The organism is Cohnella baijiui (assembly GCF_020731285.1).
In the GTDB taxonomy this organism is placed as follows: domain Bacteria; phylum Bacillota; class Bacilli; order Paenibacillales; family Paenibacillaceae; genus Cohnella.
In genome coordinates this window covers 1-56,778 of sequence record NZ_JAJFOW010000041.1, presented here as the reverse complement: position 1 = coordinate 56,778, position 56,778 = coordinate 1, and the positions used below count along the sequence as shown (strand labels likewise).

43 protein-coding genes and 1 pseudogene are annotated in these 56,778 nt (G+C 60.0%); 7 read left to right on the top strand and 37 right to left on the bottom strand.

Going from position 1 to position 56,778, the window contains the following annotated elements; all coding sequences use genetic code 11:
• Positions 1-581 precede the first annotated feature (581 nt).
• The 6 genes from tatC to LKX83_RS26340 form a co-directional block, all read right to left on the bottom strand.
• Entirely contained in the window at positions 582-1,400 is an 819-nt protein-coding gene (gene tatC, locus LKX83_RS26365; RefSeq protein WP_227885835.1) for a twin-arginine translocase subunit TatC, read from the bottom strand.
• A 78-nt stretch (positions 1,401-1,478) separates the two neighbouring features.
• Positions 1,479-1,718: a twin-arginine translocase TatA/TatE family subunit gene (locus LKX83_RS26360; protein ID WP_227885834.1), complete on the bottom strand. Its 240-nt coding sequence runs from the start codon at positions 1,716-1,718 to the stop codon at positions 1,479-1,481.
• A 50-nt stretch (positions 1,719-1,768) separates the two neighbouring features.
• The gene (locus tag LKX83_RS26355) at positions 1,769-2,785 is read right to left on the bottom strand and encodes a molybdopterin-binding protein (RefSeq protein WP_227885833.1); all 1,017 of its coding nucleotides are present in this window, start codon (positions 2,783-2,785) and stop codon (positions 1,769-1,771) included.
• Positions 2,782-3,276, bottom strand: coding sequence for a MogA/MoaB family molybdenum cofactor biosynthesis protein (locus tag LKX83_RS26350; RefSeq protein ID WP_227885832.1), 495 nt, complete (start codon positions 3,274-3,276; stop codon positions 2,782-2,784). Before LKX83_RS26350 ends, LKX83_RS26355 begins: the two co-directional genes overlap by 4 nt.
• Before the next feature lie 53 nt (positions 3,277-3,329).
• Complete coding sequence (moaC, locus tag LKX83_RS26345) at positions 3,330-3,821, bottom strand: cyclic pyranopterin monophosphate synthase MoaC (RefSeq protein ID WP_227885831.1); 492 nt, start codon at positions 3,819-3,821, stop codon at positions 3,330-3,332.
• On the bottom strand, positions 3,821-4,477 hold the full coding sequence (locus LKX83_RS26340) for a 5-formyltetrahydrofolate cyclo-ligase (RefSeq protein ID WP_227885830.1): 657 nt from the start codon (positions 4,475-4,477) through the stop codon (positions 3,821-3,823). The genes moaC and LKX83_RS26340 overlap by 1 nt, the downstream gene beginning before the upstream one ends.
• 204 nt (positions 4,478-4,681) lie before the next feature.
• Here LKX83_RS26340 and LKX83_RS26335 point away from each other — a divergent pair, with 204 nt between their 5' ends.
• Positions 4,682-6,595, top strand: coding sequence for an ABC-F family ATP-binding cassette domain-containing protein (locus tag LKX83_RS26335; RefSeq protein WP_227885829.1), 1,914 nt, complete (start codon positions 4,682-4,684; stop codon positions 6,593-6,595).
• Positions 6,596-7,811: 1,216 nt separating this feature from the next.
• Here LKX83_RS26335 and LKX83_RS26330 read toward each other — a convergent pair.
• The 10 genes from LKX83_RS26330 to LKX83_RS26285 all read right to left on the bottom strand — a co-directional run bounded on the left by LKX83_RS26330 (position 7,812) and on the right by LKX83_RS26285 (position 17,440).
• On the bottom strand, positions 7,812-9,380 hold the full coding sequence (locus tag LKX83_RS26330; RefSeq protein ID WP_227885828.1) for a 2-isopropylmalate synthase: 1,569 nt from the start codon (positions 9,378-9,380) through the stop codon (positions 7,812-7,814).
• A gap of 868 nt (positions 9,381-10,248) precedes the next feature.
• Positions 10,249-11,295 (bottom strand): tRNA (adenosine(37)-N6)-threonylcarbamoyltransferase complex transferase subunit TsaD, encoded by a 1,047-nt coding sequence (tsaD, locus tag LKX83_RS26325; RefSeq protein WP_227885827.1) that lies wholly within the window; start codon positions 11,293-11,295, stop codon positions 10,249-10,251.
• A complete protein-coding gene (gene rimI / locus LKX83_RS26320; protein ID WP_227885826.1) occupies positions 11,285-11,806 on the bottom strand; it encodes a ribosomal protein S18-alanine N-acetyltransferase in 522 nt (173 codons plus the stop codon). Before rimI ends, tsaD begins: the two co-directional genes overlap by 11 nt.
• A complete protein-coding gene (gene tsaB / locus LKX83_RS26315) occupies positions 11,803-12,588 on the bottom strand; it encodes a tRNA (adenosine(37)-N6)-threonylcarbamoyltransferase complex dimerization subunit type 1 TsaB (protein WP_227885825.1) in 786 nt (261 codons plus the stop codon). Before tsaB ends, rimI begins: the two co-directional genes overlap by 4 nt.
• On the bottom strand, positions 12,585-13,094 hold the full coding sequence (gene tsaE, locus LKX83_RS26310) for a tRNA (adenosine(37)-N6)-threonylcarbamoyltransferase complex ATPase subunit type 1 TsaE (RefSeq protein WP_227885824.1): 510 nt from the start codon (positions 13,092-13,094) through the stop codon (positions 12,585-12,587). Before tsaE ends, tsaB begins: the two co-directional genes overlap by 4 nt.
• Positions 13,095-13,237: 143 nt before the next feature.
• Positions 13,238-14,221, bottom strand: a complete 984-nt coding sequence (locus LKX83_RS26305; protein WP_227885823.1) for a GyrI-like domain-containing protein — start codon at positions 14,219-14,221, stop codon at positions 13,238-13,240.
• Entirely contained in the window at positions 14,218-14,718 is a 501-nt protein-coding gene (locus tag LKX83_RS26300) for a GyrI-like domain-containing protein (protein WP_227885822.1), read from the bottom strand. Before LKX83_RS26300 ends, LKX83_RS26305 begins: the two co-directional genes overlap by 4 nt.
• Before the next feature lie 16 nt (positions 14,719-14,734).
• The gene (locus LKX83_RS26295) at positions 14,735-15,511 is read right to left on the bottom strand and encodes a VOC family protein (protein ID WP_227885821.1); all 777 of its coding nucleotides are present in this window, start codon (positions 15,509-15,511) and stop codon (positions 14,735-14,737) included.
• A 3-nt stretch (positions 15,512-15,514) separates the two neighbouring features.
• Positions 15,515-16,786: a VOC family protein gene (locus tag LKX83_RS26290; RefSeq protein ID WP_227885820.1), complete on the bottom strand. Its 1,272-nt coding sequence runs from the start codon at positions 16,784-16,786 to the stop codon at positions 15,515-15,517.
• Positions 16,787-16,834: 48 nt separating this feature from the next.
• On the bottom strand, positions 16,835-17,440 hold the full coding sequence (locus tag LKX83_RS26285; RefSeq protein ID WP_227885819.1) for a histidine phosphatase family protein: 606 nt from the start codon (positions 17,438-17,440) through the stop codon (positions 16,835-16,837).
• Between the two features lie 552 nt (positions 17,441-17,992).
• On the opposite strand from LKX83_RS26285, the pseudogene LKX83_RS34740 reads away from it, so the two are divergent.
• Positions 17,993-18,070, top strand: a pseudogene (locus LKX83_RS34740) (transposase); the annotation flags it as partial.
• Between the two features lie 151 nt (positions 18,071-18,221).
• On the opposite strand, the gene LKX83_RS26280 reads toward LKX83_RS34740, so the two are convergent.
• From LKX83_RS26280 to LKX83_RS26255, 6 genes are all read right to left on the bottom strand, one after another.
• A complete protein-coding gene (locus tag LKX83_RS26280) occupies positions 18,222-19,655 on the bottom strand; it encodes an extracellular solute-binding protein (protein WP_227885818.1) in 1,434 nt (477 codons plus the stop codon).
• An 87-nt stretch (positions 19,656-19,742) separates the two neighbouring features.
• On the bottom strand, positions 19,743-20,669 hold the full coding sequence (locus LKX83_RS26275) for a carbohydrate ABC transporter permease (protein WP_227885817.1): 927 nt from the start codon (positions 20,667-20,669) through the stop codon (positions 19,743-19,745).
• Positions 20,670-20,672: 3 nt separating this feature from the next.
• Positions 20,673-21,617 carry a carbohydrate ABC transporter permease gene (locus LKX83_RS26270; protein ID WP_227885816.1) on the bottom strand — a complete coding sequence of 315 codons (945 nt, stop codon included), beginning with the start codon at positions 21,615-21,617 and terminating at the stop codon, positions 20,673-20,675.
• 140 nt (positions 21,618-21,757) lie between these two features.
• Positions 21,758-22,969, bottom strand: a complete 1,212-nt coding sequence (locus LKX83_RS26265; RefSeq protein WP_227885815.1) for a GntR family transcriptional regulator — start codon at positions 22,967-22,969, stop codon at positions 21,758-21,760.
• A gap of 116 nt (positions 22,970-23,085) precedes the next feature.
• Positions 23,086-25,101 (bottom strand): GxGYxYP domain-containing protein, encoded by a 2,016-nt coding sequence (locus LKX83_RS26260; RefSeq protein WP_227885814.1) that lies wholly within the window; start codon positions 25,099-25,101, stop codon positions 23,086-23,088.
• Positions 25,102-25,297: 196 nt separating this feature from the next.
• Positions 25,298-27,217, bottom strand: a complete 1,920-nt coding sequence (locus LKX83_RS26255) for a glutaminase domain-containing protein (protein ID WP_465249353.1) — start codon at positions 27,215-27,217, stop codon at positions 25,298-25,300.
• Between the two features lie 228 nt (positions 27,218-27,445).
• Between LKX83_RS26255 and LKX83_RS26250 the strand changes: the two genes are divergently transcribed.
• Positions 27,446-28,273, top strand: coding sequence for a helix-turn-helix transcriptional regulator (locus LKX83_RS26250; RefSeq protein WP_227885812.1), 828 nt, complete (start codon positions 27,446-27,448; stop codon positions 28,271-28,273).
• 195 nt (positions 28,274-28,468) lie between these two features.
• On the opposite strand, the gene LKX83_RS26245 is transcribed toward LKX83_RS26250, so the two are convergent.
• Entirely contained in the window at positions 28,469-29,161 is a 693-nt protein-coding gene (locus LKX83_RS26245; RefSeq protein ID WP_227885811.1) for an HAD family hydrolase, read from the bottom strand.
• Positions 29,162-29,571: 410 nt separating this feature from the next.
• On the opposite strand from LKX83_RS26245, the gene LKX83_RS26240 reads away from it, so the two are divergent.
• Entirely contained in the window at positions 29,572-30,750 is a 1,179-nt protein-coding gene (locus tag LKX83_RS26240) for an MFS transporter (protein ID WP_227885810.1), read from the top strand.
• 63 nt (positions 30,751-30,813) lie between these two features.
• Here LKX83_RS26240 and LKX83_RS26235 read toward each other — a convergent pair whose 3' ends face one another.
• Complete coding sequence (locus tag LKX83_RS26235) at positions 30,814-31,671, bottom strand: NAD-dependent epimerase/dehydratase family protein (RefSeq protein ID WP_227885809.1); 858 nt, start codon at positions 31,669-31,671, stop codon at positions 30,814-30,816.
• The gene (locus LKX83_RS26230; protein WP_227885808.1) at positions 31,668-32,609 is read right to left on the bottom strand and encodes a DMT family transporter; all 942 of its coding nucleotides are present in this window, start codon (positions 32,607-32,609) and stop codon (positions 31,668-31,670) included. The genes LKX83_RS26235 and LKX83_RS26230 overlap by 4 nt, the downstream gene beginning before the upstream one ends.
• 145 nt (positions 32,610-32,754) lie before the next feature.
• Between LKX83_RS26230 and LKX83_RS26225 the strand changes: the two genes are divergently transcribed.
• Positions 32,755-34,095 carry an aminotransferase-like domain-containing protein gene (locus LKX83_RS26225; RefSeq protein WP_227885836.1) on the top strand — a complete coding sequence of 447 codons (1,341 nt, stop codon included), beginning with the start codon at positions 32,755-32,757 and terminating at the stop codon, positions 34,093-34,095.
• 257 nt (positions 34,096-34,352) lie between these two features.
• Here the strand turns inward: LKX83_RS26225 and LKX83_RS26220 are convergent, their stop codons facing one another.
• Positions 34,353-35,417 (bottom strand): hypothetical protein, encoded by a 1,065-nt coding sequence (locus tag LKX83_RS26220; protein WP_227885807.1) that lies wholly within the window; start codon positions 35,415-35,417, stop codon positions 34,353-34,355.
• Positions 35,418-35,554: 137 nt separating this feature from the next.
• The gene (locus LKX83_RS26215) at positions 35,555-37,483 is read right to left on the bottom strand and encodes a DUF4434 domain-containing protein (protein ID WP_227885806.1); all 1,929 of its coding nucleotides are present in this window, start codon (positions 37,481-37,483) and stop codon (positions 35,555-35,557) included.
• A gap of 145 nt (positions 37,484-37,628) precedes the next feature.
• On the opposite strand from LKX83_RS26215, the gene LKX83_RS26210 reads away from it, so the two are divergent.
• Complete coding sequence (locus LKX83_RS26210) at positions 37,629-38,747, top strand: metallophosphoesterase family protein (RefSeq protein ID WP_227885805.1); 1,119 nt, start codon at positions 37,629-37,631, stop codon at positions 38,745-38,747.
• A gap of 337 nt (positions 38,748-39,084) precedes the next feature.
• Here the strand turns inward: LKX83_RS26210 and LKX83_RS26205 are convergent, their stop codons facing one another.
• The 10 genes from LKX83_RS26205 to LKX83_RS26160 all read right to left on the bottom strand — a co-directional run bounded on the left by LKX83_RS26205 (position 39,085) and on the right by LKX83_RS26160 (position 55,541).
• Positions 39,085-42,075 carry a glucosidase family protein gene (locus tag LKX83_RS26205; RefSeq protein ID WP_227885804.1) on the bottom strand — a complete coding sequence of 997 codons (2,991 nt, stop codon included), beginning with the start codon at positions 42,073-42,075 and terminating at the stop codon, positions 39,085-39,087.
• 85 nt (positions 42,076-42,160) lie between these two features.
• A complete protein-coding gene (locus LKX83_RS26200) occupies positions 42,161-43,102 on the bottom strand; it encodes a carbohydrate ABC transporter permease (RefSeq protein WP_227885803.1) in 942 nt (313 codons plus the stop codon).
• 13 nt (positions 43,103-43,115) lie between these two features.
• Positions 43,116-44,009 carry a carbohydrate ABC transporter permease gene (locus LKX83_RS26195; protein WP_227885802.1) on the bottom strand — a complete coding sequence of 298 codons (894 nt, stop codon included), beginning with the start codon at positions 44,007-44,009 and terminating at the stop codon, positions 43,116-43,118.
• Between the two features lie 12 nt (positions 44,010-44,021).
• A complete protein-coding gene (locus LKX83_RS26190; RefSeq protein WP_227885801.1) occupies positions 44,022-46,238 on the bottom strand; it encodes a DUF5696 domain-containing protein in 2,217 nt (738 codons plus the stop codon).
• A gap of 33 nt (positions 46,239-46,271) precedes the next feature.
• Positions 46,272-48,326, bottom strand: coding sequence for a YIP1 family protein (locus tag LKX83_RS26185; RefSeq protein WP_227885800.1), 2,055 nt, complete (start codon positions 48,324-48,326; stop codon positions 46,272-46,274).
• Between the two features lie 18 nt (positions 48,327-48,344).
• Entirely contained in the window at positions 48,345-49,253 is a 909-nt protein-coding gene (locus LKX83_RS26180) for a carbohydrate ABC transporter permease (protein WP_227885799.1), read from the bottom strand.
• A 16-nt stretch (positions 49,254-49,269) separates the two neighbouring features.
• A complete protein-coding gene (locus LKX83_RS26175; RefSeq protein WP_227885798.1) occupies positions 49,270-50,220 on the bottom strand; it encodes a carbohydrate ABC transporter permease in 951 nt (316 codons plus the stop codon).
• A gap of 40 nt (positions 50,221-50,260) precedes the next feature.
• The gene (locus LKX83_RS26170; protein ID WP_227885797.1) at positions 50,261-53,212 is read right to left on the bottom strand and encodes an extracellular solute-binding protein; all 2,952 of its coding nucleotides are present in this window, start codon (positions 53,210-53,212) and stop codon (positions 50,261-50,263) included.
• Between the two features lie 87 nt (positions 53,213-53,299).
• Positions 53,300-54,661 carry an ABC transporter substrate-binding protein gene (locus LKX83_RS26165; RefSeq protein ID WP_227885796.1) on the bottom strand — a complete coding sequence of 454 codons (1,362 nt, stop codon included), beginning with the start codon at positions 54,659-54,661 and terminating at the stop codon, positions 53,300-53,302.
• 181 nt (positions 54,662-54,842) lie between these two features.
• Positions 54,843-55,541, bottom strand: a complete 699-nt coding sequence (locus LKX83_RS26160; protein WP_227885795.1) for an N-acetylmannosamine-6-phosphate 2-epimerase — start codon at positions 55,539-55,541, stop codon at positions 54,843-54,845.
• A 214-nt stretch (positions 55,542-55,755) separates the two neighbouring features.
• On the opposite strand from LKX83_RS26160, the gene LKX83_RS26155 reads away from it, so the two are divergent.
• Positions 55,756-56,571: a creatininase family protein gene (locus LKX83_RS26155; RefSeq protein ID WP_227885794.1), complete on the top strand. Its 816-nt coding sequence runs from the start codon at positions 55,756-55,758 to the stop codon at positions 56,569-56,571.
• Positions 56,572-56,778 lie beyond the last annotated feature (207 nt).

The following is a 56,778-nucleotide window of genomic DNA, read 5'->3' as shown; positions in this document are numbered from 1 at the left end:
TGTACTTTTACAAGTAAACCGCTCCACCCTCCCGAAATGACCCTAAATAGATGTATGAATGCAACTATTTTACTGAGCGACCCGAACCGAGCGCAAACAAGACCAAATGGCATACACCAGTGGCGAACCATCGGCTGGAATCCGGCGAATTTGCACCAAGACCCAACTGATTTTATTCGAAACCGGCCTCGCAGATTACCACGCGTCCGGGGGAGCCGTCATGAGTGGAACGATCGTCAATTGATGTCGTCAATGAAGCCGCATTGAAAACCGCGCTGCTGACTCCCGGGCCCCGTTACAACCTTATGAGGCTGCCTACCCGGCTCCGCCGTCTTCAAGGAAGATGGCGGCACGTTTTTTTTCGGAGAAGGATTCGTGAAGGATAGATGAGCTTATCTTTCTGATCCGTCAAGTAAAAACGGCTTTGCCCTCTTCCCCGACGGCGGCACGTTTATATCGGAGATCATACAGAAATGGATTGGGCTAAAACTTATACATTCTGTTTGACCAAAAAAAGAAGGCCGCCCGCAGGCGACCTTCTTAACAGTTGCGACGACCGCTTCCTTCCGCAGCCTTTAAGATCAGCTGCCTCCCGCTCGATCGTCTTCCTCCTCGTCTTCTTCCTCTTCTTCCTCCCAAGCCTGCTGGCGCTCCATCCGCTTGCGGTAGGCGAGAGACGACAGGAAGACGCTGATCTCGTACAGGATGACGAGCGGCACCGCGACGAGCAAGTCCGAGATGACATCCGGCGGCGTGACGACTGTCCCGATGACCGCCATCGTGAACCAGGCGATCTTGCGCATCCGCCGGAGCAGGTTCGGATGTAGGATGCCGATCCGCGTCAGGAACAAAATGACGATCGGCAGCTCGAACAGTACCGAGATCGGCACCAGGATGTTGAACAGAAACGAAAAATACTGCGCGACCCCGTAGGTTTGCTTCAGCCCCATATTGTGCGTGACGTTCTCGGTGAACGTATACGCCATCGGAAACACGACGTAGTAGGCGAAGGCGAGGCCCGCCAGGAACATGACGAGCGCTCCCGGCACGTAGCGCAGCGTCGCTTTTTGCTCCTTCCGGCCGAGCGCGGGGCGAACGAACGCCCACAGCTGGTACAGCGCGAACGGAATCGCGACGACGAACGATATCAAAAACGCGAACTTCATATAAAGTCCGATCGCGTCCCAGGGCGAGAACGCGCTCAGCTCGATCCGTTCGGCCGGGGCCGCGGCCACCAAATAGTCGAACAGCGGCTCCGCGCCGAAGAGGCCTCCGACAACGCCGAGGACGAACACGACCAGAACGTAGATCACTCGTTTTCTCAATTCGCCGATATGCTCCATGACGGGCATCCAGTCCTTCTCGCGGAGCTGGGCCCGGGAGCCCGAACGGTCTGTCATGTGGGACCTCCCATATCCGTACAACAAGCAAGCAGGGCGGCCCGGATAGCTAGCCGCCCTCTTCCGTATAAGACGCTCTTATTCCGGCAGACGCCGTTCCGACTTGGCTGTCTCCGCTTCCGGAGCGGAAGAAGTCACGTCTACTCGGCGAGCCTGACGATCGCGCTCGTCGTCCGACATCAAGTCGTTCGCGCCTTTCTTGAATTCGCGCAGCGTTTTGCCGAACGCCCGTCCCAGCTCGGGGAGTTTGTTCGGCCCGAACAGCAACAGAGCGATCAGAACCAGCAAGATAATACCCGAAGCGCCAATGCCACCCATCGATAATCGCCTCCTATCTGATGAAGAGTAGAGTAAGCCTGTCTGGGCGATCAGCGATGCAATCCGCCATAGCCCATTGCGGCGATTTGTTCTGCAACGATCACGTCTCCCGCCAGCACCCTCGGCAGCAGCACGTCGAAGGAGGTGAACGGGTCATGCATGACGCAGCCCGGCAGTCCGAAGATCGGAACGCCCCGTATGTAACCGAACAGCAGCATCGATCCCGGCAGCATCGGCGTACCGTAGCTGACGATGTCGGCACCAGCGTCGGCGATCGCACCCGGGGTGCGGTCATCCGGATCGACGGACATCCCTCCTGACACGAGTATCATATCATAACGTTGTTCCAGGAAGTAGTGAATATGATTGACAATTGTTTGTCGATCGTCGGGCGCGAAACGCTGCTCCGCCACCTCGGATCCCAGCGCCTCGAGCTTGGCGGAGACGACCGGTCCGAACTTGTCGGCGATGCGGCCGGAGTAGACCTCCGTCCCCGTCGTGAGGAGACCGGCCCGCAGCTTGCGAAGCGGCCGGACGGAGACGGGACCTTCGCCGCCGTGCGCGGCCCGGTATCGCTCGGCGATCGCCTCCACGGCGGCGACCTTGGCCGCCGGCACCACCAGCGGGATGACCCGCGTGGCGGCGACCGTTTCCCCTTCGCGGACGACTTGGCCGTCCACGAGCGTGGCGAGCGCGATCTCTCCGAGGGCGTTGATCTCGTCGACGACCGGCTTCGCGACGACGGACAGAGCCGGTCCCGCAAGCGCCGACTTGATCGCGGTCTTGCCTTCGTGAGGCTCCCCGAAGACCGTATGGGATCCGGCGAGGGCGGCGGCCATCCGCAGCGCGGCGTCGTCCTCGTGCAGATCCCCTTCCCCAAGGTCCAGGACGTATAAATGCTCTTTGCCGATGTCCTTCAGCTTCGGAATGTCCGCCTCCGTGACGCGATGGCCTTTGCGGAACAGCCGGCCTTTGAACGTGCCGGGCAGGATCTGCGTCAAGTCGTGGGCAAGCACCAGTCCGACCGCGTCTTCGACTTTGACCTCGCGCAGAACGGTGCCGCTCACAGATCCCGGTCCTTGCCGATGCCGCTGACGAGCAGCAACGCCGCAGGCAGCTGATCCATGATCGCCATCAGCATCTCGTGAACGCCTTTCGGCTCGCCCGGCAGATTTACGATAAGCGAGCGACCGCGGATCGCGCATACGCCGCGGAACAGCATCGACCGGCGGTTGCGCTGCATGCCCGCTGCGCGCATCGCCTCCGCCATGCCCGGCACCGTGCGCTCCGCGACCATCAAGGTCGACTCCGGCGTCACGTCGCGAAGGCCGAGGCCGGTTCCGCCGGTCGTGAGTACGAGATCGGCTTGATAGTAATCCGCCATCTCGATTAGCGCGGCACGGATCTCGTCCTGCTCGTCCGGGACGACCCGGTAATCGACGATCTCTCCGCCCAGCTCCTCTTCGACCAACTCGCGGATGACCTGCGCGCTCGTATCCTCCCGTTCGCCGCGAGAGCCTTTATCGCTTGCCGACAACAGCGCCACTTTCCAAATCATGCGCTTTTCCCCTCCGATCCCTGCCTCCAGCTATCCCTTTCGTTTCAAAGCGGTCAGTCTCCGGCCAGCTCGTAGTCTCCGTTTTTGCCGCCGGTCTTGCTGCGAAGGCGCGTCGGGCCGATGACCATGTCCTTCTGCAGCGCCTTGCACATATCGTAAACGGTCAGAGCGACCGCGGAAACCGCCGTCAGCGCCTCCATCTCCACGCCGGTCTTGCCCGTCGTTTTGACTTCGGCCGTGACGTGAAGCGTGTCCGTCCCGTCGTCCGTAAACCGAATATTTACGCCGGTAAGCGGCAGCGGATGGCACATCGGAATCCAATCGGAAGTCCGCTTCGCCGCCTGAATGCCGGCGACCTGCGCCACCGCCAGCACGTCGCCTTTGGCGACGGCGCCTTCGCGAATGCGCCTCAGCGTCTCCGGCGCCATCCGGATGCTCGTCTCCGCGACCGCCGTGCGCGCCGTGACCGGCTTGTCGGAGACATCCACCATCACGGCGCGCCCTTGCTCGTTAAAATGCGTCAAGCCGTCCGCGCCCGTATCCATCATGACTCCTCCTTGTCGAACCAAATCCACTCGCGGTCCGTGACGAGTCCGTCCAGCGGCAGATCGTGAGGCTCCTTCGGGAGCGGCGCCTCCGACGTCTGCATCTCATAGGCGAATCCGATCCACTGAGTCAAACCGTCGGCTCCCCCCGTCCCCGCGGCAGCCAATTCCGCGTGCAGCCGGTCGTAATAGCCGCCACCGTAGCCCAGTCTGCCTCCCCGACGGTCGAATGCCAGTCCCGGCACGAATACGACGTCCGGCCGCTCGCTCCGGGGCAGCAGGACGGTTCGGGTCGGATCGGGCGTCGGCACGCCCCAACGGCCGGCGGTCCAATCCGACCGCGTCCCGACCAGCCGCAGCTCCATTCCCCCGCCATCCTCCCGGATACGGGGAGCCGCCGTCCGGTATCCCTGGGACCAGCACCATTCGGTTAGGCGAACCGGGTCCGCTTCGGAACGAAAGGCGGCGTAAACGCACACGATCAACGGCCGGGCGCGGGACGCCGCGAGCGGGATCAGCACCCGTTCGATTGCGACGCCGCACAGCAGCTCCGACCGCCTTGCCCGCTCTGCAGGCGCCAATGCGTCTCTTCGGGCGGTCCACTCGGCGCGCATCGACTTCTTCGGGACATCCCCGGGCTTTCGATTCGCGCTCATGAAGCTCGCCTCCGGGATTCCTTTGAAATGATAGCATTAGTGTAACATTTTTCCGTCGGATAAGCCAAAGAAACGCGGCCGTACGCAGCGCGTTCCGCGCCGTTTTGGACGAGATTCGCGATTTGCGATACACTTGGGAGGGCGCGCTCCGGCCCGACGCGCGCCGAACCCCTACTTATTCTATGGAAGTCGGAGGGAGTCCTCTTGCTTTTAAACGCATCTGGCATCGTCAAACATTACGGCGTTACGCCTATTCTTGAGGGCGTATCCCTGCAAATTAACGAACGCGACCGCATCGGTCTCGTCGGCGTCAACGGCGCCGGCAAGTCGACGTTCCTGCGCATTCTCGCCGGAGAGCTGTTTCCGGACAACGGCTCCGTCTCCAAGCCCCGCGAGCTGCGCATCGGATATCTCGCCCAAAACAGCGGACTCGAGGGTCATGCGACCCTGCAAGAAGCGATGAACTCGGCCTTCGGGCCGCTGCTCGAACAAGAACGCGAGCTTCGCGAGCTGGAGCGCCGAATGGCCGATCCCGCGGAGCAAGCCGATTCGACACGCTACGAGGCGCTGCTCGTCCAGTACGCGGACCGCAACGACCGTTTCCGCGAAGCCGGCGGCTTCGAGATGAACAACCGCATCCGCAGCGTGCTGCATGGGATGGGCTTCGGGGACTTTGACCCGAACACCGCCGTTTCTGCCTTGAGCGGCGGTCAGCGCACCCGTCTCGCCCTCGCGCGCCTGCTCGTCGTCCAGCCGGAACTGCTGCTGCTCGACGAGCCGACCAACCATTTGGACATCGATACGCTGACATGGCTCGAGCAGTACCTGCGCACCTACGCAGGCGCGATGGTGATCGTCTCGCACGACCGCTATTTCCTGGATGCCACCGTCACTTCGATCGTCGAGATCGAGCGGCATGCGGCGACGCGCTACACCGGCAATTACAGCCGATTCATGGATCTGAAGGCAGCCGACTTCGCGCAGGCGGTCAAGCTGTACGAGCAGCAGCGCAAGGAAATCCAGCGGATGGAGGACTTCGTCCAGCGCAACATCGCGCGCGCCACGACCACCCGCAGGGCGCAAAGCCGGCGCAACGCGCTGGAACGCATCGAACGCTTGGAGAAGCCGGGGCATCTGCGCCAGGCCAGCTTCTCGTTCACGACCGAACGGCGCACCGGCAAAGACGTGCTTCAGGTGTCGGAAGCGTCCGCCGCGCCGAACGAAACGATGAGTCCGCTGTTCCGCAACGTGTCGTTCGACGTGAAGCGCGGGGAGCGCGTCGCCCTGCTCGGCCCGAACGGCATCGGCAAGACGACGCTGCTTCGCGCGCTCGTCGGCAACCTGGCGCTCCAGGCCGGCACGATCCGCTGGGGGACCGGCGTCATGCTGGGCTATTACGACCAGGAGCAGCGCGGGCTCAACCCGGCGAACACGGTGCTCGAGGAAGTGTGGAGCGAATACAAAATGCTCCCCGAGGCGGAGATCCGTACGGTGCTCGGCAACTTCCTGTTCAGCGGCGAAGACGTGCGCAAAACGGTCGGCAGCCTGAGCGGCGGGGAAAAGGCGCGTGTCGCCCTCTCCAAGCTGATGCTGCGGAAGGCGAACGTTCTCGTCCTCGACGAACCGACGAACCATCTGGATCTCTGGAGCCGCGAAGTGCTGGAAGCCGCCTTGGAGGAATACGACGGCACGCTGCTGTTCGTCTCCCACGACCGGTACTTCCTGAATCGTCTGGCGGACCGGATCGTCGAGCTGGCGCCCGACGGCGCGACCCATTTCCTGGGCAATTATGACGAGATGGTGTCGAAAAAGAAGGAACTCGAGGAGTGGCAAGCTGCGGCGAACGCTGAAGCAGCCTCGTCCATCCCGGCGCCCGCCTCCGATTATGAGGCAGAGAAGCAGGCCAAGCGGGACGAACGGGCGCGGCAGCGCAAACGGGAGCAGGCGGAGGCGGATATCCACCGCCTCGAAACGGAAATCGCCGCAATCGAGGAAGAGATGGCGACGCCGGAGGTGGCCGTCGACTTCGTGAAGCTGAAGGAAAAGCAGGCTCAAATCGAAGAGCGCCAAGCCGCGCTGGAGACGGCTTATGCCGCCTGGGAAGCGCTGATGGAATAGTACGGAAAGTGATGAGGCTGCGCCACCGGTTGGTAGAACCGGAGGCGCAGCCTCTTTTTTGATGGGGATGCTGTATGCGTTGGCGGTAGGCAGGCGGGACCCGCTCATTGGCTGCATGATGGCGCGTCACGACTCTCCTCCGTCGATGTAGGCAACTTAGCCGCTCTCTTGCGCTAGTACCCCCGGATTTCCGCCCAAGTAGGTAGTTAAACGACTCTCTTTCACTCATCCCCCCGAGTTCCCGCCCATGTAGGTAGTTTAATTACCCTCTTTCGCTCATTCCCCCGGGATTCCACCCACGTAGGTAGTTTAATTACTCACTTGCGCTCATCCGCTCGAATTCCCGTCGATGTAGGTAGTTTAATTACCCTCTTTCGCTCATTCCCCCGGGATTACCCATGTAGGTAGTTTAATTACTCACTTGCGCTCATCCGCCCGAGTTTCCGCCCATGTAGGTAGTTTAATTACCCTCTTTCGCTCATTCCCCCGGGATTACCCATGTAGGTAGTTTAATTACTCACTTGCGCTCATCCGCCCGAATTCCCGTCGATGTAGGTAGTTTAATTACTCACTTGCGCTCATCCGCCCGAGTTTCCGCCCATGTAGGTAGTTTAATTACTCACTTGCGCTCGTTCCTCCGAGTTCCCGCCGATGTAGGTAGTTTAATTACTCACTTGCGCCAGTTCCCCCGGGTTTCCGTCGATGTAGGTAGTTAAACTCCCTCTTTCGCTCATTCACCCGGGTTCTTATCCCGCATTCCCGCCGATCTTCCGCCAAGCCGGCCTCGCTCGAGGAGGCGACACGTCCGGCAGCGTCATATCCGAATTTGGTTCGCGGAGCACCCCATCGACGCCCCATCGGCCGAGGCGCTCGGGCGCGCTTAACAGGCGTTCGCATCGGGCAAGGAGAGGCACGAGCACGATTCCACCTTTATGCACAGCATTGTCCACAACGGAGGACGAATCGCCCGGTGCGGGGCGCCGCCGAGCCCTGGCCGCAACCTGGCGGCCCGCCCCGCTTACAAGCAACCGCGAGCCACTGGCAACGATGTCCTTTTGGAGTTGTCCCCCTTTTCCACACCGTCCACAGCCGAACTGTGAAAAATCCGTCCCCTTTTCAAGAGACGCTCAGCGCTTACGGCCCCAACGACCTAACCACCTTTATCCCCATTATGCACAAGGGATGTGGATAACTTTGTCCACATCCCTTGCAGCGCTTATTGATTCGCGGCTTCCGCGGTTCCGGCAGCGCGCGTGCGATCGGCCATCGCCGCGCTGTTGCTGGCCGCGACATAGGCGCGGGCCGCCGCCAAGATGATGTCCCGGTGAATGGCCGTTCCCCGATACCGCTGTCCCTGATGCACCACCGTCACGACGGCTTCCCCAAACGCGTCCGCGCCCGTAGACAGCGAATGCAGCTCCAGATCCTCGAACGCGGCTTCGATCGGCATCGCCTCGCGGATGCAGCCGATGACCGCTTCGAGCGGGCCTTCCCCGGCGCCCGTGTAGGTCGTCTCCGAGCCGTCTTCCGTCCGAAGGATCGTGACCGAGGCGATGCGGGACCGGTTCGAGCCCGCCAGCACCTGCAGATCGACCAAGGCGTAAGGTTCGACGGCGATCTGGGTTGACTCGCCGACCAGCTGCAGCAGCACATCGTCCGTGACGATTTTCGTTTCGTCGGCTTTTTCCTTGAATCGCGCGTACACTTCGTCCAGCTCGCGGTCCTGCAGCTTGACGCCGTATTCCGACACCCGATGCTTAATCGCATGGCGGCCGGAATGCTTGCCGAGGATGATCATGCTGCGCGGAATGCCCATCGCTTCGGGATCCATGATCTCGTAGGTGTTGCGGTTTTTGAGCAGGCCGTCCTGGTGGATGCCCGATTCGTGCTGGAAGGCATTGCGGCCCACGATCGGCTTGTTGAAGGAGATCGGGAAATGCATCGCCCGGCTGACCATGCGGGACGTCTCGAAAATTTCGGACGAACGGATGCCCGTCTCCACGCCGATGGACGCGCCGCGCGTCTCGATCGCCATCACCAGCTCCTCCAGCGCGCAGTTGCCGGCCCGCTCGCCGACGCCGTTCACGCTTACTTCGACCTGCGTCACGCCATGGCGGATCGCCGCGAGACTGTTGGCGACGGCCAAGCCCAGATCGTTGTGGCAGTGCGTGCTGTAGACGACTTTGTCGCCGCCGCGGACGTTGGCGCGAACATCGGAGAACAGCGGGCCGAACTCCTCGGGCAGCGCATACCCGAGCGTATCCGGGATGTTGATGATCGTCGCGCCTTCTCCAATCGCTGCTTCGATGATCTCGTACAGGAAATCGCGGTCGGCGCGGGAAGCGTCCATCGGAGAAAACTCGATCTGCTCGATCGACTGCTTGCCATAGGCGATCATCGTCCGCACGTCCTGGATGACCTGCTCCCGCGTCTTGCGCAGTTGGAAATCCAGGTGGATCTGGGATGACGAAATAAACAGGTGGAGACGGCGGCGGACGGCATCCTGCGTGGCGGCGACCGCCGCGTCGATATCGCCGCGTACGCAACGGGCGAAGCCGCAAATCTCGGTGTTCTGCAGCTCCCGGGAAATCTGTTGGATCGCCTGGAACTCGCCGGGGCTCGAGATCGCGAAGCCCGGCTCGATGACGTCAACGCCGAGCTTCGCCAGCTGGCGGGCGATGACGATCTTTTGCTCCGGTTTGAGCGAGGCGCCGGGCGCCTGCTCGCCGTCGCGCAGCGTCGTATCGAAAATTTGAATGCGTCGTTTGGCGTTCGTGTTTGTCATGGGAAGTCATCCTCCAGATCAAATATATTTGTCGGAATGTTGCGAATGTTCAGTCATATATGCGACAAAAGACGACGGGTGCGGCCCTGCCTCTTGGCACGGTGCCGCCCCAGAACGGGACATCGGGTCGTGAAGACGGCAAAAAGCCCGCCGTCTCCTTGGGATAAGAGACGACGGGCCATCGTGAGCCGCCGCGGTACCACTCTCGTTGGAGCCGCCGCCGTTCGGACGACGGACGGGCTCCCGCTTGAAACGCGGACCGCAGCCTTCCGAACGGCTGCCATCCGCGAGCGCCCTGTATCGGGGGCCGGCCGTATGCACGTACGCAGGCCGGTCGCGATCGCTCGCGCCTGCCGTTCCGCGCATCCGCTCCCAGGCGAGTTCGGAAGCCCTTCGGCTGCGTCGCACCTTCCCGCAGCTCTCTGAATCCCGGGCGTTTCCTATTGCTCCTGTTCATGGCGTTGTTGCGTATGGGTAAAGGAAAGGCAGGTCCGGAAATACACAAAGCCCGCCGTCTCCGAAGAGACGGCGGGCTGATCGGCCTACCGCGGTACCACTCTCATTGACGATCTTTCGCCGGGAAACCGGGAAAGAAGGTCCGCTTCATGCGTCAGCCAACATCGGGCTGGCGCACCCGGTCACGGGGGTTAGCCGTACCTGAGTACTGAACGCCGGCATTCAGGCGTCGTTCCGCAGATCCGCTCGCAGGCGAGTTCGGGGGTCCCATCCGCTGCGTCGCACCGTCCCGCAGCTCTCTGATGCCGGTTCATCCCTACTGTTCCTGTTCATCGCGTTTTCGTATTGTTCGATTGGTAATCATTATATTCTCCGTACCCGCATCTGTCAATTCACCAGGGCGGCAATTCTTTCAGGAGGAAACGGAATCGTCCGAAACCGACCATTCCTCGAGAGACAGCTGCGCCCCTGCCACCATGTCGAGCGGCGTAAACGCGCCCCGCCTCCACTTCAGATCGGCCGCGGCGGCAATCATGGCGGCATTGTCGCTGCACAGCGACGGCGGCGGAATTAGCAGCGGGAGCCTCGCCGCCTCGCATAGCGACGTCAGCCGCTCCCGCATGCCGCGGTTCGCCGCGACGCCGCCGCACAGAAGCAGCTGGCGGACGCCAAACGCCTGCGCGGCGCGCATCGCCTTCGTCGTCACAACGTCGATGACCGACGCCTGAAACCCTCGCGCGAGCGCGCCCTGGTTCAACGCTTCGCCCTTCATCTTCGCCCGGTTGATCTCGGCGAGTACCGCGGACTTGAGCCCGCTGAAGCTGAAGTCGAACGAATCCGGCTCCAGCCAAGCGCGCGGAAGCTCGACTTCCTCCTCGGTCGTCTGGGCGAGCTTGTCGATGTAGGGCCCTCCCGGATACGGAAAAGAAAGCGCCCGCGCGACTTTGTCGTAAGCCTCGCCGACCGCGTCGTCGCGCGTGCGGCCGACGATGCGGAAGACGCCTTCGCGCTCCAGCAGAACGAGCTCGGTATGGCCGCCGGACACGACCAGCGCGAGCGCCGGAAAGACGATATCGCCGATCAGCCGGTTGGCGTAAATATGGCCGGCGATATGATGCGTGCCGATGAGCGGCACGTCCAGCGCCATGGCGAGCGACTTGGCCGCGACGACGCCCACGAGCAAGGCCCCGATGAGGCCGGGGCCTTGGGTAACCGCGACCGCGTCGATGTCGCCGCGCCGGACGCCCGCTTGCTCGAACGCCTCCTGCAGGATGCGCGTGATCGTCTCCACATGTTTGCGCGAGGCGATCTCGGGGACGACGCCGCCGAAGCGGCGGTGCGTTTCGATCTGGCTGGAGACGACGTTCGCCAGCACCTCGCGTCCGCCGCGCACGATCGCGACCGACGTCTCGTCGCAGCTCGTCTCGATCGCCAGCATCAGATAGTCTTTATCGGTCATACGGTTCTCCTTCCGTCTTGCCTGCCGCCGTCTCTCCCGACCAGACGTCCGGGTCGAGGTCCGCCCACATGATGAGGGCGTCCTCCTGATTGTCCGAGTAATAGCCGGGACGAAGGCCGGACGGACTGAAGCCCAGCTTGCGATAAAGCCGCTGGGCGCGCTCGTTGGTGACGCGGACTTCGAGCGTCATCCGGCGAGCGCCGAGAAAGTGCGCCGTCTTCATCATCTCGCGGAGCAGACGCTCGCCGAGCCCTCGGCCGCGATAGGCTTCGCGGACGGCGATGTTCGTGACGTGCGCCTCGTCCACGATCAGCCACATGCCGCCGTAGCCGAGCACTTCGCCGGCCTGTTCCATGACCATATATTTGGCGAACAGGTTTTGCACCAGTTCGTTGCGGAAGGCTTCGGCCGTCCAGGGGGCGGTGAAGGCTTCCTGCTCGATCGCGACGATCGCCGGAATATCGTCCAGCGTCATCGCGCGGAATTCCGTTGCGTTCACGGCACGTGTCATGGCGTTCTCCTCGCTTCGCCCGCCTGCAGCTTGACTTCCGCTTCGGTCATCTGGGTATAGTTCGGCGCGAAGGCATGAACGTCGTCCGCGCGTCCGCGCCGCAGCCGGTCCGCCGCGAGCGGCCCGATCGCGCCGCCGTCCATCGCGAAGGGCAGCGTGAACGCGCCGTCCAACGCCGCAAACGGCGCCGTCTCACCGACGAACCATAGCGCCACGCCGGCTTCCTTCGCCTGCGCCGCCAGCTCGGCCGACCAGTCCGCGATGAGGCGAATGCCGTCCTCGTCCGCCCGCGACCAGGCACCGCCCGCGACGACTTCCTCGATCCCGAGATCGCGACCGGCCGCGGAAGCGACAAAGCGCGCTCCGTACACCTGTCCCCTTCGGGCGTCCATGAGCGGCACGATCCAGGCGTCCCGCTCCTGCGCAGACGCTTCTTGCCGGATCTTCAGCCAAGCCCCGAACGCCAGCGCCTCCAGGCTGGAAACGCCGACGAGCGGCTTGTCCCATGCCCAAGCGAGCGTTTTGGCCGCGGAAACGGCGATGCGCACGCCCGTATAGGAGCCGGGACCCCGCCCGACGGCGATCGCGCCGACGTCTTCCCGGTGCACGCCATGGCGGCGCATCATCTCTTGAATCTCCGGCACGATGCGCACGGAGTGATTGCGTTCGGCGAACGACTGCGACGCCTCCATGACGCGGCCGTCCCGATAAAGCGAGACGGCCAGCGTGCCGGTGGATGTATCGAAGGCGAGCAGCGTCCCCGGCCGATTCGAGCCGTTCATGGTGTCTCCTCCTCTTCCTCGATCGCTTGCATGCCGAGCGTACGGCACCATGCCGCATAAGCCTCGCCGATCGGCCGGCACGTCAGCCGGCGGGACGCGGGGCCTGTCAGCGCGATCCCGATGTGCAGCCGCTCCGGCGGGAGCAGCGGCTCGATGAGCGACGCCCACTCCACGAGCGATACGCCGTCGCCTTCGAAATATTCCTCGAGGCCGAGCTCGTCGGCTTCGGCGATGGAGAGCCGGTATACGTCCATATGATAGAAAGGAAGGCGTCCGCCTTCGTATTCCTTGATGATCGTAAAGGTCGGGCTGTTCACCAGCCCCGGCACCTCGAGTCCCCGGGCGAAGGCCTGAGCGAATCTCGTCTTGCCGGCGCCGAGATCGCCGTCGAGCGCCAGGACGGTGCCCGGCCGCGACAACTCCGCCAACTTTTCGGCGAAGCGGACCGTGTCCGCCTCCGAGTGCGCCTCCCAGACGTAAGCCGGTCCGGTCTGCGAATCTTTCATGCTCCTTTTTCCCCTCATGAACGCGGTTCCCCGCAGTTTGTCCTTAATTATATCGGGGCAGGCCCGAACATGCAAAAGCAAAAACCCGCCCGATAGGGGCGGGTTCGGCGCTGTATGCGATGCCCGCTCAAGCGGAGCGGAGTTTACGGTCGATGGTTCCGGTAATGCGCGATCAGGTCCGTGAGCAGGACCCCGTCGATGCGAAGGCCGTCGATCCGGCAGTCGCGAATCTCGACGTCCGACAGATCGCAGCGTTCGAAGATCGCGGTTCCCAAATCGCTGTCGCGGAACGTCACGGGCTCTACGTTTACCCAGCCATCCGTCCCCGGCTCCTCTTCGAACCGGCTCTCGGCCGCATCCGGCCGCTGGATGCGCTCGAATACCGTGCCGCCCAACTGCGCCATGTTGATATGGACGTTGGAAAAGTAGATGTGCTCCCATGTCGAGCCGACGAAGTTCACATGGCGCAACTCGGCGTCCCGCAGATCAATACCGTGCAGTTCCGCTCCCTGAAAGCTGACCATGTGAACGTTCCGACCCCGCAGGTCTTGCAGTTCATGACCGCCCTTGGCGTCGTATACGGTAAGGTCCGTCAGCCGGGCCGCCTTCGAACGTGCGCGGACGGGAAAGTAAAACTCGTATTCGCTGTCCGGCGAGTGCGTCCCTTGAAACCGGCTGTCGAAACGCTCGAATTCGTAATCGTCCACGGCCTCATAGGCTTGATTCGCAGGCAGCCATTCGCGGTGAAAATATTCCCAGATTTGCATGATGCCGCTCTGGGCGCCGCGATAGGTGACGACGGCGTAGTCGCAGGCGGGCACCGCCCGGCGGATCCAGCCGGCGGGTACGTCAGCCTCGTCCCGTACCTCGACTGCCGCCAAATAGCGGAAGTCCTGGCCGGGACCGAAAGGCGGCTCGTACTGATACAGCCCGTACGTCAGCGGCAACGGGGCATCCGGTCCGATCCGCTCCCGGATCCGGCTCATTTGCGCTTCCCAAAGCGCCGGAATCGCCTGCTCGGGCACGACGCGCGGACGTTCGACGTCGAGTTCGGCGCCGATCAGCGTCAGCGAGGGCAGCGCGCGGACTTCCGCGCCCACGATCCCGGGGTAAGCCGTAGAGATCATGCCGACGCCTCCTTCCGCCCCGCGATCGGGGCATAAATGTCGAAGTCGAATTCATCGATCTCGTCCGCGGGGATGTCGAAAGGATTGACGGGCGAGAGCCGGTTTTCTTCGAAGCCGAGCGAGCCCTCCGCCATATCCCTTTCGTATTCGCCTTGGGCGAACCATTCGAACAAGGCGCCGTACGTCTCGTTCATCCGCTCCCGATCCCCGCGCACCGTCGTCTTCGCATACTGGCGAGCGGGGATCGAGATCGTCTCGAAGCCCTCGGGCAGCCCTTCGAGCGAGCTTACCTCCACCCCCACCCACAGCGTCGTCACTTCGGACTTCCACTGCCACTCGGGGATGAAGACAAGTCCGAATTCGCCGTTGGCGCGCGCCGGATGTCCTTCCATGGCGGCGTTCACCGCCTGCCAGGCGCGCCGGACTTCGCCGCCGTCCCGCGGAATTTTGAGCACGACTGCAAGCAAGGCAGGTCTTTCCACGATCGTAATGTTCATTTGCAGGCTCCTCCTCCTATTCGGGATGCTCCTGACTGATCGTGATGACATTGCCGTCGATATCGCGGATATTGAAGTAAGATACGGGACCTAGCCGCTGAATGCCGTAAACGACTTCGAATCCCAGGCGAACCGCCTCCTCCCGCGCCCGGTCGATGTCGGTCGCGCCGATCTTCAGCGTGGGAGCCGCGTTCGCCTGGACCGGTACCTCCGCCATGCCGTGCGAATCCAGCATGAGGTGCGTCCCGTTGTCCAAACGGAAGAGATGAAGCTGTCCGTAGCGATCCCGCTCGCGCGCCTCGATGCCGAGAAGGCGGCTGTAGCGCGCCACGGCCGCGTTCAGATCGCGCACCCACAAGATCGCCGCGTCGATATGCGGATCGAAGCTGCTGTGCGCCCGGCCGCCGTCGACGCCGCCGAACGCCAGGTGGTAGCCGTCGGGATCGGCGACGACGAATTCCTTCCACGGCCCTCCGTCGGCATAGACGACGGGCTCGCGCGCGATGTGCGCGCCTTTGGCCCGGAACTCGGCGTAGAGGGCGTCCAAGGCCGCCCAATCCGTCACATATGCTTGAACGTCGATGCCGACGTCGTCTCCGGGCTGGGGCGGATTGGGTTGCGGGACAAAGCCGGCCGGCGCCTGATGAAGCTTCAACGCAAGTCCCTGCAGCCCGTCCCGCTCCGCCCACCAATCAGTGACGTCGAAGCCGAGCACGTCCCGATAGTATTGCTGCGATTGCGGCAGGTTCGCGACCGTGAGCACGGCCAGCGAGCTTGAGATCGGTTTGCCCATCGCTTAGCTCTCCCCTCTGCAGATCATGATCAGGTTGCCGTCGGGATCGCGGAGGGTGAAGAAAGCAACGTCCCCGTGATCCTCGATCTCGCCGAACACCTCGAACCCCGCGGCCGTCGCGAAGTCATAGCTGGCTCGGATGTCGCGAGTGTCGAACATGAAAAGAATCGTGAACGTTTCACCCTGGCGCGCCCGGTTGTCGTCGAGCAGCAAGGAGGCGCCCCGGTTCGTCGGGACTACGTAGATCGACTGTTCCGTCTCCTCCGGCCGAAACGGCACGCCGAGCAATTCCGAGTACCATCTGGCGGCGGCCTTCATGTCTTTTACGTCCACGAACGCGCCTCCGATCCGACCCTGCACGGGGCTGCCGCCCGATTCCGCCAGCGCCGGATTCTCGGCCGCGTTCGGACTCCAGCAGGCCATCAGCGTGTTGCCGTCCGGGCCGCGGAAGGTGAAGTTCGCCATTCCTTCATGCCTGTGCGGGCCGTCCAAGATTTCCGCGCGCTCGCGGACATAAGCCAGGGCTTCGTCGATGTCGGCGACCGGCAGCATGAACCGGGGTAGCGCCTCCTGACGCCAGTCCGGATCGCGGCGATGTCCCGAGTGGTCGTCCAGCAGCAAGCCGGTGCCGGGCAGATCGAACCAATAAACCGGTCCGCCGTTCAGCCGCTCCTCGAGGATCGGCAGCCCCAGCAGCCGGCTGTACCACTCGGCCGAGCGCCTCAGATCCGTCACGTGCACGATCGCGCTGCCGATCCTGTTTTCGAGCGGGATTTCGCTTTTGCGCTTCAGGGGGAACCACATCTCCATCACCGACGACGGATCGGCGTTGCCGCGATACCGATCGTCGTACACTTCCAACTCCGCCGTGCCGCACGCCGCCTCGTAGTCCGTCGCGTTCGGCAGCCATTCCTCCCAATAGTAGCGGAACGTCTCCCCTAGCTCGTCGATCGTCCCTTGGCGGGTTACGACGCAGTAGAGCGCCCCGGGCACCGTCTCCGCCGTCATCCCTTCGGGGACATCCTCGATCGCGCGGACACCCGCGCCGGCGAGGTAGTCGAACGCACTGCCGGGCTTGAAGCCGGGCGGAAACAGGCACACGCCGTAGCTCTTGCCGTCGGCGTGCCGGATCTCGCAGGCTCGCGGATTGAATCTCACCCACAGCTTGGACAGCTCGTTCTCGGACGGGAGAACGTCGTTCGAAGGCTGAAACGGGACCTTTAGTCCGACGACATGAAAAGCGTCTTTCCATACGACTTCCGTTTTGACGATCATGGCAAACCTCCAAGGGATCAAAATAAGAGCGGGGCGCGAAGCGCCGGATCAGATCTCGCCGGGCTCCGCTCCCTCCCGGCCTTCCAGATGCCTTGCGCAGTTGTACAGGTCGCACACCCAGCCGTCCGCGGACTTGCGGATCTTCGTCAACGACGTGTTCAGGCGGGGAGCCGTCGTATCGATCTCCGGGACCAGCGCGTTCAGACTGTGCTTCATCCAGGCGCCGTGTCCGACGACCAGCACGTTGCGCCCTTGCTCCCGGGCGTGCAGCTCCTCCAGAAAAGCGGTGCCGCGGGCCGCTACCGAGGCCGGCGGCTCCCGATCCAGGTCGAGCTCCTGCCAGTCCGGGCCCCATCTCGCGATGCGCTCCGCCTCCGTCGTTCCTTCGATCTGTCCGCCGCCGATCTCCCGCAGCCGAACGTCGTACGCAATCTCCGGTATGCCGAGCCGCTCCGCGATGAGCTCCGCCGTCCGGCGCGCGCGGGACAGATCGCTCGCATAGATCGCGTGCCATTCTTCTTCGCCGAGCCGTTCGGCCACGAGTCGCGCCTGCATGAGTCCTTCTTCGCTGAGCGGCACGTCCTTCTGTCCCTGCGCCCTGCCTTCCCGATTCCAATCCGTCCGACCATGCCGGACCAAGCCGATCAACGCCACTTTTGCCACCTCATTCTTAAGCTGAATGCGAATATATATTCGCCTTTCGGAAGCGAAATCCTTCTTTTACCAGCCTTGTTCTGTTAAAAATTGTGTAAAGAGAAGCGCGAACAGGGGCTGTCTCATAAAGTTGTAATGGGACCATGACGGCTGCCTCTGACGCGTGGCCATCTGCGAGGCTGGTTTCGAATGAATCAGTTGGGTCTTGGTGCAAATTCGCCGGATTCCGGCCGATGGTTCGCCACTGGCTTATGCCAATGGGCCTTGTTTGCGCTCGGTTCGGGTCGCGCAGTAAATGAGTTGCACTCGTACATCTAATTTAGTTGCATTCGTACATCTAATTAGGGCCATTTCGGGAGGGTGGAGCGGTTTACTTGTAAAAGTACATCTAATTTATCGTAAATCCGTCCTGTACGCAGAAAACGGACGATTTAGTCGTACGATTGCAACTAAATGACCGTGAAGAAGGAATATAGCAAAATTAGATGTACATTTGCATCTAAATCGTTGGATGCGGGGTAGGCAATACGGAAAGCGGATTTCGGCGTTTGTCTGCTTCGCGTCTTGCCGAAGGTAAGCTCGGAGGTCGGATGGCTTTCGCTTGCCCATCATTTGTTGAAGAAGGAAGCAGTGGATCGAAAACGAGAAATGGCGGTGCAGGGATCATCTCCCCAAACACCGCCATTCCTTCGTTTTCATACGTTCAGGGATGGAGGAGAGCTGTCCGTCCCGTGAACAGACTTACATTTGAGACTCCCTCTTCCCGTCATCTCCGCCTCGCTTATTGCGTGACGGCTTCCGCTTTCTTCTGGGCGTCGTCGAGGATGGCTTTGATCTCGCCTTTCGTCATCAGCGCTTTCGCGACGCCGTCTCCCCAAATTTGCCACGCTTTCGAATTGTCCTTGGCGAACGTCGGCAGCCCTTGCACGTTGCCGCTCATCGCCTGATAATGCGTGTAAAGTTCCGGGTGCTCCTTTTGGTACGTTTCGGATTCGGCGATTTCCTTCAACACCGGAGACCGGACGTTCGAGTCGGCGATGAGCTGCTGAATGTCCTTGCTGTACATGGCCCGGATATATTGGAAGGCCGCTTCTTTGTTTTTGGAATCCTTCGGCACCGAATGGAACGCGGCGCCGATCGTGATATTGCCCGGTTGGCCGTTCGGCGACAACGGGATCGGAGCCATGCCGACGTCGATCTTGTTGTTTCTCGCTTGCTGGGACTGCCAGGGACCGTCGACAATATAAGCAAGCTGCCCTTTGTACCACGCGTCGAAATAGGCGCCTTCGTTCGTGTTCACCATCAGGCCCGGCGCGTTGTTCGCATTCAGCTCGCGAAGCAGCTCGACCGTTTCGACGTTGGCGTCGCTGTTGAACACGGGCTTGCCGCCCTCGGCGAACGCGCCGCCGTTGATCACCATCAACGCGCCGTAGCGCAGGTATCCGCCGAAGTTCGCCCCCGCGTAAACGCCGCCGCCGTAAAACTTCCCTTTGCCGGCTTCCGTCACCTTCTTCACATTGTCGGCCAGCTCCGCCCAGGTGGCAGGCGCTTTGTCAGGATCGAGTCCGGCCTGCTTCACCAGGTCTTTGTTCCAGAACAAGCTGCTGACGCCCGGTTGCGCGGCGAGGCCGTAGATTTTGCCGTCGTACTCCATCGGCTTCCAGGCGGCATCCGCGACGTTTTGCCGGATTTCGTCCGCCATGTCGTCCGGGAACGGCTCCAAAAGACCTTGTTGGGCGAAGCCGTTCATTTGCGTTTCGCCGACGATGATGTCGGGCATGTTTTTGGCGAGGAACCCGGCGGTTTGCTTTTGGATCAGAGGCTCTCCCCAGCCCCAATCCTGCATATTCACCTCGATGTTCTTTTCCTTCATCGCGTTGTAGAGGATCGTCTGGTAATGCAGGCCAAACGTATCCGCCTCGAACTGTTTACCGGGCGTATAGGACGTGTCCAGCCCTTTTCCCTTCAGCTCTTTTTCTTTGGGCGCGAGCAAATCCCCGAGCTTGCCGGTTCCGACGTTGGTCGCTCCTTCCGTGAGCACCGTAATCGTCGCACCCTGCGCGGAAGGCGACGGATCCGAAGAAGCCGGATTCGAGGGCGCCGGACCCGAGGGAGACGCACTTCCGTTGGATTGGCCGCCCCCGCCGCTGCATCCGGCCAGCGCCGCCGCGAGAAGCGCGGACATTCCCCATTTTGCCGTATTTCCGAATTTCATGTGAACCCCTCCATTTGAATGTTTGTGACTCCGTCTTGTCCTGCCTCTTGCCATGTCTGATGAAGCTATTGGAACCATCGGCAGCCGTCAACCCTTGATGCCCGTATTGGCCAACCCCTGCACGATGTACTTCTGGAAAAGGAAAAAGATCAGCAAAGCGGGAACGGTCGTGCCGAGCCCCAACGTAATTATCATCGGATAGTTGGGGGAACCGCCGGGACCTACGGCCGCGGATGACAATCGCGTAATCGCGGATGGCAGGGTTTGCATATGGTCGCTGGTCGTGTAGAAGAAAGGCGTTGCAAAGTCGTTCCAGGTGCCCAGCGCCGTCGTAATTGCGATAAAAGCCATAATCGGCATCTGCAGGGGCAGCAAGATTTGGAAAATCACCCGCAGCGTCCCCGCGCCGTCCATCTTCGCCGCCTCGTCCAGCTCGAACGGAACCTTTTCCAGCGACTGCTTGACCAGAAACATCCCCATGATGTTGATCGACGGCCCGCCTAAAAGGTAAACCCACCACGTATCGAGCAGCCCCGTCCCCCCGGTAAAAATGTCGTTTCCGCCGGCAAACGGCCATCTGGCAAGCTGAAGATAAGTCGGAATCAGCGCGATGGTGCCCGGAATCATCTGCGTCGCCAGAAGCGTCAGGAAGAGCGCGTCCTTCCCTTTGAATTTCAAGCGGGCGAAGGCATATCCGGCCAAAAACGAAGTCAGCATGGCAAAAAACGTGCTATATAACGTGCGATAAAGCGAATTCAAAAAATAAGTTTGCGTCGACGTATCCGACGAGCCTTGAAACAAAACCAAGTAATTATCCAGAGTCGCGTGCCGGGGGATCGGAAAAAATCCGAGAATCGTCGTCGTAAATTCCTCTTTCGTAAAAAATCCGGAGAGAATCATGAAGATCAGCGGATAAAACAGGATCAATCCGACGCCGGCCAAAACCAGATGCGCCACGATGTGGCTGGAATTCGGCTTTCGCGTCTTGGAGGACGGCAAAGTGGCAGGATCCACGGCCTACGCTCCCTTCTTTACAGGTATCGTGTTGCTGCGGTCGGCCTTCGTGGTCCTGCGATAGTAAAGCACGGTAGCCGTGAACACGATGACGGCCATGATGAGAGAGGATGCCCCCGCCATGCCGAGATTGAAGTCCCAGAAAGCGTCGCGGTAGATCCGGAAGACGAGCACTTCCGTTTTCCCGTAAGGGCCGCCGCCGGTAATAAACATTACCTGCTCGTAGATTTGGATCGCGCCGATCAGACTGGTGATTACGATGTAGGTGGCGATCGGCTTCAGCCCGGGAATGGTCACGTATCTCAGCTTCTGCCTGCGGCCGGCGCCATCGATTTCGGCCGCTTCGTAGAGGGACACATCCACGGATTGCAGGCCGGCCAGCCAGATCAAGGCCGCGCCTCCGACGCCCTTCCAAACGGAGTACGCCACGATCCAAAACACGCTCCAGCCGACGGAAAACTGCCAAATCACGGGATCGCGACCGATGGACTTCAGAAAGTTGTTGATGACGCCGTTCGTGGGATCCAGCAGGATATTGAAAATCTGAGTTGTCGCCACCGTAGAGGTCACTGCCGGGATATACCAAATGGACCTGTAGATCCCCTTGCCGAACAGCGGCATGTTCATCAGAAGCGCGGCGCCGAAGCCGGCGAGCAGCGTTACTCCCGATACAAGGGCCCCCATCCAGACGGATCTCCATAAGGCGCTGTAATATTGGGCATCCTCGAAAAATCGGGCGTAGTTGCCCAGTCCGATGAATTTGGGATGTCCTTGAATGCCGATCCATTCGAAAAATCCCAGAATAAATCCGAACAACGTAGGAAATCCGGACACGACCAACCACCAGAAAATCATCGGTCCGAGAATGGCCGCGGCAATCAGGCCGTCGCGGCGCCTTACCAGAAAGCGCTTTAGTTTCGTTTGTTTGAATGGAACCGCCCGTTCCATTTCTCCCCCTCCCATCTTTCACCTATATGCAATATTTAATATATATAACTATATTTAATATGTCAATTATAATTCGACATAAAAAAAAGACCCTGAACCGACGGTTCAGCGTCTGCTTGGGAATCCGATGCGAAGCTCGATTACGATTTGACGCGGCCCGTCGAGGATCTTTCGACCAATTCGGGCTTCATGACGATTTTGCTGTACTTGACGCCCGTTTCCGGATCCTCCAGCAGACGGATGAGAATCTCCGCCGCCTCCCTCCCCATCGTAACCTCCGATTGGGAAATGTGAGAGAAAAATCCGAATTCGTCATACCCGGAAGACGGATCGTCAAACGTCAGGATGGAAATATCCTCCGGCACCTTCAGGCCGATCTGCTTGGCCATGTTGAAAATATAAACGCCCAGCCTTGCGTTCAGCGTCATGTATGCCGTCGCCATCCGGCTTCGAATAAAACGATAGAGCGGGTCATCTTCTTTGACTTGGGTATAGTCGACCTTAAAGTCCGTCAAGATCAATGCCGGATTAATCATGGCTCCCTTTTGCTTCAACCCCTCCATATAGCCGGTAATCCGGTCCTCGACGGTAATGGTGGGAAGCGGCGTGTCCGAGCAGATGGCGATATTCCGGTGTCCCAGCTCCCAAAGATGATGGAGCCCAAGCTTCGCTCCCTCCAGGCTGTCCGTGCACACGAAATTCGTTTCGACGCCGGCAAAGTAGCGGTCGATCAACACGAACGGATAATTTCGCATTTTCAGCGCGAGAATTTCCTCGTTGTAGGTCTCCGCGTCGGAGGGAAAAATAATGAGTCCGGCCGTCCCCGTCGACAGACATTCCCAAATCAGGCTCTTCTCGGTTTCGATCGAATTGTTGCTAAGGGCGACATGCAATTGGTAACCTTGCCTGATCAGCACTTCGTTGATACCCGAGATGAGGCGAATCGCAAAGAAGTCTCCCAGCGTCGGGATGATCAGGACGATCTTTTTTTTCTTGCCGCCCTCCGTCAGCCCCGCATTCGCCGCCTCGTCGACCGCACCGTCTCTTATCGTCTGCAACGCCCCGTACCCGCGGATATCCTGCAGCTGGGAAGCCGAGGAGGCAGGGCTGCCGCCGTGCGGCTCGCGCACCATCTCCTTCACGAAGCTGCCGCGGCCGGGAATCCGATAAAGCCATCCCTCCTTGGCCAGCTGCCCCAGCGCCACCGCAACCGTAATCCGGCTCACCTTGAATTGCTGCATCAGTTCTTTTTCGGTGGGAATTTTATCGTCGACCTGCAAATGTCCGGATCGGATTTGTTCTTTAAAGTAGTCCTGGATTTGAATATATAGCGGCTGTCGCTCATTTTGCATCGTAAGTTCTCCCTAGAAATTCCATTCTGGCCAATCACCCCATTATATCATTTATAGCCTTTTGCATCAATTTTGGAAATGGACCTCCCTTCTCCAAACGTTTTTGGTTCCTGCCTTCATTTCTTCGTCTCCAGCGGATCGATCGGGAGCCCTTTGCTCTCGCGGATCAATTCGAAGTAGATGTCAGGCCGGACAAATACGATATCGCCGTCCTCCTTGAGAAGGCGGTAGGCGTTGACGAAGTTCTCATAATGGACCTCCCAGGGATTCGCCTGGATGCATACGAAGAGCGGAGACTTCCGGTCCCATTTTTCGATCGCCTGCCGAACCGGGAAAATCAGGTCCCCTTCCGAAGCTCCGTAAACGACGTTCAACTCCTGACCGGGCATTTTGTTTTGGTAGACCTCCACGGCTCCCGTGCCGCCCTGCGAGGTAAAGCCGAGCAGCGACGGGGCGTGCGAAGCCAAGCTGTCTCCCACGTTCGGATTCGTTTCTCCCTTGACCGTGTTCCAGACGGTCAGCACGCGCAGCCCCGCGCGCTTCATATAATCGTCCGTCCGGGCAAAGAAGCGGTCCAGCCCCGCTTGATCCTTCCAAAAATTCGGGTAGGTGTAGCCCAAGCCGGTCGGACCGGAAATGAGCGCATCGTTTTCGGTCGCCGTCTGATGGAGAACATTCAGAATCCCGGGCATCGCGTCTACCATTAGCGGAGACACGGTCCAGCCGATCGGCACTTCGCCCCGGTTTGGCAAAAACCACAGCTTGCTGAAGTAATGCTCCATGTACTGCAGAGTATCCCCGTCGCTCATGATGTACGACACGTAGACCTTGTTCTCCAACGGCGGCTTCTTCGGGATTTTGGCAGGCGCAACGGTTCTGGAGGTTCCGCTGAGCACGGACAGATTCGAAGAATAGTCCGCCGCCACGGTTGCCAGCCCGAACTCCGACGTTTTCGTAACCCCTTTCCCTTCGTCCGGCCACCATCCGAGATACAATCCGCTTCCGTAAGGCATGTCTTTCATGAATTTGTTCAGGATCGCCTCTTCCTCCGGGATGCCCGGATTGAGCCATACGACGGCCGCCTCGATCCCCATGGCGTAATCTCTCAAAAACGTTTTGATGTCCGGGGTCAGACCGACAAGAACGCGATGGGTCGTTTTCGGCCAATACTGGTCGTACAGGTATTCGTACACCTCGATATTCGTTTTGAATTTCCCCCGCAAATCCTCCAGCACGGGAAACCGGTAGGGCTCGCCGGCAAGCTTGTCGGCCAGGGCAGGCGAAACGACGATCGCGTTGTTCAATCCGGCTATGGTCGTCGCCAAATTGTACGTATCCGCCACCTCCGGATCGTAAATGACGATGCCGCGAATTTCGTTTTGGTATTTGGCTACGAGTTCCCAATTGTTTTTAACCTTTTGGTATCCCAGTCCGAGCGCGGTAAGCCATTTGGTGCCTTCGTCGCTCCGGGTATCGTCGTAGATGCGGGGCTTGGTTTTGTTCACCACGCCCTTCACGGTTTCGAACATCCCGACCTCCTCTTCCCTGGCAGGCGAATCGATCTGAACGTCATACAGTTTGAGCGACGATTTTCCCGTCCAGGACACGACGATCTCCACCCCCTTCCCCGACTCCGGCGAGGTGAAGGGAACCTCGAATGACTGCGAGGCGTTCTCGTTGCGAAAATCCCAATTCGCAACTTCCAGGGAGCCGATACGCTCTCCCGTCGACGACTCGCGGATTTCCAGCTTCGCTACGCTCCCGTTTTCATCCGCGAACCGGTCCACGCTCATGCGAAACACCGCATGGTTATCGCCGGGCGGCACGTCGGCAATGCCCGGAACGCGCAGCATGACGCCCGCCGGATCTGCGCCCTCCTCGGCCACCCAGCCATCCCCGTCCGCTTTTCCGGTCTGATGCTCGTAATCCGATTCCTCCGCCTTGTAGATCAGCTTGCTGCTGAGATCGATCAGATCCAACGTCGCAGCAGGCTCCGAAAAAGACGGCAATGCCTGCTTTTCGGGCCAATGGACCCCATCATTGTTGCCGGACCGGCTCCCATAGACGGCAGCGATAATGCCCGCGGCGACCACGCAAGCGAGGACACCCATGCCAATGGCTTTCCTGTTCAACACCCTTCCCCCTTTTCGCAAATCGTGTTCCTGCGCTTCGAACCTCATTTCCTTTCTTTAAATGCAATAATAAATATATCAAATATGTTAGTCAATTCATTTTGGCGTTTGAAACAAAAAAAGAAGCGCCCCCGCAGGAGCGCCTTCCTTCTTGACCGTCGTTGTGATTCGCTATGGAAAGCAACAAGATTCCCGTCTAAATTCCTTTGTCCATCAGAAGCTTAATGAATAATCCGCCCTGCACCGACCGGTTTTGGAAGTTCACCTTCTTCGCGTCGGTCGTCGAATAAAAATCCGTCATCGGAACGCGGCTTTCCGACTGATCGTACGCATGCCACAGGCGATCGACGATGGCATTGAAGTCTTCTTTGTTCTCGCAAAGCGTCGCGCTCCACACCAGCCAATCGGATTTGGTGTAGGTGTTGCGATTATCCAGCATGAGGCCGAACGGGCCGGAATGCTTTTCGATATAAGCTTTCGTTTCGGCCTTGAAGGTATCCGAAGGGAATAAATCGAGACCGAAAATGGAATCCCAGACGGCATTGTATTTCATGCTGAAGGAGCCGGGGCGGTCAAAGGCCAGCCGGTACGTCCCGTCTTCGTTCGCGGCCATCGACAGCCATTGATCCGTCATGGAACCGGCGATTTTCATCAGCGCCTCCGCCTTTTCCTCTTCCCCCGCCAAGCGGTTCAGAATGGAGAAGCTGGCAATGCCCATGATGGCTTTGATCGACAGATTGCAGTTATGGGCCAAATGCCCCGCGAAATCGTCCGTGCACAACTGATTATCCGGATCTACGCCGTTGCGGATCAGGTAATCGCACCATGTTTCGAGGTGGCTCCAATTCTCCTGCGCAAACGTGATGTCATTTTCCGCAAGGGCGACCGCCGCGGTGCAAATCAGCATATTGCCGCACTCTTCCACCGGCATCTGCCAGGTCGGGCAGGTACCATGGCTGTAAACCTGTCCGTTAAGCAGCGGGTAGGTGCCCACATCGTGGGGGGCGAAATCGAAATGCCAAACTTCCGTCGAGGCATATTTGAAAATCGGCCTCAGCATCCCTTTGACCAGCTCCGGGTTGTAAATCAAAAATTGCGGGATGGAAGGGTACGTCACGTCCACGGTGGCGGCGCAGCCGTTGCTGAAGTTCTCCTTGGAAATAAACAGGACATCCCCGTTCGGATCCGCGCACAATTTATGCGCCGCGATCGCCTGGCGGTAGGCCAGGGAAACCAGTTCCGCGTAATTTTCGTTGCCCGCTTCCGCGGCTTCCCTGAACAGCTCGGACGAAAACCGTTCGCATTTCTCCGACAGAGAGCCATACTCGCTCAGCGCTTGCTTGATCACCGCTTCGATCGTTTGTCCGTCTTTTTTCCAATAGGCGTTCAGCGGCTCGTGGAAATATTCGATCGATTGGATATCGTCATACGCGACCGTGACGAGACCTTCGGCGTTTTGTTCCGTATCGAGCGCGATCGACAGCGCCAGCGTATGGTTCACGGTACCGTATTCGTTCGTGCCGGCCGTAGCCGATACCGCCGCCTGCGCATGATTCGAAGCGAGATAGACGTATCCCCAATTGATTCGAAGATCGTCTCCGGCTTTGGTTAACGGCCGCTGGATTTTGCTTCCCACTCTCCCGCAGGCAAAGCCCGGTTGGCTCAGATCGGCATATTCGGTCGGGAACTCGTACTTCAAATTTTGGCAGATCTCGTCGTCAACCGATATGCGAATCGTTACGTCGCGTTTTTTTCCGTCGTTGGACCGGACTTCCGCATGAATATAAGAGACCGGTCTGGACATCAGCTTCAAATCGTCCATCAAAAGAGGCGTCAGGAATGTGACCGTCAGCTGGATCTCCTCGCATGCAAAACGGTACTTGGTCGCAAGCGCCTGGATGTCCAAGCCGATTTGCTCCATTTTCGGACTGTCCGGATTGACGCCCATGAACAGATAGTCCTTGCCGTCGACCGTAACGGTGCCGATCATTCGGTGAGGTTTCTCGGTCCAATGCTTGGTGTCCGATTCGTTCAGCTTGTCCCCCATGGACCAGATGGAGAAATAAGGATCGACGGTAATCAGCGGTACGGCCGGCGCTCGCAATTTCATTTCCATTCCTCCCGTTTTCGCACGTGATTTTCGGAAAACCCAAGTAAAAACGGCTCCTCCGTCTTCAAGGAAGATGGCGGCACGTTTTTATCGGAGGTCATACAGAAATGGATAAGGCTAATACTTATACATTCTGTATGACGAACACGCGCAATGTTCATTACGGGTTTAATTTATCATGGTAAATGGCGTATTATAATAGCAAATATCATTGCAAATGTGAGGATTATCACCATGCACGAGACCATATACAGCTTTTGGCACCTGTGCGATCCGCAACGTCCGCTGAACGTCGTCATGTCGGGAATCTCGTATTGCGATAAAAGCTACCGGATCGAACGGCATGGAGAAAATCTGTTTTCATTCGAATATATCATCGACGGAAACGGCGTTTTGGAGATCGACGCTCAGACGCTGCATCCCCAAAAAAACGACGTCTATTTTTTGACGCGGGACAGCGATCATCTCTATTATGCCGACGAGGGGCGTCCGTGGACGAAAATATGGGTCGTTTTTTACGGGGAATTCGCGGAATATTTGTTTCGGCAATATTTGCCTTCGGATACGTTTCTCGTGAAGGACTGCAACATTCTTTCTTATATGAACGAAATCATTCATCTTTCGTCCGTTCCCCAAAAAAGCTATTCCGACCTGGTCGACGAAGTCTCGGTCATCCTGCTGAAAATCGTCTTGCATCTCAAAAATCATTTGGCGCATAAGGTGCTGTCCGCCGCCGAACAGATCAAATTATGCCTGGACGTCAACATTGAAAACAAGCTGGACATGAACGATGTTTGCGCGGAGCTCGGTTATTCGAAAAATTACGTCATTCAGTTGTTTCGGGAATCGTACGGGATTACGCCCTACGCCTATTTTCGAAAACGCAAGCTCGAGCTGGCGGAGCAATATTTGCTGAACACGCACCTCACGATCAACGAAATCTCCGCCAAGCTGAACTTCGCGGACCAGCATTATTTCTCATCGGCGTTTAAATCCGTCTTCGGCGTTTCTCCCTCCGAATACCGAAAAGCAACCAAAAAAACGGCCAAATCGCCGGAGTGAGGACCGCCGGCGATCTGAAAAGGCCCGCTAACGCCTTCCGGCGGCCGCACGGAAGACAAAAAACGTGGCTTTCCCAAAGTCATTAAAGATTGACTTAGGGAAAGCCCTGCTTCTTCATAGCGACTTGGAATTGTGAGGGGATGTATCTCCTTCCGACGCTTCTCTAGGAGATTTCTATCGCTTTCTTTTCATAAGTTAGAGCAGCTCGCGCAGCTCCCGAAGCGAATGAACGGTGTACCTAGGCGCGACGCCCTCCGCCGGCGCGATGCGCCGCGGATTGTAATGGCAAAAGTCGATACCCGCGTTCGCAGCGCCGATATAGTCGTCGGTCAACGAGTCGCCGACGAACAGCGCCTCCGACCGGTCGACGCCCAGCGCGCGGAGCGCCGCGTCGAAGATGGCCCGGTCCGGCTTCCAGACGCCGAGCTCGTCGGAGACGTGTATCGAATGGAACAGCCGGTCCGAGCCGCCCGACAACAGCCGCCTGCGCTGCGCTTCTCCGATGCCGTTGGATACGACGGACAGCCGATAGCGGCCGTGGAGTGCGCTTAGCAGCTCAAAGGCGCCTTCCTCGTATAGACACAGATCGCAGAAATGCTCCCAGTAGGTGGATGTCAGAGCCGGCGCAAGCGCGTGATCCTCCTCCAGCTCGAGGAGCGTATCCCGGAACGAGCGGTTCAGCACCTCCAGGATCGGCATGCGCGACTCGATACGTCCCAGCCAGTAGCGGAGATTGTGCGAGCCGAAGAGCGGCCAGAACCGCTCCCAGACGAATCGCTCCCGCTCCAGCAAGCCGTGTGCCTGCAGGGTGTGGCGCATCGATTGCAGCTCGCTCCCGGTGTAGTCGAGCAGCGTGTTGTCCAGATCGAATAGGATAGCTTTGTACATGAGATCCCCCTTTGCCGTTCTGGCATGGTACGCCTATTGTATCATGGCGGAGCTGCAGCCGGTCCGCGGGACGCCCCCGGCTTGTCCGGCTATTGGAGCGACTTGAACAAGACGCGGAAGACGTCGTCCGGGCTTGCCCTGCCCTCGTCGTCCCGCACGATCAGGTTCTGGATCCGCATCCCGTAGACGAACGCCATGAACAGCGAGACGCCATCTCGCGAATGTCGATCTCGGTCGGGATCGCACCGGATCGCTTACGAAACGGTAAGCAGCTCCATTCCAATGGAGGACGTCCGTTTGTTTTGCGTTCTTACAAAAAGAAAGCGACTCCCTTATAATCGGTCTCACACGCCGGCCGGACGCGGCCCGATACTACGCGTGACTGCAGTCCGCACGAAAGGATGGTCGCTATGAACCGCAAGCTGATTTATCTGCTCACGCTCGGCATTTTTGTCACCGCCACCTCCGAACTGGTTGTCTCCGGGGTTTTGAACGCCATCGCCGAAGATTTGCGCGTATCCGTCGCCCTCGTCGGCCAACTGATTACCGTCTATTCTCTGTCTTTTGCCGTCGGCACGCCGATCATCGTCTCTATCACGGCCAAGCTCCCGCGCAAGACGCTGCTGCTCGGATCGCTGGCGGCTTTCCTGGTCGGCTGCCTCCTTTCCGGCGCCGGCTGGAGCTTCGAGACGCTCGCGGCGGGACGCGCGATTCTTGGCGTCAGCGCCGGCGTCTATATGGTCGTCACGCTCGGCTCGGTCGCGAAGCTCGTTCCTCCGGACAAGATCGGCAGCGCGATGGGAACGGTCATCCTGGGCTTCAGCATCGCGATGGTGCTCGGCGTCCCGATCGGAATCGCGGTCGCGGGCTGGATCGGATGGAAGGCGATCTTCCTGCTGCTGGCCGCCGCCGTCCTGCTCGTCCTGATCGGCGCGGCCGTTTTCCTGCCGAGGATCGAAGGCGACGCGCCGGTCCCGTTCCGCCGGCAGTTCGCCGTCCTGGCGAGTCCGCTCGTTATCGCCGGGCTGCTCCTGATCTTCTTTCGGGAAGGCGGGACCTCGGTCATGTACACGTACTTGACGCCCTACCTGCAGACGATCCTGCACATGAAGCCTTCCGGCATCGCCGTCGCGATGCTGATCCTCGGACTGCTGGGCGCCGTCGGTTCCCGCTTCGGCGGATATGCCGTCGACCGCTGGGGCGCCGTGCGGATGATCGCGATCAGCCTGGCTTTGCCCGTGGCGGCGCTTGCGGCGCTGCCGGCGCTGAAAGCGTCCCTCGCGGCGACCATCGCCGTCCTGGCCGTCTGGATCTTCGCTTCCTTCATGGTCGCGCCGGCGATCCAGACCTACTTCGTCCAGCAGGCGCCGCAGTCCGTGAATCTGATTATGGGCATGAATACCTCGTTGACGCACCTGGGCATCGCCGCAGGCGCGGGCTTGGGCGGCGCGGCCGTCGACGCTTCCTCGACGGTCCTTTACAACCCCTGGCTCGGCGCAGGCCTCCTCGCGCTCGGGCTCGCCGTATCGGTCGTCATATGGTCGGCCCAAGCTCGCCGGGCGAAGGCGCGGGAGCGGCTGACCGCATGAACGGACCGCACAAGAAAAAAAGGATCAGGCCGCGCCTCCGCGCCGCTTGATCCTTTTTTTCGTTTAGCGCCCGCCCAGCGTCCGAAAGCCTTCGCGCCACGACGCGTACCGCGGCGCCCAGCCGAGCTCGCGGCGCGCCTTCGCGTTCGAGGCGCCCCGCTCCCACGGGGCGGCGCCCGCCCGAACCGGCGGCTCCGGCGCGCCGACCGCCGCCGCGAACGCGGGTACCCACGCCGTCCCCGGCGCCGGTTCGTCGTCGACGATATGATACGTGCCGATCGGCCACGTCAACGCGAGAACGGCCGCCCGGGCCGCATCGTCCACATGAATGAACGAAGCTACCCCGTCGGTCGCGGGCAGCTCCCCATTCCGCGCCTGCTCCGCCATGAGGCCGTCCGGCGCATACCAGGTGCCCGGCCCGTAGAACAGGCCGTACCGCAGCGCCACGGCCTCCGGCATCTCCGCCGCCGCTTGCTCGAGAGCCTGTACGCCCTGCACTGTCCCGAGGCGGGGCTGCACCGCTCCAAGATCGAGCGGCTCCGCCTCCGTGGCCGGCCCCTCGCCGGGCATGGCTGCCCAAGCGATGCTCTGCGCCACCATTCGGCGGACGCCCGCTTCCCGGGCGGCATCAACCAGGTTTCGCGTGCCGTCGACCCGAATTCGCGCATTGTCGGCGAAGTTTCGCGCCCCGAGCGACGTCAGTTGATGGAGGACGACATCGGGTTTCGCTTCCCGGACGATCCGGAACAGCATCTTCCGGTCGAACACGTCGGCGACCGAGGCCGCCGCCCCCATCGCCCGAATGCGGTCGGCATGCGCCGCGTCTCGTGTCATGCCGGTTACTTCGTGCCCCTCCCGCACGAGGAGCGGGACCAGCGCTCTGCCGACGGCGCCGCTCGCCCCTGCCAAAAAAATTCTCATGCCGTTTGACCTCCCGCCGCGGGTGCGGCTTTCGAACTTGGCTTGCGGGTACGAATATTGGCGCCGAGCACGCCCGCGATGATCATCGCCGCCCCGATCCAGTGATAATATGCCAGTTTCTCCTTCAGGAATACGGCTCCGCCCAAAATGGCCACCAGCGTCCCCAGATTGACGAATACGCTCATTTGGGAAGCCTTGATTTTCGATAGCACGTAGTTGGACAGCAGCGCCGTGACGAGCGACGACAGGATGCCGATGTAGAGAATAGACCAGACAAAGCTCGGATGGGACAGCGGCTCCGTCAAGCCGCTCCAGCCGCCGCGCACGGCGTGCTGTACGATCGAAAGTCCGGCGAACGAGATGAAGCCGAACAGCATCATGGCGAAGGTCAGCTGCAGAGGGGTGTACGAACGGCTGAGCGACCTCGCCAGCACGCTGTAGATGGCCAGCATCAAGGCCGACGCCAGCAGCAGGACGATCCCCTGCACGTGCGCCGCACTGATGTTCGCCCCCGCCATCGCGATCATGAAGACGACGCCTCCGACCGAGCAAACGACGGAAAGCCGCTGCAGCCACGTCGTACATTCCTTCAAGAACAGCGCGGCAAGAATGAGCGTGAAAATCGGCGCCGTCGCCTGGAAGATGCCTGCCTCGGAGGACGCTGTGATGGCCAGGCCGCCGGCCTGGAGCCCGAAGAACAGCGCCGGATAGACAAGGCCGACCGGCAGAAGCCGCCACAGCCGGCGTCCGTTCAGGCCGAGCTTGATCCAGCCGGCCGCGACCGGAATCGCCAACAGGCCGAACGAAATCGTGAATCGGTAAGCCATCGTGTCGATCGGGCTGGCGACTTCGAGCGTCAGCTTCGTAAACAGAAAGGAAAAACCGATCAGAACCGCGTATAATATAGCCAAGAAATAGACGGATGTTTTTCGCGTCATCGTCGCACCTTCTCCCGTTTGCGGAATCGAGCCGGCCGGCTTCTTGAACCCAGCATAAGGGAAAGGCACGCGCGCAACAAGCGTTATGCGGACCGACTGTATCGATACAATTCGCATCGCAAAGGAGGAACGGCCCTTGTCCCGTCTGCCCAAATACGCCGCGCTTATGCACGAAATCGAGCAGCGGATCCAGACCGGCGCCATCCGCCCCGGCCAGCAGCTGCCCTCGATCCGCGAGCTGTCCGAGCGTCACGGCTGCAGCACGAGCACCGTCGTTCGCGCCTATCAAGAGCTGGAGCGGCGCCACCTCGTCTATGCCATTCCGCAGAGCGGATACTACGCCGTACAGCGCAAGATCGACCCGGACCGCCGAACTTCGGGCTCGGGGATGGACTTTGCCTCGGCGGCGCCCGATCCCGACGTCTTTCCCTACCTCGACTTTCAGCATTGCATCAACAAGGCGATCGACAATTACAAAAACGAACTGTTCGTCTACGGCATTCCCCAAGGGCTGCCCTCGCTCCTCAAGGTGCTGAGCAAACATTTGGCCGACTATCAGGTGTTCGCGCCGGCCGAGCGGATCTGCATCGCCTCCGGCGTGCAGCAGGCGCTCGTGATCCTGACCATGATGCCGTTCCCGAACGGCAAGCGGACCGTGCTGCTGGAGCAGCCGAGCTATACTTTGTTCATCCGGCTGCTGGAGTCGCTCGGCATACCGTCGACCGGGATCGCCCGCACGGCGGACGGCATTGACCTGGACGAGCTGGAGCGCTTGTTCCGCGACGGGGACATCAAGTTTTTTTACACGATGCCCCGGTTCCACCTGCCGCTCGGCACCTCCTATCCGGAGGCGACCAAGAAAGCGATCGCCGAGCTCGCGAAGCGTTACGACGTATACGTCCTGGAGGACGACTACATGGCCGACCTGGAGAACGATACCCGGGCCGATCCGATCTACGCGTACGGCTCGTCTCATGTCGTCTATCTGAAGAGCTACTCCAAGATCATGTTCCCCGGTCTTCGCATCGGCGTCGCGGTGCTGCCGCCCCAGCTGCGGGATTCGTTCGCCTCGCACAAGAAGCTGTACGACATCGACAGCTCCATGCTTTCCCAGGCGGCGCTCGAGATCTACATTCAAAGCGGCATGTTCGCGAGGCGCAAGCATCAAATCCGAGCGACCTACTCCCGGCGGCTGAATTGGCTGAACCGGGCGCTCGATGCAGCCAATAACGTGCCGGACGTCCAGCATTTCCGCGCATATTCGGGCGTCCACACGCACCTTACCCTGCCGGCTCGGCTCCGGCTGCCGACGCTGCTGGACCGGCTTCGCAAGCGGCAAATTCAGCTGGACCCGCCCGAAATCCATTATTTGAAGGGCTTCGAGCCAAAGCCGCTGCTGAGGCTCAGCGTGTCCCGGGTCGATGAGATGCAGATCCAATCGGGCGTGAGCGCCATCTTCGACGAGATCCGGCGGCTGCTGCGTTAACCCGAAGAGCAAAAAAACCGTTCTTTTCGCAAATGGTTGGGTAGTACCTCCATTTGACCAAAGGACGGTTTCATTGCGTTTTGGGAATGTAAGCGATAAATAAGACAGGGATGTATCTCCTGGAGGAGCGAAGCGTTTGCCTTTTGCCGCCGTGAAATCCCCTTGTTACGAGGTTACCATTTCAGATTTCATGGCGGCATCAGCAACCGGAAGGAGATACATCCCTCATCAATCAGACATCGCTAAAAAAGCAAAACTTACCCAGGCTGGTTCGTGAAGTACAGCACCTGCGGTCCGGAGGAGCCGCCGGTCAGGCTAATCTCCGAGGCGTAGAGCGCGCCGTGCGGCCCCACCTTGAAGTCGGTCACATGCCAGGCGTTCTCCCAACTGAGAAAGCCCGATTGGAACAGCTGCTTGTTCCACAGCAGGGCGAAGTGTCCGTAGCCGCCCGACGGATTCAGGAACAGGCTGGCCGTTCGGCGATCGTGAAGGCTGTTTTTGACCTGCACGGCGAACCGGTACATGACGCCGTAGTTGCCGTTGTTGATGACGGACTTGCCGCCGATGGCGTCCCATCCCTGCTCGTACTCGCCCGGCATGCTGTCGCTCCACGGCCCCGAAGCCGCCGAGTCGACGGAGAGGAAGGCGTTCCCGAGACTTGTGTCGTATTGGATCAAGCCGGCCCGGTCGAAGTGCGGGAACGTCCCCCGCGTATGCGAATCTTCCGGCAGGACCGGCACTTGGTCCGGGCGCGCCGGGACGGTATCGTAGCCGAGCGTCGTTACCGTGACGGACGCGGGCTTGTTGCCCTTGGCGGTCGACGCTTCGAACTGGACGATGCCGCTGTTCGTAATCTCGGGTTCGGTCGGCTCGGAGACGAAGTAGCTTTGCCCCGGCGCGAGCGTCGCAGCCAGCGTCTTGTCCTTTTGGCTCGTCAAGAAGCTGGCCAGCGCCGCTTGTCCCGCAACGTCCACGTACAAGTTCGTGCCCACGCCTTTCCCTTTCGTATACAGCTTCACCGATTCCGCCGACGTATTCGTGACGGCGACGCCGACGGAATAGGTGACGGCCCCCGTATTTTGATGATGCCAAAAGACCCGGAACTCGCCCTTCACCGTATCCCGGTAAAACGCGCCCGTCCCCTCGAACGTCTCGGGCGAATCGCTCAAGATCAGCGTGCCTCCCGTCCCGACCAGCTGCGGCTTCTGCAGCTTCGCGGCCGGTTGCAGCGTACCGACCGGCACGGTTTCCCCTGCCGCGAAGACGGTGCCCGCCCCGAACAGCCCGACGGCCATCACGATGGCTGCTTTCCACTTTTTCATTCGTCATCCCTCGTTTCGCTCGATTATCGCTTGCCTGGCGTTGCGTGACTCGCACTTTCTTTCCCCGGCTCACCTCCTCTCCGCTGCGGCGCTCCCGCCGCCCGGGCCCTTCCGCCCGACGGTCGAGGAGCTCGCGCTCAGGGATGCTGGACGGGCCGTTCCTCGCCAGATGGCGGGGAGGCACGGTGCAGGAGGGCGGGACGATTCGAATCGTTTCCGGAATCGCCTGAGGCGTCGCCGCCCTGATCCAGGCTCTCGTCTTCCGCATCTCGGCCGTTCCCTTTGGGGTACTGCTCGACGAACAGCTCGTCGCTGAACGTCCAGCCGTAGTTCGCCGCCGTTACGATGATTTTGACGTACCGGGCCTTGACGGTTTTGTCCGGCAGCAGGCCGAAGGACACGGTGCTCTGATCCGGCGGCGTCGGCCCGAAATTCAGCGTGCGGAACGGGGAATAGCCTATCGATTTGTACTTCGCGTTGTCGCTCGAAACCTGGTATTCGACGGACCGTGGGAGCTTGATGGCGGAGGCGCGATCCTGGAGAAAGTTGATGGACAGGCCGTCGATCTTCTGAACTTCGCCCAGGTCGACCGTATAGGTGATCACGAGCGGCTCGCCTTCTGTGCTCCTGCCCTGCCACTCCGGATCCCAGAAATAGCCCGCGCCGAGCTTGCCGTTCGTCATCTCGGACCCGTCCGTATCGGGATAGGACGGACTGGCGGGAACGGAGCTCTCATATGGTTTGCCCAGCGCCAGATTGACGGACGATGCGGCCGTCGTCGCCTGCGCCGACGAAGACAAGGCCGACGGATAGCCGGAGGCGCTGTAGGCTTCCACTTGGTATTCGTATCGCGTGCCCGGCTGCAGCCCGTTGTCCTGGAAGGAGGCCGCGTACGTTTTGCCGACCGGCGTCCCGTCGCGGTACACCACATAGTAAAAGACGTCCTTGTCGTTCCGCCAGGTCAGCGAGATTTGATTCGTGCCCTGCTTGGCCGAACGGAGAGCGACCGGCGTCTTCGGGGGCGCCGCGCTGACGCTGCCCGTCTTGTAATAGAATTGATAGGCTTGGTGGAAGATCGGCGTTCCTCTCAGCTTCGGCGATTGATAGTGGTCGTAAGAGAACGTGACGATGCCGTCGACATACGGCTGTATCTGCGTCATATGATCCACGATGTCCCGGGTCGTCATCGGTTCGGCCGCCCAAGGATCCGGGTTGACGGTATGGAACGTCTCGACGTCCACCCAAAGGCGGGTCGCCGGGTGCCGGTCGACGACTTCGCGGGTGAGGCGGAACCACTCGACGACTTCGGCCACGCTGTGATATCCGCCGCCCAGCCCGTCTTGGGGAATCAGATAGTCGATGTTCGCCCCGCCGAGGATGCCGTCCCACGTGCGGACCCATGCCGCGCTGTTTTGCTCGAACGTCTGGCCGCAGTTGCGCTCGTTCCAGATCGCGGGCGCCAGCGCGATCGTCTTGCCCGTCTCGTTATGAACCTGATCGGCGAGCGAAGCGTACTTCTCCGTCAGGTTGGCGATCGAAACGTCGTCCTGATAGCTGCAGTTTTCCATTTCGTTCGGAAAGTAAAATCCCGTCAGCGAAGGATGAAAGCCGTAGTTGCTCCAAAGTTCGTCGACCATCAGCTCGCTGTAGCGGAACAGCTCGTCCAGCCACGGTTGATTCCGTGCGTGATGGATATACCAGTCGTCATTGACGTTGGTGCCCAGCCACACCTGCATGCCGAGCGCGTCTGCCGCGGCCAGGAGGTTCTCAACCGGATCTCCCCGATAGTTCCCCTCCTGGACCAGGCCGGGGATTGCGGTCGGATAGATCGTCTGCCCGCTTCGGGTGTCCGCCGTCCATTGCAGGATGATCAGCTTGTTGCCGACCTCCTTCAACGCTTGCAGCTCTTCCTTCCAATCGCGGACGGTCCAATCGTAAGCTACGTAAGGCTGAATGAAGCTCCCTTCCGCATGGACGGGAGCGGCGGCCACCCTTGCGGCGCCGCCTGCCGGCAGCAGGGCCAGCGCTACGGCCATCGACAAAACCAAAGAAATCCAACCTCTCATCCTCATATTCCTCCTTGATCACCATCTGGATATTAACTTCATAGATTTGATATTTAGAGAATTTTTCCGATAATGATTGACAAAATGAACCAACCCTCTATAAGGTAAATCATGGGTCACAATCCAAAGTTAAGGAGTGAATGATGTGAAGAAATGGGCATGGTCCGGCGTTTTGGCCGTCATCCTGGTTACGCTGGCGATTCTCCCCGTCTCGGCCGCGCCGAAGACAGCAGCCGGTCACGGTCCGGCAGGCGGCAGCAAGCCGCTCGAAGATCCGGGCGCCGCAGCCAAAGGCTATCAGGTAGAGCGGCAGTCTCCATCCTCGCAAGAACGGAACGGCGATTCGGGAGCCGGCCGGGAAAAACCGCTGCTCGCGTTCCCCGTCATCAGCGACATTCACGTGCAGTGGTGGCATGAGCCTTCCCAAACGAAATTCACGAACGCTTTGAACGACCTTCATGCCATCAACCCGAACGCCGACGCGCTCGTCATCAACGGCGATCTGGGCGACGGAATGCCGGCCGACTACGACAAGCTGGCCGAACTGCTCGGCCAAACGCCTCATCCGAGCAACATGTTCTATACGATCGGAAATCACGAATTCTACAAAGCTTGGCACGACGCCGACGGCAATTGGAATTCCGATACGTACCCGAACGGCGAATCCGATCAGGACTCCCTGCAGCGCTTCTTAAACTACACCGGCGAGAAAAAGGTGTATCACGACGCGATGGTCAAAGGCTATCATTTTATTTTTCTCGGCTCGGAGCAATACCGCCAGAGCGATCCCAACAACCTCGAGGACGCGTATTTGTCCGACGAACAGCTCGATTGGTTGAAGAAAACGCTCAAGAAGGGCGCGGGATCGGACAAGCCCATCTTCGTCTTCCTTCATCAGCCGCTGCCTTACACCGTATCGGGCACCTCCTTCTGCTGCGTGAACAATCGGGCGATCATTCAGCACGAAGCGCTGAAGGCCATTCTCTCCGACTATCCGCAGGTCGTCTTCTTCTCCGGCCACACGCACTGGGAGCTGAAGCTGCCGGGCACGCTCGTGCGCGACAAATTCACGATGGTGAACTCCTCGTCCGTGGCGCAGCCCTGGACGGACGACGGCAACGGCGGCGAAATGCTTGCCGGGCCGGACGACAGCGAAGGGCTTTACGTCGAAGTCTACAAAGACAAGGTGAAGATCCAGGGTCGCGACTTCTACCGCCAGCGTTGGGTGCCGGAAGCCCAGTTCACGATCCCGATCGGCAAGTAAGGACGGGGGCTGCCGCCGAGCGATCGGCGGCGGCCCTTCCCTTTCCATCCGGAAAACGAAAACGTCACTTCCCAACTTGGAGGACCGTGCACGAGACTGAGAATGTGAATGTTGCTCGGGCTGGGTTTGCTCGGGCTTTGCTTGCTTGGGCCCATGGTTAGTTGCAAAAGTGCTACTAATTCCGCCTCAAACCCGCCATATGCAGGGTTTACTTGCAAAAATACATCTAAATCCTAACAAACTGATGTTTTACCGAAAAATCACCGGAATTAGTTGTACGGATGCAGTTCATTTCGTTTCAAGCAGCTCAAACGCGAAAATAGATGTACAAATGCAACTAATCAAAAGTCGTGCGGGCGGATGCGCCGTAAACGGGATAGCCGTAGGCGTCCAAAGCCGAGACCGTCAGTTCGTAGGAAACATCCCGCTTCAGATTTTTCAACGACGCGTGCCACTTGCCGTTCGGTTGGACGGCGACGTCTTCCCGGTAGGCATACGTCCCGTATTTCTCCCGCAATTCGACCCTCACTTGATCTGCCCCGCTGGCGCTGCCTTTCGCTTGTTGGCTGACGCCGTTCGAGAGCGGCGTGCCGGCTTCCGGCTTCTCGATGACCACGCTGGCCGATGCGGGCATCGTACGAACGGCGTCTGCCGCCAGCATCGCATAGCCCGCCTGCTCGACCGTCCATCCGTCCGGGAATCCCGCGCGCTTGACGGTCGTCACCAGCCGGCCCAAATAGGCCGTGACGCGTTGTTGATCCCCCATCAAGGCCGCCGCGTATGCGGCAGGCGCAAAACCGCCCAAGGAGCCGTCGGAAGCCCAAGCAGGCTGCGCTTGGTTAAACTTGGCATACAGCGTCCGGGCCTTCTCGGAATCGGCGGAGATTACGCCCGAATAGACGGGAGACAACTGCGCCACGGCATCTTCGGGTTTGGACCAATCGGCCGCCTGTATCTCTCCCCGCCCATTGACGGAGAGGTCGTACGCGCCCGCCGCATCATTCCATAGCCGGGTCTGGATGCCGTTGCGCAAGGAGTCCGCGAATCCCGCAAAATAATCGGCCGGTCCCGACGCCTCAAAATAATGACGGAAGAGCCACACGCTATCCGTCATCCCTTGGTAGGTCAGCGCATTCGCGCGAAGAAGCTTGATCGGCTCGTCCGGCAGCTTCCACATCAGCCCGTCCGCATCCTGGGAGCGCATGATCCCGATCCCTCCGGTCAACAAGTCGAGGTTGGACTGAGACAGACCGAACCGCCCCGTTTTCTCGAAATTCCGCCTTAACAACGTAATGAAAGTGCCGATGGTCGGGCTCGCGCTCTCGTATCCGCCCTCAGAAGCCCATTGGCCTGTCGCCTCGTTCAAGCGGAATTCATCGATGGAGCCGTAAATGCCGTATCGGTCGCCCCAATTCCAATGGGTCGTATACCAGTCGAGGTACCGCTGTACGTTAGGAACCGTCTCCGCGCGGAGCAGCAATCCTCTGGCTCCTACATTCGCTTGAGCCGGCTTGATCTGCCGGCCGGTCGCATCCGACGTCAGCGCGCCATTGTCCAACTGACGGTCGGCGATCCATGCGGACATGCGATCCATCGCTTCGTCCGCCATCGTTAACGCCTCATGGGAGACGCGGAGGGTCAGCGTATCCGTTTTCACGAGATCGTAGCCTTGGGTGAAGGACGCCCATACATGCAGCTCCTGCATCTCTCGAGTCATCCCGTTCAGCGTCAATACGCCATGATCGTCGATGGATACCAACTCGGGCCGATCGGTCTCATAGTCGATGCTCGCGCCGCTCAGATCGACCGGCGTCGTCCCGTCCTCCCGGTAGGCGAACACTGTTAACGTCGTGCTCTCCCCGCGCCGCAGCGTATCGCGATCGGAAACCAGCGCCGCCCGGGCGATCGGATTCTCGCCTGCGACCGATACGCTGGACCGCAGCTGCTGCGCGGCCACAACGTTGGCGAAGCGGTCCTTGGCCGTCACCTCGACCCGGTAGCTGCCATTAGTCAGACCGTCGACGGACAACCGCCAGGATCCGCCGGCCGGCTCTGTCCGGAACGTCTTCGACCGCTGCGTCCCTTCGTTCGTCCATGTCATCTCGACGGAGGCGACCCCCTCGGACGTCCCCTCGACCGCATAGGGCTCTTCTGTCAACACCGCCCCCTCCGGCAGGTTCGTCATCGTCCATTCCGCCGGGCTGTCGGGCAACCCTTTGGCATGGGCGGCCGCGAGCATCGTCACGCCGCTCTCCATGACGTACCACGGCCACGGGTGATCTTGGTCGATGAACGCCGTCTTCACCGACGCCAGGAATTGGTCGACCCGCGTCCGGTCCCCCATCAGCGCCGCCGTATAAGCGATGATCGCCCACGGGAAAGCATCGCCCTTGTTCAATTGCGGCCAGCCCGGATGATGCTCGTTAAACGTATTGTAAAGGTGGAGCGCCCGTTCGCTGTCCGGCGCCAGAATCCCCGTCCAGATCGGAAACAACTGCGAGGTGGCGTCCGCGTAAAAGCTGTTCCAATCCGGGTAGAGCAAAGAACCGTCATTCATTTTCGCGTAGGCGTAAGTTTGCCTCGTATCCGACCACAATCCCTGAATGGCGTCGTACACGTCCTCCTTGCGCTGCCGATACGAGGCTACGGCCGCCTCGTCGCCGAAGACGTTCCCGCTGAGCCACTCGATGGCTTCCAAACCGAGATAGACCTCCGTATTGTCCATCAAATATTTGACGGGGTAGCTCGGCTTCGCCCACGTGAGGCCGTCCGCCTGCTGCGTGGAGAGCATGGCGTCCGCGATGAGGAGAATGTCGCTTTTATGCTGCTGCGCATAGGCCGCGTCTCCCGTTACTTCTACGTACTTGCGGACGACGTCCAGAAAGGTGGAAGCGTAAGAGTCCGTGGAATCGAAATCCCCGGTCGGCGTTTCGGTGATCTTGTCCGTCTCGACGACATAGTCGTAAACGGAACCGGCTGGCGTCGTAGAAGTCGCCGATCGGTTCAGATGAGCGAAATACCAGTCCATGTAATTGCGCACAGTCTGGCTGTTTTCCGGCTTTTCCAGCAGACCCAGCAGTCCGAAATGCGTGAAATAAGGCACGACTTTGTACTTGTCGCCATAGTTCGAGATCGGATCGCTATAGGTCGGGATCGCGCCGCTTGCAAACGGCAAACTCGAAATCCAGCCCGCTTCCTGCGTCAGAATGTCATCGTAGAGCGCCGGTCGATCCGCCGCTTTCGCCACGCCGCCCGCCCCTCCTACACCCCCTCCCGCAACGCTGATCAGTAGCGCCGCAGCGACCGTCTTTTTCCATGTTCGACCCATCAATAGTCCCTCCATTCGAACGTTTATAAATAATCAGGCCGCCAACCACGAATGCCGGCAGCCTGATTCCCCCCCTCTTGCGCAATCAACCCACGATCCCCGCGCGTTCGATGCTTTTCATGAAATAGCGCTGCACCTCGAAGTACATGATGACGATCGGCAGAATGACCAGCATGCACGCGGCCATGATCGTGGACTGATCGATGTTGGAAGTGACCGTCCCGCCCGTCGCCTTGTTCATCGATTCGCCCAGCAGCGGCAGCATCATGGGCAACGTGAACTTCGACCGGTCCACGATGTAGATCGCCGGCTCGAAGAAGTCGTTCCAATGCCAGACGGTGGACAGGATGGCCGTCACGAGAAGCGGCGGCGTCACGACCGGTACGACGATGCGGAAAAACGTCTTGAAAGCGCCGCAGCCGTCCACCCGCGCGGCATCCTCCAGTTCGACCGGCAGCCCTCTGAAAAACTGGCGGAAGATGAAGACGAACAACGCCCCGCGCAGCCCGTGCGCGAAAAAGCTCGGAACGATCATCGGCAGGTACGTGTTGATCCAGCCCAGCTCCTTGTATTCGACGAACAGCGGAATGATGATCGTCTGCGGCGGCACGATCATCGTGAACATCGCGAGTCCGAACAGCACTTCGCGGCCGGGGAACTTGAACCGGGCGAAGCCGTAGCCGACCAAGGCGCACGAGATCAGCTGCCCCAGCACCGAGCAGACGGTCATGATGACCGTGTTTTTGAAATAGGGCAAGAAATGAAGCAGCGCGTAGGCGTTCATGTAGCTCTTGATTTCAAACGTTTTGGGAATCCAGTGGACGGTCGGGTCGATCAGGTCGTTGACGGATTTGACCGAGGTCGTCACCATGAACAGAAACGGATACAGGAAGACGAACGACAATCCGATCAGAAACAAATAGATGAACAGCCGATAGAGCCGATAGCCGGCCTGCCAATGCTTGATCCGGTAGACCAGCGGGCATCGCTTCCAACGGACGGACAGCGCCTTTATCGCGGTTTGCATGCTCTTCCCCCCTCTACATCCCCATGTACACGACGCGCTTGCGCGTGAACGCGAAGATCAGCACGATCAACAGGAACACGAAGACGAAGTAGATCCAGCCGAGCGCGGAGGCGTACCCCATCTCGATATTCGTGAAGGCGACTTGCTTGACGTACAAGATGACCTGGTTGCGGATATCGGTAAAGGAGTCCACCAGCGTAAAGACGGCGTTAAGCAGCAGGACGGGCGTCATGAGCGGGAACGTGATCTTCCAGAACATTTCCCACGGCGTGGCGCCGTCGCACTTGGCCGATTCGTACAGCGACTCGGAGATGCCCTGGAGGCCCGCCAGGAACAGCAGAATCTGGATACCCGTCTTCCAGAAGATAAGGGTCAATCGGCCGAGGATGTCCGACAGGTTCCCGTACATCTCGGGCGACAAGTACCGGGCGATGGCGTCCGGGATCTGCAGGCCGTTCGTGACGCCTGCGCTTGTGACCGACGGATCGGTCGCCAGCGTTTGCAGGGAGCCGACGCCCTGGCCGAGCAGCTGCTCCATGACGAAGCCGGAGCCGATGACGACCGGCAGGAAGAAGGCGGCCCGGAAAAACGCGCGCCCGATGACCTGATGGTTCAGCAGCATCGCCATGAAAAAGGAAAAGACGAGAATGAGCGGAATTTCGATAAAGGCGTTGCGGATGGCCGCATAGAACAACGGGATGAAGTTGACGTCCTTCAATACCGCGCGGGTGTAGTTGTCCCACCCGATATACTTCATCTCCATCCCGGACACGCTGGTCATCTTGCGCATGCTCATGTAGAACGACATGATCAGGGGATAGACGAGAAAAGCCAGAAACCCCAGCATCCACGGGAGGATAAACACGTACCCGCTGATCACTTTTCGACGTTCGAGCCCGATCTTCATGTTTGCTTCCTCCTATCTCAGCACGCGGTAGTCTCTGGGCGGCACCTCGATGCCCGCTCCCTTGTAAGGGACGGAGGCGTAGTTGACGACGACCTTCGTCCCGTCCGCGTAGGCGGTCTCGTAGACGTCTCGGCTCAGAACCCGATGCCCGGCGATCTCCTGTCCCCAGGTATGCCCCAATTGCTCGTTCAGCTCCTTGTATTGCTGGACCAGCACGGGCGACCATTGCGCGAAGGTGGAGCTGAACAGGTCGTCGCTATAAAACGTGTAGCGGAATTTTTCCGGGCTGTCGTAAGTCAGCTCGTAGTAGGGCATGCTGCCGTATTCCACCCATTTCAGAAACAGTTCCTTGGCGTCGTAGTGCGTGTTCATCGGGATGTCCCCGCTATAGGGGATGTGGCCGTGAACGACCATCTGGAAGAAAGGCACCGCTTCGTCCGAATAAACATAGCCGGTATCGCCGAGCGGAATATCGGACAAACGGTCGGCCGTGCCGAGCACGTACGCGTTTCCGCCGCGCACGGCCACCTTGCCGTTCTGCTCGCGCGAATCCCGCATGATCTCCAGCCATTTGTCTACGGTGCCCTCGCGGGTCAGCGGATGGTATTCGTTGGCGTCGGCCAGCGCGATCTCGCCCATTTCCTCGAAATCGATCCCCGCCGCGCCGTATCCGGCCAGTCGCTTGCTCTGGCCGCCGGCGAACTTCTGCCTCGCCCGCTCGGCGTTCAGCAAGTACCAGGAGCCGTAATAGTCCTCCAGCGCCAGCTTGCTCGGCGACTTCATGACGTCGAGATTTTTCCGGAAGCCCAGATTTTTTCCGAAGGCGTCCACGTTGTTGAAATTCAGGAACAAGTCGATCCCGCTGTCCTTCGCATATCGCGTCAGCGCGGTCAGCTTGGATCGGCCCCCAAGCGAGCCCGCGGCCTCGTCGCTGTCCGGGTAGTCGCCTTCCCCGTCCTTCATCCATCCCCGCAGCACGACGCTCATCGCGCCTACGCCCTCGGCCTTCATCTCCTCAAGGAACGTCCGGGCTTGGGCGAACGTCGTGACGTTCAGAAACTGCTTGCGCAGGACGCTGTCTTCCTTGATGCCCATGAACAGGTCGACGGCCGCGGGGATCTGCTGCTCCCCTTGCGCGATGCGGGACTGCAGCTTGCCGGACGAGAGCAGGTAGGCTCGGTACGCCCCGGCCATGCCGGCGTAGTCCGACTGGTCCTTGGACAGGAACACGTATCTCAGCCGGTGGTCGACGGGCATGAGGTTCCGCTCGACGCGCTGCGAGAACTCGCCGCGGCGGATCGCCGCGTCGTAGAACCGCCGGTAGAAAAACTCGCCGGACACGCGGTTCAAGTTGACGGTGTACCCGCTGGGCGAATAGTTGATCTTGGTTTCGTATTCCCCTTCCGTCGCGTAGGCGACGAACCCGCTGCCGTTTTTGTTGGCTCCGAAGACCGGGAGGTACGCGTTCTCCGTCCGCTGCCCCGTGCGCTTCAGCACTTCTTCGGAACCGAAGACGGTGGCGCTGTAGCGGTCTTTGTACGCCGGATGCGTCTCCTTGAAGTAGGAAATCGCCCCGCTGCCGTCCGGGTAGAACATGTAGCCCTGGTCCCGGTCGGTTCCCGACCCCAGGTTGGGCAGCACCTCGAGCGAGACGAGCAGATTGCTCGTCTTCTCCCGGATGCTCGACGCCGGTACGTACACCTCCAGCCGGTCGTCCCCGATCGTATACTCGATCGCGAAGCTGATGCCGAGCTTCTCGAAGTCGTAATGCACGCGGATGCCCCCTTCTACGGGCTCGCTCTCGATCTTCGGAGGCAGCGTGATCGAATTGGTGATCAGCGGATCGTGAACGGGGCGGGAGTAGTCCGCGTACGTCAAATTCAACGGAGCCCGAACGCTGTTCTTCAGCAGCTCGCTGCCCCCGAGCGCCTCGTCGCTGATCTGGGCGGCGGACATCCACAGCGCTCCGGTGGAGCGGTCGCGGATCGCGATCGAGGAGGTGATCGGCTCGAAATACAGCGTGAGCCGCCCGCGGTCGGCGACCTCGCGGTAGCTGTCGATGTCGCTCAGCTTATCGACGATTTCCTTGGCCACGGGCGCCGGATCCGGGGCCTTGCCGTCCCCGAGGACGTTTCGCTCGATCTGGTAATGCTCCATCTTGTATATGCCGAACGCGCATAGCCCCAACACGAGGACCCACACGCCGATTCGCCAGGACCGTCGCAGCATCGGGTCTGTCCCCCTTCTATAGTCCGTATTTGCTTAGAATCCTCTGATATACAATTCCAGGAACAGCTCTTTAAAGAAGTCGATCACGTGCTGCACCAGGACGTAGAACAAGATTCCGACCAGCAGCAGCGCGACGGCGGTCAGCACGGACAAGACGATGACCCAAATCGTCTTGGCGACCGAATAGTCGTTCATCGTCATCAGGAGCACGAACACGGACACGGCAACCCAGGCGAAGGTGAGCGTGCCGATCATGTCGTAGATCGCCAGCTCGTCGCGCGTCAGCACGTTGCTGAGCGCGGTCTGGATCAGCGTGCCGACGATATAGGGAATCATCGCGTACGCGCAGGCGGCCAGCACCTGCTTGAACTTGGACTCCCCGTCCATGATCGAAGTGATCAGCCAGGCCGACACCGCGAACAGAAAAAACGGCACGATCAATTGCGAAACTTCGAAGAAAAAGTCCGCGAACTCCGGGCGGGTCAAATTAAAATGGAAGCTCGTGTAGTAGATCTGGATGAAGCGGGCGGCCAGCATCCCCAGGACGAGCGCGACCACCGGCCCGTACCGGGGGGCGGACTGGATCCGGTAGTAGGCTTCCCGCGGCGCGAAGACGGCGAGCACCCCGTTTTGGAGCGACGGATGGCGCGATCCCGCGGGCGCGGCCAGCACTTTGCGGGCATAGCCGTTCAGGACGACGATCGCGTAGTACAGCCCGACGACGACCGCCGCCACGAGGAGGGCGATCCAGCCGAAATCGCGGCGCAGCAGCTGGTGGCGGTATTCCCGGAAGGCGTTCGAATAATTGCCCATGTCCTCCCCGAGCCGAAACTCCGCCATCGCCGCCTTCCATTCCCCTTGCTTGTACAGCGCCTTGCCGATGCCGCGATGCGCGAGGATATAGTTGGAGTCGATAGAGACGACCTGCCGCCAAGGCTCGAGCGCTTCCTCGTAGCGTCCGTCGCTGAAGAGCTGACTGCCCTTGTGCACAAGCGTGGCGAAATGGTTCGCCCGAAACGCCTGCACCTCTCCGCGGGCGCGGTCCAGCACGTACAGCAAGCCTTCCGAATCGTTCGCCACGCTGACCGGCTCCTGGAAGAATCCCGTCTGATCGCCGTTGCCGCCGAAGACGAGCAGGTTGTTCCCTTCCTGGTCGAATTGATAGATCTTCCGGTGGTTGGAGTCGACGGCCGTGACGATCCCGTCCTTGTCGATGGCCACGTCCACCACGTTCGGCGAAGTCGTCACGCCCCGGCGGACGTTGAATTCCCCGTACTGCTTGTCGACGGGATAGGTGTTGATTCCGAGCAGGTTGAACCGTTTGATCTCGTCGAGCCTCGTGTTTTCGATGGCGGTGTACAAAAAGCCGTTCTTCTGGTCGATCGTTACGTTGCGGTGGTTCGGCGGAACGACTTTGCCGAGCGCCTCCCGCTGCGCTTTGGTGGCGTACTTGCGCAAAATGTAGTCCTTCACGTTGAACTTCAATTTATTCGGCGCGATATAGCCCTGAAATTCGTTGTGTCCGTCGATGACCATGAGACCGTGGTAGTCGCTGCCGTTCGTGACGTACATGTAGCCGTTGCGGTCGAGCACAAGCTTCGTCGGCATGAACGGGAAGTCCTTGTCGATCAAGTCCGACTCCGGCGCGCCGAACTGCTCGACGAGCGCGCCGTCGGGGCCGAGATGGACGATGCGGTTGTTGCCGGTATCCGCGATGTAGACGTCTCCGTCGTCCTCCACGAAGACGCCCCGCGGCTCCATCAGATTCAGCTTGTCGTCCTTCGTCCCGAACACCTGAAGGATCTTCCCGTAGCGATCCATTTTGACGACCCGGTTGTTGGCCGTATCGGCGACGTACACTTGATCGTGGGCGTCGATGAACAAATCCTCCGGATTTTTGAACATGCCGTGCTCGGAGTCTCCGGTGAGCACCCGCTCCACCGAGTAGCCGAGCGGCACCGCGATATGATAGCCCTCCGGCGCGATCGCGTAGCCGGTCGCCGGCACGGCGTAAGCGGCGACCGAGCCGGCGAAGAGCGACGCGACGGCCATCAGGGCCAATGCCAATCCTAGCCGCAGCCTTCTCACGTTTGAATCCCCTCGATTCTACGATTTGATCCCGGAATGGGCCATCGTGTCCATGACCTGCCGCTGCAGGATGATGAACAGCACGATACTCGGCATGACGGTCACGAACGCCCCGGCCGCCGCTGCCCCCATCCGGCCGACCGTCCCGTTGGACACGCCCAGCATGGCGAGCGGCAGCGTCTTCATGGCTTCGCTCGTCGTGTAGATCAAGGGGGAGGAGAAGTCGTTCCAGTTGCCGATAAAGGAAAAAATGACGACGGTCATCCAGGCCGGCTTGACGTAGGGCATGACGATCTTCCAGAACATCGTCCATTCGTTGGCGCCGTCCACCCGCGCCGCCTCGAGCGTCTGGTCGGGAATTTGATCCATGAATTGCTTGACCAGAAACAGGTTGTACGGGACGGCCAGCTTGGGCAGGATCAGCGCCCAATACGTGTTCAGGATGGCAAGGTTCGAGATGACGAAGTACGTCGGGATCGACGTGACCTGCGCCGGGAACATCAGTGCCGAGACGACGACGGCAAAGATGAACCCCATTCCCGGCAGCTTATACTTCGAGATGATGAAGGCGCCCATCGAGGTGACGATGACGCTGAGCATCACAATAGCGACCGTCGTGAACACGCTGTTGAACAAATAGCGGGTAAACGGGACGAGCGACGAGTCCGTCGCGATCAGCAGGTCGCCGAAGTTTTTGAGCGTCGGCTTCATGACGAAAAATCGCGGCGGATACAAGAACAGCTCATCCAGCGGCTTGAAGGCCGTCGAAGCGACGAAGATGATCGGCGCCGCCGTGAAGACGACCAGGGCGGTCATAAACAGATACAGCAGCGTCTTACCGGCCGTGATCCCTTTGATCCATCTGCGATGGACGACGCGGGCCGCGCGGCCGATCGGCTTGAACGCCTGTTTGGATGCGGCGAGCATGACGGTCCCTCCTTCCTCACTCGTCGCCGGACGAGAAGATGCGCATGCTGATCCGCCCGAGCGTGAAGGTCAGCAGGAACAGCACCACGGATATCGCCGAAGCGTAGCCGAGCTCGAACCGGATGAACGCGTAGTCGTACAAGTGCGATACGATCGTGTGCGCCGCGTAATTCGCGCTGGGCATCCCGGTCAGCGCGACCGCGATGTCGAACACGGCGAACGACGCGACGATCGACATGACCGCGCCGAACAGCAGCTGCGGCTTCATCATCGGCAGGGTGATCAGCCACATTTGCTGAAACTTGTTTTTGATCCCGTCGATGTCCCCGGCCTCGTACAGGTCCGGCGGCACGTTGCGCAGGCCCGCCAGGAAGACGAGGAAGCCGGCGCCCATACTCATCCAGAGCGAGACGAATATGACGACGTACAGCATGTAGTCGGGATTCGAAAGCCAGAGGATCGGCCGGTCGATCCACCCGAGATCGATCAGGAACTTGTTGATGAGGCCGTACCGGTCGCCGGAGAAAATGTACGTCCAGACGACGGTCAGCGCGACCGTGCTCGTGATCGACGGCGCGTAGAACGCGAGCGCGAACAGGTTGCTGAACCGCAGGCTGTTGATGATCCAGGCGAAAAAGAAAGACAGGAAATAGCTTAACGGGCCCGTGACGATGGCGAAAGCCAGCGTGTTCTTGAGCGCGATCAGGAAGATGTCGTCTTCCAGAAAGAGCAAGCGGTAGTTGGCGAGGCCGATCCATTTCGGCGGCTGCAGCATGTTGTAGTAGGTGAAGCTGAGCACGATGGACGATGCCACGGGTACGATGTAGAACACAAAGAACAGCACGAGAAACGGCGTCAGCATCAGATATTTGATCTTGTGCCGCTTCAAATGGGCGACCAGACCGGTTCTTTTCCCGGTCCCGTACGCCGGAGGATGGCTGGCTGCCACCGCGGTTTGTCCTGCCACCCGAATCCATCCTTTCCGCGCCCGATTGACGGGACGCTAGCTAATGGGGAGCGGTGCCGATCCCGAATTCTTCCTGCTTGGCGACGAGCTCCTTGTTGATGTCCTTGACCGCCTGCTCGATCGACTCCCGCGGATTGGTGCCGGAGAGGACGACGCGGTTCCACGCGTTCGTGATGTGGCGCATCGTGAAGTAGCCGCCCGGAACGACCGGCCGTTCCCGATACCACTTCCACTGCTCTTCGAAGGTGGCCAGATCTTCCTTGGGCCACGGCAGCTCCTTGAACGCTTCGGTATTGGCCGTGTTCCAGCGGGCCTCGACGCCGATCAGCGACTCGAGCTCCTGGCCGAACCGCAGCTGCACGTCTTTGCTCATCCACCACTTGAGGAATTCCCAAGCTTCCTTCTGATGCTTCGATTGCTTGAAGATGACCGATCCGTACACCGCCCCGCCAGAGGTGCGGTCGATCGTTCCGTCCTCCCGCGCGGTGCCCGGCATCGGGGCGATGCCCCAGCGTCCCGTCAGCTCGGGCGCGGCCACGGCGAATTGCACGTAGGTCGAGTAGTTCGAGATGCCGATCGGCATCTCGCCCGACCGCATCCGGTTGAAGAAGTTGGCTTCGATCGGAAGGCGGTAATTGGTATAGATGTCCGTCCATTCCTTGAAGGCCGCGTAAGCTTCCGGCGTGTCCAGTCCCGAGCGGTTCAGGTCCTCGTTGTAATAGGCGCCTCCGTGCTGGTAGAGGAACGGGTCGAACATCGCCGGGATCCAGGCGTTCATGCCGTTTCGCTGCAGCGCCGGCAGCATCTTGTACAGATCCTGCCACGTGTTCGGAATCCCCAAGCCGAGCTGGGACAAGATATCCTTCCGGTAGAAGATCAGATTGAAGTCCTGCGTTTCCGGCAGCGCGTACGCTCCGCCGTTGTACGCGAACGGAATGAGCGAGCCGGGGAGAAAGGACTTGACCGTCTGGTCGTAATCGTCGAACTGCTTGAGATCGACGATCGCGTCGCGGATGGCGAATTCCACGGGCATCGTGGCCTCCAGGTTGGTCGCGACGTCGGGCGCCCGGTGGGAGCTCGCGGCGAGCAGCAGCGTGTTGGCCGTGCCGGAGGAGAGCTGTCCGGCCGGGATCGTGTTGATGTTGACGCGGATGCCGGTCTGCGGCGTGAAGTCCTCGTCGATCAAATCTTTGGTCAGCTCCGCCCATTCGCGGCCGTTGCCGATCCAGACGTCGATGACCGGCCCCTCCCCGCCTTCGAACGTATCTCCTACGCTGTCGTAGTCCTTGGAGAAGGAGCGGAAAAAGTTCTGCGTCATCGAGACGGCTTTTTGAAACACGTTCGAACGGGCTTTCGGGTACTTGCCGTCCGGCGAAGAGACGATAAAGTAATCCAGCACGAGCGGCGATTCCTTCAGCGTCAGCAGCCAGTTGCCGAGCTGCCCCTGCGTGTTGGTGATGTCGTCCAACTGCTTGGGGATGTTGTCCGGGTTCGCCGCCATGCCCGCGTATTGGTCCCGGATCGCCTTCAGGCTCTGCACGATCGCGGCCGACTTGCCCGACAAGCTGTCGAGCAGCTCGATCTGATAGGACAAGCTGGCCGTAATGCGGTTCAGATCGTCGATCAGATGCGGAATGCGCCGATCCAGCTCGTAGCGGAAGTTCAAGTCCGGCTTCGTGCCGGTGACCATAATGATTTTGCGGTTCATCTCCGAGATGGCGAGGATCGTGTCGGATAGAGAGCCGATCGCATCGCGGTACGGCCCTTGCTGAACGGTCATGCGCAGCGTGTGCTTCCCTTGGGTCAGGTAGAACAGGAAGTCGCCTTCCTCGTTGCCGAGGCTCGTCACGCGCCATTCTTTGCCGTAGGGAAAGGCGTACTCCTCCAACTCCCGGAAAGGCACGCGCCCGTCCAGCTCGATTTTGCGGTAGGAAGGCAGGCCGTCTCCCCACCATTGGCCGTTTTTCATCCCGATCTTGTACAGCCCGTCGGCGGGCACCTCGAACGTCCAAGCCAAAAACTGCCCGCCCGTCCGCCAGCGGTAATCGCCGATGACGTTCAGCCGCTGGTTGCCGTGCGCCGCGGGCTCGACGAGCGGATCGGAGTTCGACTCCCGGCGCAAGGTCGGCTCCATCTTGTAAGCGGTCTGCTCCGCTTGGAATTTAATCGATTGGTTCTCGGCCGGACGATACCCCCGCTGTTCGTATTCGCGTTTCATTTCGTCGTAGGTCGGGACCGTCTCGGGCGAGACGAGCGCGATGCGCGAAATGGCGATCGGCTCCTTGATCGTATCGAATCGGAGCGAATGGCTTCCCTTCGTCAAATAGAAACGGAAGGGCTCCGGATATTTTCCTTCATTATCGGTGAGCCGCAGCGCCTCCCAGTGCGGGACTTCGACTTGCTTGGGCCGAATATCGTCCCCCTGGCGGTTACGTGAGGGCTCCGCCTGATCGGCCCACATGCGGGGAAAGGTCAATCGCTGCGCTTCGTTAAACGGAAACGCGCCGTCGATCTTCACGCTGCGGTCGATGGAAGAACGCTTGCCCTCGATCGGATAATAGGTGACCTCGATGTTGTAAAAGCCGTCCGCAGGGACGTCGACCTGCCATTCGACCCAGTCGACCTCCTCCTTCCACACGACGGCCTGATCCGAACTGCCGCCGATGCCGGTCTGCAGTTCGGGCGCTGCTTGGGCACTGGACCCGGTAGCGGTGAAGCTTGCCGCCGGAATGTCCACCCGCGCGTTTTCGGCGTTTTTCGCGCCGCCTTCCTCCTGCTTTTTTAACACGGAGGCATACGCCGGCAATTGGGATTCGCTATAGGTCGAAAATTCGATCGGCTTCAGCTTGAGCGCGTCTTTGTATTTGTCCGCCAGCTTTTCCGCCGCATCGGCGCCGCCGATCGGGGCGACGACCATCCCGAACAGCACGAGGCTGGCGAGCATCGCTTTCCAGGCCGATGCGCGGCGCTTTTGTTCCGTCGTCGTGAGCAAGCCGGTACACCCCCATGAACATTCGCATCGCAGGGGCTCCTGCCCATCCGGGACGGGCAGGAGCCGCATGGCGAACGCGTACGGTTCTTACTTGTACTTGGCGACTTCCGGCGCCATCTTGTCCGCGATCTGCTTCGCCGCCTGTTCGGCGGAGATTTTGCCGGTCAGCACGTCGTTGAACGCGACGCCGATCTCGTTCAAGTAGACGCTCATGTAAGGCGAAGCCGGGAAGCTTTGCAGATTCGGGCTCTTGGAGCCGTCTAGGAACTCTTTGAAGCCGGTCACGTCGGCAAACATCGGGGAGTCGATGGCGGCGAGCACGGGCGTCAGGTTGCCCAGGCCGGCGTCGAATTCCGCGATATTTTCGGGCTTGAGGAACCACTCGATGAACGCCCACGCTTCGTCCGGATGCTTCGCGCCTTTCGGGATGTAGAACGTGGACGTATCGACGGACGCGGCGCCTTTCATGTCCGGATGGTTCTCGTCGTAGGGCATCGGGGCGATGCCGTAATTCAGGTTCGGGGCGAACTTCTTAATGAACGTCCCCGTCCATTCGCCGCCGAACGTCATGGCGTATTTGCCGGTGAAGAACGGATCGTCCGCGGAAAGCCCCGCTCCGAGCTTCGACGTGAACGCGCCCACCTTTTCCGCTCCGCCCGCTTTTTTGTACAGGGCGGCGCTCTGTTTCATCGCCTGGATGAAGCCCGGATCCTGCGGCGTGATCTCGTTTTTGTCCACGTCGACGAACTTGCCGCCGAACAGATACGCGTAATCGTACACCGGCAGCAGGGGCGCCCCGAGGCCCAGCGCCTTGATCTCGCCGTTCGCTTCGATCTTGTTGAGCTTGTCGACGTATTCGAACAGCTGCTGCACCGTTTCCGGCGGCTTGTCATAGCCGGCCTGCGCAAGCAGGTCTTTGTTGTAGAACAGCGCGGAAAAGTGCATCGCGACCGGCAGGGCGTACGTTTTGCCGTTATACTGCTGCTGCTTGATCGCGCCGGGGACGAATTGATCGGCGGTCATGCCGCTTTTGGCCATGTAGTCGTCGAGCGGCGTGTTCGCGCCGTTCTCGCCGTTCGGCACGGACGCGTTGCCGAAGTTGGAGGCGACGTCCGGCGGGTTGCCGGCCGTGATCGCCGTCAGTTGCTTGCTGTAGTCCGCTTCCACGGTCCCCTTGACCACGATGCGATCTTGGCTGTCGTTGAACTTTTTGATCATTTTCTCCATCAGTTCGCCTTCGGGGCCGCCCCATCCGTACCAGAACTGAATCTCGACCTTGTCCTTCGGCGCATCCGAAGAAGCGGACGGGGACGCGGCGGAAGCGGACGGCGACGAATCGGGCGAGGCCCCGGACGGGCCGGTCTCTTCGTTTTTGGACGAACAGGCGGAGACGAGGCCGACCGTCATCGCCAGTACCGCCGCGAGCGTAATCGAATCTCTTTTTTTCACGGAACATCCTCCTTGGAACCTTCGATTGAAGGTGATACAATTGAAAGCGGTTTCTTTTTTGTATGGCATAGATAGCTCCACTCCAGCCTTGCAGGTCGAACGATCCCCTCGAACATCCTGTATGACGCTTGAGCGGCATCACCACCTTTTAAGATCATGCTTACGATTAGGAGTAAAACGCTTACGCTTGCTTGCATGCTTGTATGGCGTATACGAATCTGCGGGTAATTTCTTGAGGTCTTGTGATCGCCGTTCCGACGACAACGGCGTGGGCACCGGCCTGGAAGCAAAGGGCGCCTTGATCGGGGGTCCAAATTCGGCCTTCGGCCAAAATCGGCGTACGGTGGAGTGCAGACAAACGGGAAACCAGTTCGATATCCGGATGTTCCTGCTGTTTGCTGTATGAGGTGTAGCCGGATAGGGTCGTCGAGATCGCTTCCGCGCCGAGGTCCATGGCTGCGACGCCTTCCTCGTAAGTCGAGATGTCCGCGACAATCGCCGCGCCGGGCAGCTGCTCGCGAATATGTCCGACCATTTCCTGCAACGTCTGTCCGTTCGGACGCCTCTGCCGCGTAAAGTCGATGGCGACGAAGTCCGCGCCCGCTTCGAACACTTCTTTCACTTCTCGAAGCGTTGGCGTAATATACACGTCTGAATCGGAGTAATGTTTCTTATACAAGCCAATGACCGGAAGATTGCACCTCTTCTTGATGGCCGAAATATCTTGCGGCGTATTGGCGCGTATCGCGACCGCGCCTCCTTCTTCCGCAGCCATCGCCATCGAGACCATATGCTCGGGTCCGAACATCGGCTCCTCGCGCAATGCCTGGCAGGACACGATCAACCCTCGTGCCAACGTAGTTATCCGCTTGTTGTTCATGAATTCACCTGTTAAAAGTGGAATATTTATTCATCTTTACGTCAAGCGGTAAATATCACCTCCACTTTTTGGTCTTATTATAGCAACATCGAAACGATTGCAAAAGATATTTTTTTCTTTTTGTGAATATTTTTTGGATGTTAGATTCAACCCATGTGCTATAATGGTCCAAAATGTTCGCTTGTTCGCAAGCGAGGGGGAGGTTGAGGCGGGGATGAAGTGGGAGGATCTGACGGCCCAGGCGTTCGAGAACGCGCTCCGTGCGTCGGATGGCGTATGCGTGCTGCCGATCGGGTGCCTGGAAAAGCACGGTGATCATCTGCCGCTCGGGACGGATATGATGATCGCGAGAGCCGTATCCGAAAAAGCGGCGGAAAGCGAGCCTTTTGTCGTTTTTCCCTATTATTTTCTCGCGCAGGTGTCCGAGGTGAAGCACCATCCCGGGACGATCGCCATCGACGGAGAGCTGCAAATGCGCCTGCTCGGCGAGATGGTGAAGGAAATCCGGCGCAACGGCTTCCGCAAAATCGTGCTTGCGAACGGCCACGGGGGCAACAACTACTGGCTGCGCTACTTCGTGCAGACGATGCTGGACGCGCGTCGGGACTACATCGTCTACGTCTACGATCTGTGGGAGCTCTCTCCCGAGCAGCACCGCGATCTCGAAGCCCGCTTCGAGACGCCTGGCGAATACGGCCACGCCGATCACATGGAGACGTCCGCCATCCTGCACTTGGACCCGTCCCTCGTGAATATGGACCGCCTGAACCCTGGCGAATGGGACCCGCTCGGCCGAGGCCGGTGGATGAACGAGGAACGGCTGTATTCGTCGATCCACTGGTATGCCGAGTACCCGCACCAGATCGCGGGCGACCCTTCGCTCTCCACCGCGGCGTACGGCCAAGCCTATCTGGCCTACTGCTCCGCCAACCTGGCGAAGGCGGTCAAGCGGATCAAGGCGGACGAATCCGCCCTCGCGCTGCAGCGGGAGTTCTACGACCGGTGCGACGACGTCTCCCGCGCTCCGTGAGTTCGTGGGGCGCGGACGTGCGCATGCGTGCAAGTTCAGGGGCGAGCGTTGCGCGTGGGTGGCGTGAGGGGCGTTGCGTGTGGGTGGCGTGAGTGGCGTTGCGCGTGGGTGGCGTGAGTGGCGTTGCGCGTGAGTGGCGTTGCGTGTGGGTGGGCGTGAGTGGCGTTGCGTGTGGGTGGCGTGAGTGGCGTTGCGTGTGGGTGGCGT

What these genes read in the sequence shown, in the direction of transcription:
- LKX83_RS26235 (WP_227885809.1), bottom strand. Translation starts at nt 31,671, where the DNA reads ATGAGAATTTTTTTGGCAGGGGCGAGCGGCGCCGTCGGCAGAGCGCTG.
- LKX83_RS26270 (WP_227885816.1), bottom strand. Translation starts at nt 21,617, where the DNA reads ATGGAACGGGCGGTTCCATTCAAACAAACGAAACTAAAGCGCTTTCTG.
- LKX83_RS26300 (WP_227885822.1), bottom strand. Translation starts at nt 14,718, where the DNA reads ATGAACATTACGATCGTGGAAAGACCTGCCTTGCTTGCAGTCGTGCTC.
- LKX83_RS26180 (WP_227885799.1), bottom strand. Translation starts at nt 49,253, where the DNA reads ATGCTCGCCGCATCCAAACAGGCGTTCAAGCCGATCGGCCGCGCGGCC.
- LKX83_RS26230 (WP_227885808.1), bottom strand. Translation starts at nt 32,609, where the DNA reads ATGACGCGAAAAACATCCGTCTATTTCTTGGCTATATTATACGCGGTT.
- LKX83_RS26160 (WP_227885795.1), bottom strand. Translation starts at nt 55,541, where the DNA reads ATGAACAACAAGCGGATAACTACGTTGGCACGAGGGTTGATCGTGTCC.
- LKX83_RS26290 (WP_227885820.1), bottom strand. Translation starts at nt 16,786, where the DNA reads ATGATCGTCAAAACGGAAGTCGTATGGAAAGACGCTTTTCATGTCGTC.
- LKX83_RS26255 (WP_465249353.1), bottom strand. Translation starts at nt 27,217, where the DNA reads ATGGAAATGAAATTGCGAGCGCCGGCCGTACCGCTGATTACCGTCGAT.
- LKX83_RS26195 (WP_227885802.1), bottom strand. Translation starts at nt 44,009, where the DNA reads ATGAAGATCGGGCTCGAACGTCGAAAAGTGATCAGCGGGTACGTGTTT.
- LKX83_RS26305 (WP_227885823.1), bottom strand. Translation starts at nt 14,221, where the DNA reads ATGATCTCTACGGCTTACCCCGGGATCGTGGGCGCGGAAGTCCGCGCG.
- LKX83_RS26265 (WP_227885815.1), bottom strand. Translation starts at nt 22,969, where the DNA reads ATGCAAAATGAGCGACAGCCGCTATATATTCAAATCCAGGACTACTTT.
- LKX83_RS26280 (WP_227885818.1), bottom strand. Translation starts at nt 19,655, where the DNA reads ATGAAATTCGGAAATACGGCAAAATGGGGAATGTCCGCGCTTCTCGCG.
- LKX83_RS26205 (WP_227885804.1), bottom strand. Translation starts at nt 42,075, where the DNA reads ATGGGTCGAACATGGAAAAAGACGGTCGCTGCGGCGCTACTGATCAGC.
- LKX83_RS26250 (WP_227885812.1), top strand. Translation starts at nt 27,446, where the DNA reads ATGCACGAGACCATATACAGCTTTTGGCACCTGTGCGATCCGCAACGT.
- LKX83_RS26155 (WP_227885794.1), top strand. Translation starts at nt 55,756, where the DNA reads ATGAAGTGGGAGGATCTGACGGCCCAGGCGTTCGAGAACGCGCTCCGT.
- LKX83_RS26190 (WP_227885801.1), bottom strand. Translation starts at nt 46,238, where the DNA reads ATGCTGCGACGGTCCTGGCGAATCGGCGTGTGGGTCCTCGTGTTGGGG.
- LKX83_RS26295 (WP_227885821.1), bottom strand. Translation starts at nt 15,511, where the DNA reads ATGGGCAAACCGATCTCAAGCTCGCTGGCCGTGCTCACGGTCGCGAAC.
- LKX83_RS26360 (WP_227885834.1), bottom strand. Translation starts at nt 1,718, where the DNA reads ATGGGTGGCATTGGCGCTTCGGGTATTATCTTGCTGGTTCTGATCGCT.
- rimI (WP_227885826.1), bottom strand. Translation starts at nt 11,806, where the DNA reads ATGACACGTGCCGTGAACGCAACGGAATTCCGCGCGATGACGCTGGAC.
- moaC (WP_227885831.1), bottom strand. Translation starts at nt 3,821, where the DNA reads ATGGATACGGGCGCGGACGGCTTGACGCATTTTAACGAGCAAGGGCGC.
- LKX83_RS26350 (WP_227885832.1), bottom strand. Translation starts at nt 3,276, where the DNA reads ATGATTTGGAAAGTGGCGCTGTTGTCGGCAAGCGATAAAGGCTCTCGC.
- LKX83_RS26200 (WP_227885803.1), bottom strand. Translation starts at nt 43,102, where the DNA reads ATGCAAACCGCGATAAAGGCGCTGTCCGTCCGTTGGAAGCGATGCCCG.
- tsaB (WP_227885825.1), bottom strand. Translation starts at nt 12,588, where the DNA reads ATGAACGGCTCGAATCGGCCGGGGACGCTGCTCGCCTTCGATACATCC.
- LKX83_RS26220 (WP_227885807.1), bottom strand. Translation starts at nt 35,417, where the DNA reads ATGAAAAAGTGGAAAGCAGCCATCGTGATGGCCGTCGGGCTGTTCGGG.
- LKX83_RS26330 (WP_227885828.1), bottom strand. Translation starts at nt 9,380, where the DNA reads ATGACAAACACGAACGCCAAACGACGCATTCAAATTTTCGATACGACG.
- tatC (WP_227885835.1), bottom strand. Translation starts at nt 1,400, where the DNA reads ATGACAGACCGTTCGGGCTCCCGGGCCCAGCTCCGCGAGAAGGACTGG.
- LKX83_RS26340 (WP_227885830.1), bottom strand. Translation starts at nt 4,477, where the DNA reads ATGAGCGCGAATCGAAAGCCCGGGGATGTCCCGAAGAAGTCGATGCGC.
- LKX83_RS26240 (WP_227885810.1), top strand. Translation starts at nt 29,572, where the DNA reads ATGAACCGCAAGCTGATTTATCTGCTCACGCTCGGCATTTTTGTCACC.
- tsaD (WP_227885827.1), bottom strand. Translation starts at nt 11,295, where the DNA reads ATGACCGATAAAGACTATCTGATGCTGGCGATCGAGACGAGCTGCGAC.
- LKX83_RS26215 (WP_227885806.1), bottom strand. Translation starts at nt 37,483, where the DNA reads ATGAGAGGTTGGATTTCTTTGGTTTTGTCGATGGCCGTAGCGCTGGCC.
- LKX83_RS26245 (WP_227885811.1), bottom strand. Translation starts at nt 29,161, where the DNA reads ATGTACAAAGCTATCCTATTCGATCTGGACAACACGCTGCTCGACTAC.
- tsaE (WP_227885824.1), bottom strand. Translation starts at nt 13,094, where the DNA reads ATGAAAGATTCGCAGACCGGACCGGCTTACGTCTGGGAGGCGCACTCG.